Below are 57,671 nucleotides of genomic sequence, written 5' to 3'. Positions count from 1 at the left end.
ACATCGGCATCAGCTGGCCGGCGATCGACGCCTCCCCGACCGAGCGGTACGCCCGCCTCGACCCGGTCCGCGCCCTGTCGCAGTACGGCAACGCCTACCTCAAGTGGTCGCACGTCGAGCGGCTCGCCGCCGACCCGTACCCGTACCCCGACCTGATGCCGCACTTTCGCAGGGTCGTCGACGACTTCGGCCCCGAACGGATCCTGTGGGCGAGCGACCACACGCAAGCGGTCAAGGACGGCCTCTCGCCGCACCCCGCTCCCTACTCGCACAGCCTGCACTACCTCCGCGACTCCGACGCCTTCTCCGCGGCCGAGAAGGAGTGGTTGCTCGGCAGGACCGTCGCCACCGTCCTGAACTGGCATCGCTGACCCGGCAACGAAGACGGCCCAGGAGTGTGACCATGGATTTCAAAGACGTAGTACGCAGGCGGAAGATGGTCCGGTCGTTCACCGATGAGCCCGTCCCCGCGGAGGTGGTGCGGCGTATCCTGGACACCGCGCGCCGCGGGCCGAGCGCGGGCTTCAGCCAAGGCGTCGAGTTCGTCGTCGTGATCGACCACGAGACCCGTCAGAAGATCGCAGAACCGGCGCAGCAGACTGTGGACGTTTCGGGACACCACAATTTCATTGCCCAAGCTCCCGTGCACGTGGTGGTCTGCGTCAGCCCGGAGGTGTACCGGTCGCGCTACCGGGAGCCCGACAAGATGACGGTCGTCGCGGAGATCGACGAGGAAGCGCTGTGGGTGGTTCCGTACTGGCACACCGACGCGGGCGCCGCGATGCTGCTCCTGATGATGGCAGCGGTGGACGAGGGAATAGCCGCAGCCTTTGTGGGCGGAGAAGCCGATCTGCTGCACGAGCTCCTGGCGATCCCGCAGGAATACATACCCATAGGCATCGCCCTGCTCGGGCACGCCGCCCCGGACGCAGGACAATTCGGCGACGTGAGCGCCCGCCGGATGACCCGTCGCCCGTATCACGATGTCGTCCACGAGAGGCGCTGGTAGAGGCACGGGGCCTCGGCGTGCTCGGCAGGTCCCTCCTGGCCGGTGAGGCCGGACTCTCGACGCCAGCCCGCGGGACATCGGTCGGCACGGAACCGCCTGCCCGCATCGCTCACCCCTCCCCGCAGCATCAAGAAATCCCCCGGAACCACTCAAGGACAATCGCATGGATCTCCAACTCGCAGGCAAAGTCGTCATCGTGACCGGTGCTTCGGCCGGCATCGGAGGGGCCACCGCCCGCCTGCTCACCGAAGAGGGCGCGGTCGTCGTCGGTGTCTCTCGCCGTGTCGCCGAGGATGCCGTCGGAAAGGAGGGCATGTCCCTCGTCGCCGACCTCACTGACGCCACCGCCGCCCCGCGCGTCGTCAAGGCGGTCGTGGAGCGGTACGGACGCATCGACGGACTGGTCAACAACGCCGGGGCAGTCGACCTACGCCGAGGCTTCCTGGACGTCGCTGAGGAACAGTGGCTGGCTGCTTTCCAGCTCAACTTCCACGCCGCGCGCCGGATGAGCCAAGCCGCGCTGCCCGCCCTGCTCGAAGGCGACGGGGGCAGCATCGTCCACGTGACCAGCGACTCCGCCCGGATGGCCGCCCCGTACAACCCCGACTACGCCGCGGCGAAACTGGCCACCGTGTCCCTGTCCAAGTCGCTGGCCGCAGAGTTCACTCCTCAAGGCGTGCGCTCCAATGTCGTTGCCCCCGGTCCCACCCGCACCGAACTGTTCGAGCGCCCGGGCGGCTTCGGCGACCAGGTCGCCGCGAGCCTCGGCACCGACCTGGACAACGCGATCGACCAGCTCGTCACCACGGTGCGTCCCCTCATGACCCGTCGCATCGGCACCCCCGGGGACGTCTCCCAGGTCATCGCCTACCTCGTGTCACCGCTCTCAGGACAGGTCACCGGCGCCGAATGGGCCGTCGACGGCGGGGCCCTGTACCAGATATGAGCTCGTTGCCAGGCCCATCCAGGGCCGGTCGCGCCCGCATGGACCTGTCCCTCAAGCCCCATCTCTCCGGGAGACCCCCGATGTCCTACTCTCGTATCGCTGCCCTTGGCCATTACCAGCCCGAGCGTGTCCTCACCAACGATGACCTGGCAGCCATGGTGGATACCAGTGACGAGTGGATCCGTCGGCGCACGGGCATCGTTACTCGGCGGATCGCGGCGCAAGACGAGTCCGTAGCGGACATGGCGTCCGCCGCGGCGGGCAAGGCACTGGCGGCGGCCGGAGTGGAGCCCGACCGTATCGGCCTGGTTGTCGTGTCCACATCCAGTGCGATGGACCGGTGCCCGAGCACCGCCGCCCAGACCGCCGGACGTCTGGGAATTCCTGCGTCGGCCTGCTACGACGTCAACAACGCCTGTTCGGGGTTTACTACTGCCCTGGCCTCGGCCGACCACCACTGCGCGCCGGAGCGGCAGAGTACGCCCTGGTCGTGGGTGGTGAGAAAATGTCGGACCTGACCGACTGGACGGACCGCTCCACCAATAGACCCGAGCCGACGCGACACCGTCAGGCTGGCCGGAGCATGGCAGCCGCGCTTCGAACAGGACGGGCAGGCCGTGTACCGGTGGGCGACGACGGCCCTCGCCCCCGTGGCCCGAACCGCCTGCGAACGGGCCGGCATCGCCCCGACCGACCTCGACGGCATCATCACCCACCAAGCAAACCTGAGGATTATCGAGGCCATCACGGCCCAACTCGGCACGCCCGACGTCACGGTCGCCGAAGACGTCATCGAGTCCGGAAACACCTCCGCAGCGTCCATCCCCCTCGCCTTCTCCAAACCCGTCGAGCGAGGCGATCTGCGAACCGGGGAAAAGGTACTGCTCCTGGGATTCGGCGGCGGACTCTCATGGGCCGGCCAGGTCGTGGACTGCCCTTAGGTCCTCATCGACGCGGCGGACGTACTCCTGCTGGATCGTGGGGTCATCGGCGGGAGGGCTGGCGATGTCCTGGGGCATGGGCGTATCGCTCTCGTCACTGAGGGTGTGCCTGATGCCGGATGGTACTCATCACAAGGCGCCCGAAGTGGCCCGAGTGAGATGACCACCTGAACCGACGAAGCACTGCGGTTCTTGAAGTGTCAACAGGTTCAAGCCCCGCGGACTCGCCGGAGCCAGCGTCCAAGAGCCGACCGTCGGCCCCCATCCCTCACGTCGGCGAGCGGGAACGCCGGCAGTACGTGAAGCACTTCGTCTGGCGAGGCGCTGTTCCCGCCCTTGGCGGAAGTGTCACTTCGCGGGAGTCGCAACTGCTCCTGGTTACGTCCGGCACGATCGTGTGGGGCCTCTGGGCGTACGGCGTGGTCACGGCTACGTCCCGCGGTCCGGCTCGGGCGAGTGGCAGCGGGAGCCGGGCATCGGGGGGGGGCGTTTGCTGGCCGTCGTCCCCGGTGGTCCAGTAGGCGAGCTGCCAGTGGTCGTCGGCCCACAGCCGCAGCTGAGGGAGAGTGCCGCCATAGAAGATCTGCCACTCGCCAATGGCCAGCAGAGAGGTTCCCACAGCCAGGGGCTCCATCAGGCTCGGGTGTGCGGAGCGGACCGCTACATGGCCCTGGACTCCCAGCTCTGCCCCGAGGGGCAAGGTAGCTACGAGTGATGCTCAGGCCGTGGATCGCCGAGGGTGCTGACGCGGTTCTCGTACTCACGGCGGGCCTTGCGCTGGGCCGGAATGGCTCCGGCGCCGTCCAGTTCGGTGGCACGCAGGAAGTCGGCGACCTTGCCCGGCATGTCGAGGGTGATGGGCAGCTCAGGGGCCGGAACGGGGGCGTCGGCGGCGACGTGCTCGGGCAGGAGGTCAGCGACGACGGCGGTACGGATGGCGCCGCGGCTGACGTGGTGATCGCGGGCCAGGCCAGCGATGGACTGGCCGCCCAGGTACGCGGCGCGTACGGCGGCGGCCTTCGCCGCCGTGACGACGGGGCGGCGCCCGCCCTTGTTGCCCTTCGCCTCGGCGGCCCGCAGCCCGTCGTACGTCAGCTCGCGCTGTAGGTCGCGCTGGAGTTCGCAGGCGGCGGCGAGGGTCTGCACCATGAACTTCACGGTGGACAGCAGTTCTCCGGTGCGTGGGTGTCGGGCGGTGAGGTCCATGGCGGAGAAGGCGCCGTCGTGGATGCGCAGGGCGAGGCGGTCGCGGTGGAGGACGTCGAGCACGTCGAGGATGTGCCCGGTGCCGCGTACGAGGCGGAACATCTCGGAGATGTGCACGGTGTCGCCCGACCGCGCGTAGGTGAGCAGCTCGCTGAACTTCGGTCGTTCCAGCGGGTGAAGGCGGCTGGAGATGCCGGGGTCCTCCTCGAAGACGACCGAGTCTTCGATCCCGGCCTCGGCGAGGACGAGGTTCTGACGGCCGGTCGACTGCTGGTCGGTCGACACCCGCTTGTAGACCAGGTTGGCCATGCTGCCCCCGTTTCTGTCGGCGGATCAGACCTAGCTGTCAGCAAACCCTGTCATCAGCCGTCATCGGATCTCATTGGATCGGAGCCCCGGAAAGTCGGGGTCCATTGGACGCCCGCCGCGCCTGTCGTCATTCGTTCATTTGCCGACACTCGGTGGATGTGCCTTCGGGCGGCGCTCTTGATCGGTTCAAGGCTTGCCCTCTCCAGGCGCACACCATCTGGTGTCCCGATGTTCCTACCTCACCGAACATGGTCTTTGGACGGCCGTCACTCTCGCGGCTTCTGCGTGCGCCGCCATGGGCGCAGCCTGGCCAACCGCGCCCGAATCGTCGCGCCGTAGCATCGGGCCAGGGCCGCGCGGGCCTCTTGTGTGTCGGGGTGGTGGGGACCGAGTATCCGGTCGGCGTCGGCGACGACTCTCTTCAGTAGCGTGACCGCTTCTCCCGTGCGATCCATTCTGCAGTAAGCGACGCCCAGGTTGATGAAGTCCTCGATGGCGTCCTGGATGCCGAACAGGCGCTCTGTGTCGGCCGCGACCCGCTCCAGCAGGGGAATTCCTTCCTTTGGGCGTCCCGCCTCCATGAGGGCGACACCCATGCCGCCGCGGATGACGAGGGTGTGGGCATGGTCCTCGCCCAAAAGCCGCCCGAGGTCGGCTGTGGCCCGCTCCAGCAGCGCGACCTTCTTGTCCACGTCGATGACTTCGGACCGGTCCTTACCCACAACCCGCCCGACGTCGGCCGCGATGCGCCGCAGAGTCTTCGCTTCCTCGGCCTGCCCCGTCTTCTCGTAGAACAGCACCAGGCCGGCGTAGGCCGACATGCCCTCGGCGTCCGGGTTGTCCGGTCCCACGAGCCGCCGCGCCAGGACCATCGCTTCCTCTGTACGGCCCGCTTCCCAGTAGCAGGCGGCCAGCGCGATGCGGGCCCTGACGGTGTCGGGATGGTCTTCACCCAGCAGCCGTTCGGCCTCGGCGACGTTGAGCTGCGCCGCGTCGATCGCGTCGTCCAGACGCCCCGACGCTCGGTAGGTGTCGGCGAGGCAGTCCCGAATCCTGCGCGTGTCCGGGTGACCGGTACCGAGGATCCTCTCGGCGTCGGCGACAACCCGCTCCCCGAGAACGATTGCCTCGTCGACGTGCCCTGTTTCGAAGTGGAGCGCGGCCAGGTTGCCGCGGGCCACGACGGCAACAGGATCGTCGTTGCCCAGCAGCCGCTCGGCGTCGGCGACAGCCCGCTCCGTCAGAGTGATCGCTTCCCCGGTGCGGCCCGCCCGGTGGTAGTAGCCGGCCAGGTTCACGCGACTCTCCAGCGTGGTGGGATGGCCCTCGCCCAGGATCCGCTCCCGGTCGGCCACGACCCGCTCCCCGAGGGCGATCGCCTCCGCGGCACGCCCGGCCTCGGCGTAGGAGCCGGCCAGGATGCTGCGGGAGGCCAGGGCGTCGGGGTGATCCGGTTCCAGGATCCGCTCGCGGTCGGCGACGACGCGCTCCCCGAGGGCGATGGCCTCTGCGGTGCGCCCCGCCTGTGTGTAGTAGGCGGCCAGGTTGCTGCGGGCCAGGACGGTGGCCGGGGCATCCTGGTGCCAGAGCCGTTCATGTTCGGTAACGACCCGGGTCCCTATGGCAATCGCCTCTGCGGTGCGCCCCGCCTGTGAGTAGTAGGCGGCCAGGTTGCTGCGGGCCAGGACGGTGTCCGGAGCATCCTGGTCCCGGAGCCGTTCGAGTTCGGTGACGACCCGGGTCCCTATGGCAATCGCTTCTGCGGTGCGCCCCGCCAGCGCATAGGAGTTGGCCAGGTTGGCGTAGGCGCGCACGGTGGTGGGGTGATCGTCGCCCAGCAGCCGTTCGGCGTCGGCGGCGGCCCATTCCCCACGGGAGATCGCTTCCTCCAGGCGCCCCGCCATCCGGTACGCGGTGGCCAGGGCGCTGCGTGCCTCCAGGGTCTCGGCGTGCTCGCCGCCCAGCAGCCGTTCGGCGTCGGCGGCTAGGCGCTCGAAGTAGCTCACCGCAGCGGTGTACAGGCCTGCGCCCCATAGACTCGCCCCGGCCCGGCCCAGGACCGGGTGGCCGTCGCGCTGCCACAGCAGGTCACCTGACACGGCTGCCAGGGTGACGGTGTTGGCCCGCAGCACGGCAGCGAGGTCCCAATCCGTGTGGTCACTCTCGGGCCAGATCGCCGCCAGGGCGTCCGCTGCCGCCGGCACGGCCGCGGTTACCAGGTTCGCGGGGGCGTTTTCGCGGGCGGCTCGGGCGGTCAGCGCGTGCATGCTCACCCCGCGGGCACCGTCCTCGGAGCCGAAGGTGATCAGACTGTACTGGTGCAGCAGCCGCAGCACGAACCGGGCCCGTTCGGCGGTGACCTCCGCGGGCTCGACGAGGGTGTCCGCCGGGCCGGAGGGCATGCTGCGGTGGGCGCTCAGGTAGCCGGTGACCGCTGCATCGGCCCACAGACTCAGAGGGTGACCGACCGGGTCCAGGTGAGCTGTCAGGCACAGGGCTGGCGCGGCCACGCCCACCGGGTCGCGGCGCCGGACGGCGTCCAGCGCCAGCAGCAGGGCGGCCGCGACCGGCCGGCCATAGCCCTCGGTGTCAGCCTCGGGAGGCAGCATCGCCTCCAGGCGGGACCGCTGGTCGGTGAACAGCCGAAGATAGGACGCGCAGGGCACATCCTCGTTGATCATGTAGGCGGCCGCGTGTGACAGGGCCAGCGGCAGGTGCCCCAGCTCGCACAGCAGATCCGTGGCCTGCGCGTCCAGCAGTCGGGACATGTCCGTGTCAGTGAACCGCTGACGCAGGTAGGCGACGGCTTCGTCCGGGGCGTAGGTACCGACATCGACGACCGCCCGGCCGCCGCCCGACATCAGAGCATCGCGGCGCCGGGACGTGGCCAGCACCCGGCTGTCCCCGTTGGACCATGACGGCGGCCACCACAGCTTGATGCTCTCCGTGTCGGCGACGTCGTCGAGCACGACCAGCCACGAGCGGGAGGTAGAGGCCAACCACCTCTTAAAAGCCCGCGCATCACTCTCGGCGTCCTCCCCCCGCGCGCCGTCCGCCTGGACGCCAAGAGCGGCGGCGGCGTAGCCGGTGACGACCTGCGCCATGTCGGCGGCGTTCACCCACACCACCAGTTCGGTGCCGGCGGCCAGGGCCTGCTGTGCGAGGGCGGCGGCCAGCTGGGACTTGCCCACACCGCCGCCGCCGGAGAGCACCACAGAGGGGCGTCCGGCCCAGGCCCGGTCGATCCGGTCGCGCAGGCCGGGGCGCGGCTGGAAGGCGGAGGCCAGGGGCGGCACATCGCCCACCACCACCGGCCAGACCACCGGATGACGCGGCGGGGCGTGATAGTGGACATCCCCCTGGATGATGCCGGCCGCGACCCCACCCGACTCCGCGTGGATCGACAGGTGGTGCGCGGTAATGTGCGGAGCGCGACGAGCGCCGGGCGCGGTCAGCTCCCGTCCGAACCCGGCGACAAGGGGTTTCCGAAGGTCACATCGCCCATCTTCACAGCCGCTGCCGCGTTGTTCCGGGCCTCGATGTGCACATCGCCGCCGATAGCGATGCCGTCGTCCACGGCCGACACACCGCCGCCGGCCTGCTGAGCCAGGGCCACCAGCTCACGCAGCTGGGCGGCCACCTGCTCACGGCCGCCCTCGTCCAACTCATACAGCAGATCCCGGAAGCGGGTCCGCCAGGCGGTCACCGCGGCGTCCCGCACCTGCTCGGCCGCGCCGGAATCGGCGCTCTCCAGTTCCGCTGCCGTACGATCCAGCCTGTCCAGGGCTGCTTCCTGAGCGGCATCCGCCGCAGGGCCACGGCCGAAGACACGGCCCACCCGCTCCCGGAAGCCCTGCCAGGCGTCCGTGCCAGCCGCCTGAGCCACTGCTACCCCGGCCGCCGACGCCAAGGCGATCAACGCCTGATCCAACATGCCGCCCCCGTGCCCAAAAATGTGGGTGAAAACGCCTGTTCCAGCATAGGCAGCATACTGCGGGCGCAGCCGTATCGACTGGTCCTTCGCACTGCCGCAACGCCCGGCTATCGCTACAACCTGAGCCTGCCCAGCGCCGCACCTGCGTCGGCGTCTACTGCGGTGCGAGAAGCAGGCAGATGGACCGCAGTGAGGTCGAGCCGTTTGTCCATGTCGAGGCGGAAGGTGCCGTATGGGTTGATGTTCGACCAGAAGAGCGCGGTCAGCCCGCACCGGTCCTCGTCCGAGAGCTTCTTCGCCCACGCCGGTTCGGCAAGAACGCGCTGAAGCAGCAGGGTGTTGATGTGGACCAGGCTGGACTGGAGAAGGTGGAGCGCGAGCATCGAGGTCTCGGCGTGCGTCCCGCAGCGCGACCAGCACACACAGCTCGTACGGGATGCGCTCGACCTTGCCCTTGTCGTCCACGACGGCCTCACGCCAGTCCCTGCGTACGACGCCGTCCATCGGCACCGTGTCGCCGGCGTCGTAGAAGCGCGTCTTGCCGTCGACGTCGGCGTACTTCTCCAGCAGCGCGAGCGCGTCCATCACCGGCCGGTAGGCGGTGTTGTTGCAGCGGAAGCCCAGTGTGCGCAGCAGCGGCGGCAGCATCTGCCGGTAGTACGAGCTGTACGAGGAGCGCAGCGTGGTGCGGACCTTGGCCTTGAAGACCTTCTCGTTCGCCTTCGCCTCGGCGACCAGGTCGCGCAGCGTCTTCTCCCCGACCACCGGGTACAGGGCCGTGCGCACGATCTCGCCCGGCTTGCCGATCGCCGCGTCCGCCAGCCGGAAGAGGATGCCCTCCTTGCCGCGGACCTTCTTCAGCTCGGCGGTGAGCTGCCTCTCCACCCGCCGCTCGGCACGGGCGTTGATCTTCTTCACCAGGGCGATCAGCAGGTCCCCCAGGGCGTCGGTGATCTCCGCCTGTCGGGACGAGCACAGCGCCGCGAGCAGGGTGATCCGTACGTCCTCGGCGGTGTCGCGGAAGTCCGAGGGGTACATCTTGATCGCCCGCGCCCGCCACGCGGCCAGCAGCTTCTCCGAGCAGTCCGCGAACAGCCCCTTGGGCAGGCCGAGTCTGTGCACGTCGTTCAGCTTGGTGATCTCCGTCAGTAGGGATTCCAGGCCGACCGCGCCCGGGTCCCGCTTGAGCAGGGCCAGCAGGGCGGCGCCGTCCTCGTTGTCCTCGGCCACCAGCTCCAGCAGCCGGGCCACCCCGACGTCGCCCAGGCGCTCGATGGTCCGTGCGCAGAACGTCTTCTCCGCCCGGGTCTGGGCCGCGGTGACGATGCGGTCGATGCGGCCCGGCGGCTCGATCGTCCTGGCCCGGCACTCCACCAGCAGGGCCTCGCGCAGCCGGTCCTCCACCAGCTCGACCGGGCACACCTCTGCGGCCAGCCACGCGATTGCTGCGGAACCTCCTCCAGCAGATCCGGGAACCGGCCCTCCAGCTCGAAGAACTTCAGCAGCAGACTGAAGCCCAGCCGCGTCGTCCCGGCCTTGTTCGCCACCAGGTCCCAGTCGCCGTCCACCAGCGTCCAGCTCGCCAACAGCTCTTCCGGCGACCACTCTTGCCGCACACCCGCCCCTTCCCTCGCCTGCCCCGGGCTTCATCCGGACGGCCCAACGAGGCGCCCGAGAGCAAGGAAACGGGTCATCTGACTAACCGAAAGCTACCCGCCAGTTACTTTTCCCCTGGGGACAGAGCTGGGAGTCCGGGGCCGTTGCGTCCCGAATCACTGTCGCCGGAAGCCGTGTTGAGCTTCCCCGGGCCGGGACCAGCGGTGATCGCACGACGGCGCGCAGGGGTATGTGCCGGGCCGCTCCGAAGCGAGGGCAATGGACTGTGATCGGCTACACCACGACGGGGGCACGACCCCAAGGAGCAGGGGCACCTACTCCCGCGATGGCGTGAGTATCGAATCCGGCATCCATTGAATCCGTGGCAGTGCACCCGCATAGGCGAGCCGTACCCGTCGCGCCCTGACGGTTCGAGCCGACAGGTGGGCGTGAGGCAGGCCGTTGGTGCGCCGGGCCGACACTGCGTACGACGCCCTCGGGAGCAGAACGGTCACCCTGCGAGCGGCCAGTCCTCCGACGGGCCGCCCGGGGCACGGAAACGGGCGCCCATGTTGTCCATGGGGCTGAAGTAGACCATCGCTGTGAACCACGCAGCGGCCTTGCGCGGATGCTTGAAGTGCAGCAGGTTTGCGTACGCGTACACCAGTCGGTGCGCAGGCCGGTTGTCGATTTCGCCGTAGGGCAGGACGTCGCGGAAAGGATAGGGGAGGGACTGCTGCAGGACGCAGACTCCGGCAGCGGCCCAGGAGAGCGCGGCCTCCAGGTCCCCGCGGACGAGCTCCGCGTCGCTCTCCACGTCATTCGGTCGAAGTCGTCGTCATGGTCAGCGAGGTCGTAGGCGATGGTGGTGTACGCATCGAGATCGCGTGGATGCAGCCGGTGTCCCCCAATGGTCACGCTCGCCTTGTCGTAGGCGGCATCGTAGGCATCATCGGTCTCCTCGTCCGGCGTCCAGACCCGTTCGATCGCCCACTCCGGGCGCGGCGGCAGCTTTGCGATCTTCCGCTCCAGCCGGGATAGCCCGCCTGGTTCGTCCTTGTACTCGGTGTAGTGCGCCGCTGAGTCGAACATGTGGAACTCTGGGTCCTGCATCCAGGCCAGCAGCGGTCGATCCAGCGTTCGCAGTATCTCGGCTGCCAGGCAGGACGGCGCCAGCGACGGCATCACACCCGTGAGGGCGGCCTTCAGAGACTTGGTATCCAGACCGACGCTCATCGTCATGGGGAGGAGTATCCGCTGCTTTCCGAGTGCGGAGGCCGGTCCTTGCCGAACTTCCACTCGCATGTGCGGTGAGCCAGCGTCAAACCTTAAATGGGATCCGGCTGCTGGTAGCCCTCAGGAGCTCCGCCCGCGCTTGGGCTTCTTCCTGAGGAGGGCGCTCCTGCCACCCGGCAAGCACTCGTACCACCGCGTCGCCCACCGACCGGATCTGGTCCGCGAGGTCGGTGTCCAGGGCGCCGTATCCACCGTCGGCGCGGTTCGGGCCGGTCACGACAGCCGTCCCGTACAGCCCGTACGGCAGTTCGGTGCCGCGCCAGGTGCTGGCCAGCGCCCATGCGGCGACGTTGAGCTGCCGGGCTGGGCTGAGGGAGCCTTGGCCGTGGACGTGGATCAGGGCACGCCGGTGGTAGACCGCGCCGTCGACGGCGCCACTGAGCAGTGCGCGCAGTACATGGCGTTGTCTGGTGTAGTCCTCGGGCAGCTCGAACGTCTCGACCACTCCGGTGACTTCGAGTCGCAGTGCGGCGACCATGGCTCTCCTCCCTCGCTTCGGTACTACGCTGATCTGCAGTGGGTGTCGGCCGCGTTCCCCCGTCGCGGCCGGCACCCGCTTCGCGTGGGGCGTCAGGCGCCGCCGGGTGCGGCCGCCAGGTCCCCGGACTCCTCCAGCACCGCGGCGATGGCGTGCTCGGTGCGCGCGTCCATGGAGATGTCGTAGGCCCGGGTGACCTCGGTGACCCGCGCCACCGCTTTGCGGGCCCCCGAGTGATTTCCGGCGGCCTGCTCGATGGCTATCCAGTCGCGGTAGAGGACCTCGGCGGTCTCATCGATGTCCAGGCCTCGCAGCACCGCGCTCCGGGCTGCGTCCCAGTCCGGCGCGTCACCTGTGCAGTGCCAGGCGGCGAGCGTGTGCACGACGTCGACGATGCGAGACAGCATCTCCTGCTGCACTGACACCGCCCACGGATACTCCTGGCCGTCGAACGGCCAGCCTCGCACCAGCGCCAGCGCGGCTTCCAGATCCGCCATGCCCGCCGCCGGGCCCGAGGCCAGGCCCCGGGTCGCGAGGTCCTGGAAGGTCGCCCAGTCCGAGCGGATCGACGCGTCGAACGCGTATCCCGACCCTGCTCTGGGCCGGGGCAGGTACGGCTGGCCGTCCGGAGTGGCTCCGAATCGGGCCCGGATCTCCGACAGCCGGGACTGCAGGGTGCGGGTCGTCCACGGCGAGGCCGGGTCCATGAATGTGCACAGCGCGTCGGCGTTCCTCCCGGGCTTGAGGTAGATCAGCGCCGCGAGCGTCTCCAAACGCGGGCCATGCCCGGAGCCGCTGATCCCGGACACCTGCAGAGAGCCGAGCACATTGATCTCAGGAGCCTTCGGGCCGGACGGCTCAGGCATCGACGCCACCTCACCGGCGGCGCCGACGGCCTCCCTGCTGCTCGCGGCGATGGCATCACCCTGGTCCTCCAGGCCAGCAGCTGAGTCCAAGCCGGACGGCGCAGGTGCTTTGACCAGGTGGATCCGGCCTGGGTCGGCGGTGGCCAGCAGAGCAGGGAACGGAGTGCCTGCCTCGGTGCCCGCGCCGGCGTCGTCGGCGATCGGGTGCAGCAGCATGGGATGCGGAGCCGGCCGCCAGGTTGCGGCAGCGTGAGCGTGGTCCTCGGCGAGCTGCCACGCGCCCTTCGCCCGGTCCGCGGGCTGATCCGCGACGTCGAGAGCGTGGACCAGTTCCCGGTACTGCTCATCCGACAGCCGCTGCAACTCCACCGGACCGGGCGCCAACTGAGGGAAGTCCGCCGTCGTAGTCCCGGCGACGGGAATGGTGCTGGCGTCGGGGAAGGCCTGCCGTGTCGCCGGGGTGTCGGGCAGGACAACGGTGACCGGCAGGTGCCGGGCGGCGGCGATCGCGTCGGCGAGCTGCCAGACCTGCTCGGGATCTACGTCGGCTGCACAGATCAGGATCCATGGCAGCGGTTCCACCGCCTGGTCCTTGCCGTGCTGATACACCTCCACCAGCAGCGCCCCGAGGTCAGAGACCACCGACGACAGATGCGGCATCGCCCGCAACCGGTCCTTCGGCAACAGCCCCGCCAGTCGGCTTCCCAACCCCACGGTGAGGACCTCGGCGTGGTCACTCCACGCGCTGGTGCCCGCCTCCAACGCCAGCGCCCGGCCCACGGCCAGCACGTCCTCCGGCGTCCCGTCCAGCAGCAGACCGCCGGTCTGGAAGAGGTTGATCAGCACCAGGTCGCCGGACTCGGCCGCGCCGAGGGTGACCAGCCCCGGATACGGTGCGGGAACCTCCCGGGCCTGCTCCGCCGGCAGCAGCGGCAGACCGCCGTCCAGCACCCACACCCCGGCCGACTGGCCAGTGGTGAACGGCGGGACCGGGTCGGCTTCGGGGTCGTCGACGACCAGGTGCACTGTTCCGGACGCGGTGACCCGGGCACCCTGCACCACGGGGACCTGGTCGCTGGACTCGGCCGCACGGTGGGCCAGGGTACGCAGCACGGTGTCCAGCAGTGCGACGCCGGCCGGCTCGCCGGTGGCCTGCAGGATCTGCTCGGTCCGGGTCGGGTCGTCGTCGATCGCGATGGTCTCGCCAGCCCGGCGCCGGCGCTGCTGCAGAATCCGCCGCACCCCCAGTGCCCCCGTCAGCAACGCGGCCAGCAACGCACCGACCCCGGCCATCAGCACGACCTGCCGCTCCACACCGGAATCCGGCGCGGTGTCAGCGCGGCCTGCCGGGGCCAAGTCTGCGGAGGCCGACGGCGCGGGAGGTGTCGACGGGGAGGCGGTAGGTGCCTCGGCCGTGGAGGGAGCACCAGGCCGCGGCGATCCGGTGGGGGTAGCAGCGGTCGGTTCGGTGGCTGCGCTGGTGCGCTGCGTCGGCCGTGCGTGGTCAGGAGTCTTGTCGGGCACAGGGGTCTCGGCCGGGCGTGAGGGGGCTGCCGGACTGGGCGCGGACGTCGGCAGCGACGTCTCCCCGTTCGGCGATGCGACCGCTGACGGTGTCGTAGCCGCGGTAGAGGGCGCCGCCTGTGGTGCCGTGGAGGGACTCGCCGTACGCTCGCGCTCACCGGGAACGTCGGCGTTGCCTGGCGGCGTTGTGCGGTCGCGGGGTTGCTCGGGGTTGTCGTGCTGCGGCCTTGCCGCTGCAGCGGGGCTTCCCGCCCGCGGGAGGTCGAGGTGCTGACCTGGGTAGATGAGGTCAGGATCGGTGAAGTGGCGGCCGCCGGGCTGGGCTTCGCCACGGTTGAGACGGAAGATCGCCGGGTAGCGGTCGGCGTCACCGAGCTCGTCTTCGGCGATCTGCGACAGGGTGTCACCCGGCCGCACCGTGTACGCCTCCGGCTGGGTTTCCTCGAGGGCGCTCTCACGGCCGCCTTGCGCACGGGGTCCGGTGGGCGCGGCGTCGTCGGGCAGGAGCAGCACCCACCCGGGCCGGATTGGATCCTCGGCGCGGAAGGCGGTGCCGTCGGTCATGGTGCGCTCGTCGTTGAGAGCGGCGATCTCTTCCCAGCGGTAGCCGTCGCCGAGCCGGTCCTCGGCGATCGACCACAGGCTTTCTGCCGGCCGGACCGCCCGTACCGTGTGCGTGACCGCACCGTCTTGCTCTGGCTGAGCGGTCGCGCTCGGGGCGGCAGCGTCTCGCCCGCCTTGGGCCGGGGCGTGGGAGTTGGCGGCCGCCGCGGTGGTGGTGACGGCGTGGGCGGGGGTCGGTGAGGCCAAAGCAGTGCCGGTGGGCAGCGCGACGAGGATGGCTCCGACCAGAGCGGCGGCCGCGCGCTGGCCGACCAGCAGCCGTAGCCTCGGTGCGGTCCGGCCGCGCAGCTGAACCGGGACCTCGACGGCTACGGCGGCCGCGAAGCCCGCCCATCCGGCCCAGCCGGCCACGGCGAGGGCCAGCAGGAAGACCTGCCCGGAGTCCTGCGTGCTCAGCAGGTTGCCCAGAGCGTGGATGCCGGGCGGGCCGACGATGGCGGTGCCCCACCACAACAGGAGAGGCAAGCCGAACAGGAGCGCGGCCAGCAGCATCAGGCTTGCGGCCGCGCCTATGACGGTGCGGATGGTGACGCCATCGGTTCGCGCCTGCCGGGTGGGTGGCCTGCGCGGCGGACGGACAACAGCGGGCTGGGGCATGGCGGGTGGCCCTTCTCGTGGGCTATTCGGGCTGGTCGACGCCGTGCAGCAGCGTCGCGGTGCCGTGCCCGGTGACATCCATCGAGCCGATGCCGATCACGGGCAGGAACCGAGTGGCGTACGTGGTGTCGACGACGACGGTCAGCTCGCTGCGGTCCGGGGAGACGGTCACGGTCCCCTGGACACCGGCCTGGCGCAGGTACTGCGAAGCGGCGGCTTGCGCTGCCGCCGGGTCGGCGCGGATCGCGGCGCCGGTGACAGCATCGGCGGGATCGAGGGCTTGCCCGCCGGCGCGGGCAGCTTCCAGCGCGAGGGCGTCAGCGCGTTCGGTGGCGCGCAGTTTCCCGCCGCCGTCCAGGACCAGCCCGGCGATCGCGAGCAACGCCACCGTGCAGATCGCGACGAACACCGCGACACCGCCCCGGTCGCCCTGCCCCGCCCGGCGGCCCACTGCCCTCAGCGTTGGCGTCGTCATGTGTCCTGCCTGGCGCGGTGAGCGTCGACGACGCTGGTGAAGCTGCTGGTCAGAGTCTTGGAACCGGGAGCTCCCGGGAGCAGAAGATCCGACAGGTCCACGGTGCAGCGGACGGTGACGGTGACGTATCCGACCTGGCCGACCGGCACGGTGAGTCCGGAGGTGTCGACGTCCACGTCGGTGCTGGAGCAGCGGACGCCCTGGTCTTCCAACGAGCGGGTGGCGGCGTCGGCGGCCGCGGACTGCGCGGCGACCTGTGTGCGTTCCAGCGAGGCCGCGCGGGCGGCATCCTCGGCGGCCGCGTCGGTCTTCCCGCCGGAGACCGCGAGGCGTCCGGCGGCGATGGCCAGACACAGGAACGCGATCAGAAGCGGCGTCACGATCGCGGCCTGGATCGCCTCGCTGCCCCGGTCACCCTGCACCCGTGCGCGCGCGTCGGCCCGCAGAGTGCTCGATAGGGAAGTCCGGGTCATGGGGTCGTCCATTGCTCGCGTGGGCCGGTGGCGGACTGGGTGACGCGCAGGCCTCTGGTCCCGGGAAGCAGTGAGGGGGCGGTGCCGGTCACGGTGACCCGTACGGACTCAGCTCCGCTGCCGGCCGTGCTGACTGCCGGGCCACGCAGGCTGTCACCGGCGATCCGCCCCAGGACCTCGCGTGCCCGGGCGGCGCCATCAGCATCGTCGGCCTGGTAGGTGCGGGCTGCGGTGACGCCTTCCCGTGCGGCGGCCAGGGCGATGTTGCGGGCGTGGAACCACATCCCGGCCTGCACCACGGCCAGGGTGAGCACGATGACGAACGGGAACACCACCGCCATCTGAATCGACGTCTCGCCCCGGTCACCCCGGAGCCTGGCCGCGGCCGCCATCCGGCGTGCGGCACGCACCGTGCTGCTGCTCGCAGCCGTCGTCCTGGCCATCGGCGATCAGATCCCGGTGAGCAGGCCGTTGTACTTGCTCACGATGACGCCGATCGTGCCGGCGATGGCCAGGGCGCCGCCGACCGCGGCGACCCAGATGATGACGGTGGTGATGGAGATGTCGCCGCGGTCGCTGCCGCGGGCACGGCCCTGCTCGAGGCGGTCGCGCACCCAGATGACAGCGGCGGCCGCGGCACGGGTGAGGGGATTCATCGTCGGGCGCTCCTTCGGCGTGGAGGTCAGGTGGTGAGGATGCGGATGACCGCGGGGAAGGCGATGAGGAACATGACCAGCACCGCCAGCAGAGCGCCGGGGGCGGTCATCTTCTCGCTGTTGGCATTCGCCTCCGCGGCCTGCGCGGCCAGTAGTTCCGTGCGCAGGTTCCGGGCGCGGGCGCGGAGCGTGGCGTAGACGGCGGCGCCATCGTCGGTGGACTGTCGCATGATCGCGGCCAGGTCCTCCACCACGGGCAGGTTCAGTTCGCCGGTCAGCCGTCCAAGGCTCTCCCAGTGCGGGACCTTGTCCACCCGGGACTGCATCAGGGCCTGCTGGATCCGGGCGAACGCCCACCCGTTTGCGACCTGCGCGGCTTGTTCCAGGGCCTGCTCGGCGGAGACGTTCCCGGCCCGCCGTAGCGCGACCAGGTCCAGGTAGGCGGCCATGGCGTGCGCGAATTCCTCCCGCGCCCGACGTGCCTGGTCCCGCAGCGCGAGGTCCGGGGCGAACCACAGCATTGCCGCGAACAGCACGCCGACCACGGCCGGCAGATAGACGGGCAGTCCGAGAAGGAGCAGCGGGAATCCGGCCAGCGGCGGCACCAACAGACCCGCCGCGGCGAGCGCGGTCTTCTTGAGCACAAACCGTCCCGGCGACGTTCCCACCAGGGCGAGATCTCTGCGAGGAATCCTGACGCCTGGGACCGAGCCGAGATGTTCGACCAGCCACGCCCCCCACCGCTCATCGCGGTCCGCGCTCACCAGCTCTGGGGCTGGGGCCGCCGGATGATTGAGACGCTGCAGGGCCGGGCCCAGCGCGGGCGCGGGGCGTAGGAGTTCCTTGACCAGCAGCGCCATTCCGGCGCCGATCGTGGCGCCGGCCAGCAGCGCACCCACCGGGATCACCGCGCCTCCCTACCGGCCGCCCTGGACGGATCGCGCACGGGCTCCACCTCACGGTGCGAAGCGGGAGTGAGCGCCAGCGTGGGGGCGGTGACGCGGCTGCGGGGGTCGGTGATCAGGAACCTCGGTACGGGGTGGTGGTCGGCGAGTTGCCGCATCCACACCAGCACTGCCACGAAGGCCGCGGCGAGCAGCGCCAGGACCAGCTGGCCGAGCAGGGAGCTGTAGGGGGCGGTGTATCCGGGGATGAGGAACCCGAAGGCGACGACACCGAGGGTGATCAGGGTCATCCACCGCACGGTGGTGCGGGGCTTGGCCCGGTCCGCTTCGATCTGCCGCCGCTTGGCGACCTCCTCGTGCACCGACGCCGCCAGGTCGTCCAAGGCCTGCGCCAGCCCCGGGCCGCGATCGGCCGCGGACAGCACCAGGGCGGCGACGACCTTGTCCGCGGTGACATCGTCGAGCGCGTCACCGAAGACACGCAGCGCATCGGCCGGCCGCCAGCCGACGGCGAGCCGGTCGACCAGGTCGCCGACCTCGCTCGCGATCGGCTCCGGCACACCCTTCCCGGACAGCGCGAGGGCTTCGTCCAGGCCGCGGCCGAGCCGCAGCACGTTCGACAGCCGCTGCGTCCAGTCCCCAAGCGCCTCCAGCCGGACAATCCGCAGGCCCGCGCCCTTCGTCGGTGCCAGCAGCCACGGCACCCCGGGCACCGCCAGCAGCACCAACACCCCGGCCACGAACACCCCCGACACCGCCCACACCACCGCGCCGGCAACGGCACCGACAACGAGCCGGGTCTTTCGCTGCTCCAGCGCCCTGCGCCCGACACCCGCAGCACTCGCGGCCCGCAGCCGGGACCACAGCGGCGGGCGCTTGGGGGCTTCGGTGCCGGTCACGCCGATGACGATGCCGACCAGCCCAGCGACCAATGCGGCGCCGGTGATGCCCCACAACAGCACCCCTGTGCCGTTCACGATGCCTCCCGGATGAGCAGCTGCAGCTGGGCAGGCCAGGTGCCGGCCGGATCGTCCAGGAGCTCCGGGTGGAAGCCGGCTCGCCGCAGGTCGGCGATGCACCGCGGGTGCATCATCGGCAGGGCGCGCGGGTCGTCCCACTCCGGGCGCGGGCCGAAGATGAGGTTTGTGTCGGGTCGGCCGCCCTCGCCGATGCCGGTGACTTCCAGCACGTGGGAGACGAACCGGTGCCGATGCCCACCGATCTTCGTTTCGTCGATCGAGGCGACGAACACGATGAAGTCCAGGCCGTTCGCGGCCTGCCGGTAGGCGAGGGCCTCGCTCATGTTCGCCTGCGCCAACAGGTACAGCTCGGCGATCCGGTCGAACACCACGCTGGGGTGGATCGCGTGCAGGGTGGACAGGTTGCCGCCCTGCCCGTTGGTCATGGCCTGCAGCATCGCCACGATCTCCGGCCCGCGGACTTCACCGACCACGATCCGCGCCAGCGACATTCGCAGCGCCCGGTACATCAGGTCCATCAGCGTGATCTCGCCCGCGCTGCGGCCGTCGATCCGTTCGCCGTTGGACTCCCGGGCCTCCATCGGCACGACTTGCTGGTGGTAGCCGTTCTCGTGCGCGAACAGCTCGTACTCCGTCTCGAGCGTGGCGAACCGCTCTTGCGGGTCGATCTCGCGCAGCAGCGCACGGAGCAGGGTGGTCTTCCCGGCGGCCTGCCCGCCGACGACCATGAGGTTCTTCTCCGCCCGCACGCACGCGGACAGGAACGCCTGCAGCGTGGTGTCGAGCATGCCGCGCTGGACAAGTTGGGTCAGGTCGGCGTGGCGCATGGAGTGCCGGCGGATCGTCACATACGTGCCGGGCGTGACGTCGATGACGGCCTGCAGCCGGGACCCGTCGGCCAGCCGCAGAGCGAGGAACGGGTCTGCGGTCGACAGGCTCCGCTCCGACTGGCCCGTGGTGCGGCGCGCGAGATCGCGCAGGAGCTCGCGGAGCTCTTCGTCGGAGTCGGCGACCGGCGCGACGTGGGCGCGGCGGCCGTCGGTGAAGTCCAGCACCACGGTGCGGTAGCCGTTGATGAAGATGTTCTCCACCGCCGCGTTGTCCAGGTGCTGCTGCAGGCGGCCAGCGCGGAACTGCAGATCGAACACTGCCTGGGCGATCGCCGCATCCTCCGCCGGGCTGGTGGCCTGCCCGCGGCGCACGGCCTCGGCATCCGACCAGATCGCGACCTGCTCGTTGATCAGCGCCCTGCCCTGCTGCTCCTGCGCGGCCGCGGTCATCCCCGGCCGGGCCCGCAGGAGTTCACCGAGCCGCTCGCCGACCTCCTTCTTGATCAGCCGGACCGCTGCGTAGTCGACCATGCCCGGCGGCTGCGGCATGGGCCCTCGCGGCACAGTGCGTAGCGGCGTCGGCTGTGCCACAGGGGACACAGCCGGTGGGAGTCCGGGTTGGTGGTGCACAGGTTCAGCGCGCACCGGTCACCGCCCTTCCCTCGAGGGAACTCCGCGCCGGGACGGACAGGCGGGCCCGGCGGGTGGCGACCAGTTGCCGGATCCGCGTGGTCGCCGACCGGGCCGCCCGGATCAGCTCCGACACCTCGAACTTCCGCGGTTGCTCCCCACCGTCAGACAGCACCGCTGCCTCCCGCGGCCGCCATGGCAAAGTGGCAACGACCTCAGCGCCCAACTGCCGCTGCACCTCGCCAGCGGGAAAGGGCCCGGCGTCGACCAGCAGCAGCCGCACTTCCGCCGTGGTGCCGAGCTGTTCCCGCAGCGTGGCGAGACGGACTTCGGCGCTTTGCAAGCCGCGCAGGGTGTTCCGAGCGATCAGCAGCACCACGTCGGCGCGCTGCGCGAGGACCTGCGAGGCGCCGAACGCGCCGCGCCGGCCGAGGTCGACCAGCACGTCATGGGCGTGGGCTTCGATCCCGGCGAACATCGCCGACAGCGGCTTCCACACCGTGCTCATCGAGGACGCGTGTGCCGGGTCGTACAGGCCGGGCAGGACCAGCCGGTCCCGGGTGCCGGCGTCGGTGACGTCGACCAACTGCCGCCAGAACGCCTCGCCGAGCTGGCCCTGACGTGCCGCGAGGGCGAGGTTCCGTAGTCCGTGCGCACCACCGAGGGTCCCTTGCAATGCTCCGGGCAGGATCGCCCCGCCGTCCGGGTCGCACTCCGCCAGCACCACCCGATGCCCAGCTTCCAGCGGCCATGTCAGCAGCAGTGCCATCGCCGTGGTGGTCGCTCCGGGTGCGCCGAGGCCTCCGGCGAGCGCGATGACTGCCATCACGAACCGTCCCGGGCGACGACGACCAGGGCGACGTTCCCCGTGGCGGCCTGCGCGGCCAGCGCGGGCCCGTCGGTGGCGGGCACGGCCACGTCGACCACCACCGCACCCGTGGCGGCCGCGGGCCGGCCGACCGCGACGACCTTCGCCGGCAGTGTCACCGGAGACCTGCCGCTGCCCGCCGCGGCGTCGGTGCTGCCGTTGCTGGGCCGGACGGCTCCGGCGTCCGGGTCCGGCGTCGACACGATCAGCACCTTCTCCCCGGGCACCAGTGGTGTCGCCGGAAGCTGCGAGGGCTTCACGCTCACCCCGACCAGCTGCTGACCGGGCCCGATCAGTGACTGGGTAGTGACCTGTGAAGGCGCGAGCAGCGATCCCGCTTTCAAGTCGGTCGCAGCGCGCTGCCCGACCAGGGCACCAGTGCGGGAGGCCTTCACTGACTGCACCGCCGGATCCAGGGCGATCGATGCCGTGGCGAGGTCGGCCTCGGTGATGCGGGAGCCGACCGGCACGTCACGGGCGACGACGACCACGGGGGTGCGGTGACCGGAGCTGGAGTACAGCACCGCCCCGGACAGGCCCCCGGCGGCGATCAGCGCGACCGACAGGGCGACCAGGCCGGGGCGGCGCCGGCGTTGCCGGACCATCCGCGGTGCAGCGACCGGCCCGGTCGACGGCCCCGCTGGGGCTGTCGGCGCGGCCGCGGCCGCGGAGGGCGGGGAGACGGATCGAGTGATGCTGCTCATGAGGGTGCCTCCTGTGTGGGGAGGTCAGCGGGTCATTGGCCGAGGACCTGGACTTCGCCGACGCGCAGCTGGACCTGGGAAGAGCGGGTCGTGCTGAGGTCGCCGCGCTGGCCGCCGCCTGCCCAGTGCACGTCCCACGTCGCGGTCGCGGTCACCCAGAACACATCGCCCTTACCGCCGTCGGACGTGGTGGCGTAGCGGTAGCCGCAGCTGGGTGAGTCCTTCGCGCCTTCGGACTCCTTGTAGGGGATGCCGGCGCCGCAGGTGACGGTGTGGCCGTCGCCCATGTCCCACACGATCTTCCACACGTGCGCGGTCGCGGTCACCGTGATGCCGCCCGCGGTGACGGACTCCGCGGCCGGGCCCCAGGTGCGGGGGCTGGTGCGGTTCCACAGCCACACCGGCATCCCGACCACGCCCGTCGTGCCGGGTTCGGGCACGATCCCGATGTCCGGGCCGTCGATCGGCAGCCGCTTCACGGCCTCGGCGGCGAGCTGAGCCGGATCGACACTGCCGTCCATGCCCGGCGGCGGAGCGGCCCGCCACTGCACCGGCGGCCCCTCATCGGGGCAGTACGCGTCGTAGACGGCCCCGTCACCGGGCTTGTGACCCTGCCAGGCCGGGTCGCCGGCCGGTGGCTGCGGCTCCATGACCTTGAAGTAGCAGTTCGGGCTCCACCACCCCAGATCCTTCAGGTAGCAGGGCACCTCGACGTTCAGCAGGGTGTCCTCGCACCGGCGGGAACCGTTGCTGCCCCCTGATCCCTTGTCGCCGCTCGTCGGGCCGCCGGGCGTGCCGGGCACGGTCACTCCGACCGAGCAGTCGCCGATGGCGGGGCAGACCACGCCGTTGTCGGCGGCAGCCGGACTGACCGACCCAAGTACGAGACCGCCCGCCACGCCGGCGGCCGCCAGTATCCGCCTCAGCACGTCTGGTCCCGCGCGGCGGTGCTGTCGGTAACCACCCACCGGGTCCCGATCGTGCGGAGCTTGGAGTTCACCACGTACCGCTGGGCCTGGTTGGGGGCGGCCACGCTCTTGCCGGTGGCCTTCTTCACCGGCGTCCAGTTCGTGTCATCCCAGCACACCGCCAGCGCCGCGCGATGCGGGCTCACCGACAGGTCCACGGTGGTCCTGGTGACGGTGAAGGTGGGCTTGCCCTCGGTGACGATGCCATTGGCTCGGTTGATCAGCAGCGTCTTCTTGCCGTCGGAGAGGACCTGACCCGAGGCGTACTGCTCGATATCGGTGCCCTCGAACGTGGCCTTCGCGAACCCGGCAGTCTCCGCGTCGACCAGACCCTGGAACGCCGCTTCGACCCGGTCCTTCGCGGCCGCCGTCGGGTCCGGCGAGGCCGCGGCCGCCTTCGACACAGTCGACCTGGCGGAGGTCGATGCCGCGGCCGGCTCGGCGGAATCCTTGTCGCCGCCGCAGGCGGCCAGTACGAGCATCCCCACGAACGCGGTGGCCGCCACTGCTGCACCCCGCAGGGCCCGGCGGGTCTGACGATGACGCTGGTCGGTGGTGCTCGGCACGGTACGGCCTCCCCCTGACATCGGCTGCGTAACCTCATCGACGCCCGACGCTGACGCGCGCTCACCGGGACGGAGCTCCCGGGACAGCAGCGCATCATGCGACGGGTGCCGCGGTGCGACATACGACGCACCGTACGGCGCCAACTCACCGCCTCCAATAGGGATCATGAGCGCACTGACCCATCTCATCCGCCTTTGCTCCCGTATGCGGGGCGGTGAATTTTCACGGCACGTCACCATTGATTTCAGTGAGTGAAATCGAGGCCCGGTCACGGCGTCCCGCCGGTCCGGCAGGGGCACTTACTGGCCCGACCGTCCTCACCGGTGACCCAGCCGTAGTCACAGCTCCCGCAGTACGTCACCGGCCCGGCAGGCGCCGCCTGGGGCGCGGGCGGTGACCAGTGCTCCAAGTGCCGTTCCAAGTCCAGCCACGCCGGTTCCCGAGCCATGTCGACGGCCGCCTGCGCCAGGAGCTCTTCCGCCGTTCCGGCGGCCGCGAGCGCCGCGGCTGCCCTGCCCACCCGCTTGTGCCCCAGCACCGGAACCGGATGCCCCTGCGGCGCCGGGCCTCCGCCCACGCTTTGGCGACCGGCCCCCAGCCGCCCGTGGGTTCACCAGAACCGGTTTTGCTGCCAGCGTCGCGTTACGTTGACACTCGATCGTCGGGCTGCCTTGTGCGGGTGCAGTGGTGAGAGATTGTTGCCCGAGGCGCCGAATGATCGGAAATCAACATCGAACTGACGTCAAATTACCCATATGGTGTTTACCTTTCCCTTGTCTGATGTTGGGGAGCAATTCACCTTTGCTCGTGGCCAGTTGAGGGAGTATTTATGACGTGTAACAAACAATCGTAAAGTTTCGGTTCTATGGATTTTGCCATCCATTTACGTAGTTGGAGTCTCGCGTGGGCGTGGCAAGATCGCTGGAATCGGTCATAACGCTGCAGGTCAGAGGGGTTTGAGCGGTTGGCGACGTAGGTTTCTGGGCCCCGGCGACGGCGTCGTTCTTGCGGCGGGATAGATCTCTCCTCCTCGATCCTCATGGGGATCTGTTGAAGGAGATGTGATGGTTTTCAGGTTCAAGGACGGGCCGCCCGGCCCGTTCAGCCCTGCCTCGCCTGGGGCGAGCAGACGCCTGCGGCGCATAGCAGGGGCCGTGTCCCTGGTGCTGGCTGTTGAGACGGCCCTGGTGGTGGAGTCCACTGGGCAGGCGGTGGCGCTGGCGCAGCAAGCGCCCACGGCTACCGCTACGGCCAGGGACGAGGGCCCGGCGCAGGCGCAGGACGAGGCGTCGGCGCTGCTGATGGCGCGGCTGCAGGACCGGAAGATCGAGGTGCTGTCGGCGCGGTCGTCGGATTCCACGACGTGGGCGCTGCCGAGCGGTGAGCTGCAGACCGCGGCGTACGCCGGGCCTATCCGGGTCAAGCAGGACGGTAGGTGGCAGGACATTGACACGTCGCTGTCCGACACCGGCGCGTCCTTGACCCCGCAGGCGGCGGCCGCGGACATCGCGGTCTCTGACGGCGGTGACACGGCCCTGGCGTCGGTAGCCAAGGGGGACAAGTCCTTCGGCCTGGGTTGGCAGGACAAGCTCCCCACCCCGCAGGTGAAGGACGACACCGCCTCCTATGACCTGGGCGCCGGTCAGACGCTGACGGTGACCGCGCTGCCGCAGGGCTTCTCGCAGAACGTGGTCCTGGACCAGCAGCCGGACGGCCCGGTCTCCTACCGGATCCCACTCGACCTGGACGGCCTGAAGCTGTCCGAGGCCGGCTCCGGGCACCTGCTGCTGAAGGACGCCGACGGGAAGCTGGTGGCCGAGGCGCCGGCGCCGATGATGTGGGACTCCAGCAAGAACGAGGTCTCCGGTGAGCCGGAGCACCAGGCCCGGGTTGCCACGAAGATCGAAACCGGCGATGACGGCCGCCAGACCCTGGTGCTGACACCTGCGGCGGACTTCCTGGCCACCGCGACGTACCCGGTGACGGTCGACCCCACCTCCACGCTGGCCGAGACCACCGACACCTGGATCCAGACCCCGGACTACACCGACTCCCAGGTCTCCTCCACGGAGCTGAAGTCCGGCACCTACGACGCCGGCGGCCACATCGCCCGCTCGTACCTGATGTTCGATGTGGCGAAGTTCAAGGGCAAGCACATCACCGACACCAACCTCGCCCTGTACTCGTACTACGCCTCGACCTGCTCCACCACCGGAGCCGGAACCCAGGTCCGCCGGATCACGAGCAGCTGGTCGTCCTCGACCGTGACGTGGGGCGCGCAGCCGTCGACCACGACCACGGGCGCGGTGACCAACAAGGCTGCCCTGGGCTGGAGCTCCTCCTGCCCGGCCGGCACGATGAACTTCGACATCGACGCCATCGTGCAGGCATGGGCCGACGGCTCGGCCAACTACGGCCTCCAGGTCCGCGGCGCGGACGAGTCCGACACGTTGACCTGGCGGCGTTTCCGCTCGGCGAACTACAACTCAGGCGTCGACGGCGCCACCGAGCCGCACCTGACGGTCACCTACAACTCCTACGCCACCACAGCCTCGGCCGCGATCTCGCCGAGTGTGGTCAACGCCTACAACGGTTCGCGCTACGTCACCTCGCTGACCCCGACTCTGTCGGCGAAGGTCACCGATGCCGACGGCGGCAACGCCCAGGGCCAGTTCGAGATCACCCCGAACCCGACCAACGCGGACACCACCTACACCTACACCGCGTTTGGCAAGACGGTGGCCTCCGGTTCGACCTCCACGTTGGCGATCCCGTCCGCTTCCGCGTTCCCCGCTGGAACGCACCTGCGCTACCGGGTGCGGGCATATGACGGCACCGACTACGGCACCTGGTCCGGTTACACCAACTTCGTGCTGAACACGGCCCTGCCCGTGGCGCCCACCGTGCTGTGTGACACCTACGGCAAGGACACCTGGACGGCGAAGGCGTCCGGCCCTGTGACCTGCACTCTGGACACCACCTCCACCGACGGCCAGGGCTTCAAGTGGGGCCTGGACGACCCGTCCCTGCCCAAGCGGGTGGACGACACCACCGATGGCACCGGCGGCGACCCGCTGACCGTGTCCATCAGCCCTGCTGACGGCTGGCACACCCTGTACGCCCAGACCATCGACTCCGGCGGCAACCTCTCCACCACCGTCACCAAGTACAGCTTCGGCGTCGGCGCCGACGGCGCCGCCCTGCTCACGCCTGGCGACGGCGACACCAGCGCCCGCCGGGTCAGCCTGACCTCCAAGGGCAAGACCAGCTACACCGGCGTGACCTACCAGTACCGGCGCGGTGAGACCGACACCTGGCACACCGTCCCCGTCGGCGATGTCACCATCACCGCCGGCGGCTCTGTCAATGCCTGGCCGCTGCAGGTCACAGGCGGCGCTTCGGCAGGGCTGACCTGGAACGTGACGTCGTCACTGACGCAGGACGGGCCGATCGACATCCGCGCGGCTTTCACCGATGGCACCACCACCGGCTACAGCCAGTCCGTCACGGTCACCGTGGACCGCAACGCCGGCACCGCCCCGAGCCAGGACATCGGCCCGGGCTCGGTGAACACCCTCACCGGTGACTTCACGCTCTCGGCCACCGACGCCTCCGGCTTCGGCCTGTCCGCCTCGCGCACCGCCTCCTCACGGCGCCCGACCGCTGGCTCGAACATCGAAGGCCAGGTACCGATTTTCGGACCTCAGTGGACCTCGGGCACCACGGCCGAACTTACCGACTCCGACTGGACCAACGTTCACAAGACCTCGACCACCTCGGTGGCCCTGGCCGATGACGACGGATTGGACACCGGCTTCACCGCCACCACCTCCGGCGGCTGGAAGCCCGAGCCCGGCTCCGAGGACCTGACGCTGACCAGCAATGACAGCACCGGCAAGGCCACCAACGACCTGACCAAGGCTCAGGACTTCACCCTGAAGGACACCGAGGGCACCACGACCACCTTCAGCCGGGTAGACGCCTCGACGTCCACGTGGGTGGTCTCCAGCACCTACCTGCCGACCGACAACTCCACCACCAAGGTGGTCTCCGAGAAGGTCCTCTCCGGTAGCGTCACCCTCGCCCGCCCGAAATACCTGATCGCCCCGACCACGGCCGTCTCAGCCACCGCGTGCGAGACCACGCCGTCGACGAAGGGCTGCCGGATGCTGGAGTTCGTCTACGCGACCTCCACCACCGCCACCGCCTCCGCGCTGGGCGACTACACCGGCCGGGTCAAGCAGATCAAGCTGTGGGCAACCGATCCCGGTGCGTCCGCTGCGACGGCAACCGTGGTCGCCAGCTACGCCTACGACGACACCGGTCGGCTCCGGCAGGAATGGGACCCGCGTATCAGCCCCGTGTTGAAGACGGCATACACCTACGAGTCCGCAGGCCGCATTACCACGCTCACCCCGCCGGGCGAGCTACCCTGGACATTCAGCTACGGTACTGCGGGCACTGCCGCGACCGCGGGGCCTGGCATGCTGCTCTCCGCTTCGAGGCCCAACCTCGTCCAAGGCTCCAAGACTCAAACCGACGGCACTACTGCCACGACCAGCATGGTCTACGACGTGCCCCTCACGGGCAGCAACGCCCCGAACCAGATGGGTGCAGCTGACGTAGGCACGTGGGGACAGTCCGACGTGCCGGCCGACGCAACCGCTGTCTTTCCGCCTCGCGTAGCACAGGACGACATTGTCCCGTCCTCCAACGCCGGCTCAGACTTGACCGCTTCTGACTACGCGCGTGCCACGATCACCTACACCGATGCATCCGGACGTGAGGTCAACACCGCCACGCCTGGAAAACACATCACTACTACGGAGTACGACCAGTACGGCAACACCGTTCGGAAACTCACCGCTGGCAACCGCGAACTGGCACTGACTTCAGCGAACAGCGGCGACGCATACGACGAGCTCTCTCTGCTCCACATCGTCGGTAACTCTACCTCTGCACGCGCCGAACAACTGTCCACCCGCTCCGTCTACTCCGGCGACGGCCAGCGAGCCTTGGAGGTGTTTGGCCCGCTGCACCTGGTCACCCTGACCTCTGCGTTGAAGGCCGGCAGCGGTGGTGCCGACCTGCCGGCCGGTACTGTGTGGCCGGCCCGATCGCACACGGTGAACACGTACGACGAGGGTCGGCCCACCGACGGGACCGCCACCATCAGCGACCAAGTGACCACCGCGAAGACCAGCGCCTTCGTAGAGGGCTACCCTGCCGACGGCGACGTCCGTACAAGCAAGAATGAGTACGACTGGACCAAGGCCCTGCCGGTCAAGAAGGTCACCGACCCCAGCGGTCTGGCCATCACGAAGTCAACTCTGTACGACGCGGATGGCAGGCCCACCAAGACCAGCCAGCCCAAGTCCAACGGATCGGACGCCGGAGCCCTGACCTACAGCTACTACACCGCCACTGGCACGGGCACCTGCAATGGCCGCCCCGAGTGGGCGGGACTGCTGTGCAAGACGGCACCCGCAGCGACGGTGACCGGGGGAGGCAGTAACCCGGATCAGTTGGTCACCACCACCTACACTTACGACCGCCTGGGCCAAATCTCCACGAAGACCGAAACCGCCAACGCAGTTACCCGAACCACCACCATTACCCCTGACGGTGCAGGCCGCCCCACCAAGTCCTCAGTCACGGGCGGATCCGGCACGGCGACAACAGCCGTTGACTACACCTACGACCCCGCCAGCGGCAAGATCGCCACTCAGACCGCCCAGGGCCAGACGATCACTTACGGCTATGACGACCGTGGTAGGTCCAGCACATATAACGATGGTGCTGGCAACGTCACCACTGCGTTCTACGACGCACTCGATCGACTGGTGAAGGTGACGGACTCGGCCCCCTCCACGACCACCTTCACCTACAACGCCGCAGGCCAGCGGGAAAGCACCACGGACTCAGCCGCCGGGACCTTCACCACCGCCTATGACCCGGACGGGAACGCCGCCCACGAGACCCTTCCTGGCGCATACGAGATCACCCTCCATACCGACCCCGCCGGACAGCCCACCAGCAAGGAGTACACGGACTCCACCGGCACGCCTGTCCTTTCAGACAGCGCCGACTACACCATTCACGGGCAACAGGCCGGCCACACCCAGTCCGACGGAGGTGCCACGGATACCGGCTTTGCCTTCGACAAGGCTGGACGCCTGGTGCAGGCCAGCGATGCCACCGGCGCTGGGTGCACCACTCGGGAGTACGCATACGACCTGAACGACAATCGCACGGCGCTCAAGGCCACGTCGGACGACTGCGACAGCCAGACCAACGACGCCACCATCACAACGACCAACCAGACCTACGACAGCGCAGACCGCCTCATCAGGACAGGAACCGTCTACGACGCCTTCGGTCGTACTGTCACCAGCGGTACCGCCACCTTCGCGTTCTACGCCAACGACCTGGTTCGCTCTGAGACCGTGGCGGCTGACCGGAATGTGTGGTCGCTCGATGCCGCCGAACGCATCGCCGTGACCACCGCCCAGACGCAGGGCACCGACGGCAGCTGGACCACAACCAACGTCACTACCAGTCACTACGGTTGTGACTGCGACCTCCCGACGTGGACTGAATCCACCCAGGACGGCGTGGCCCGTACGGTCAGCGACAACACCGGCGGCCTTGCCGCCACGACCTCCAGCGGTGGCACCACCCTCCAGCTGTCGAACCTGCACGGCGACGTGGCAGTGCAACTTCCCCTGACAGGCGCTTCGGCCACAGTTCAGCACTACGACGAGTTTGGTGTCGCCCTCGATGCCACCACATCGGCCACATACGGCTGGCTCGGCAAGTACCAGCGATCAAGCCAGACTTTGAGCGGCATCACCCTCATGGGCGAGCGCTTGTACGACGCCGCCACGGGTCGCTTTCTGTCCACCGACCCCGTGTTCGGCGGCAACGCGAACGCCTACATCTACCCGGCCGACCCCGTCACGAGATACGACCTGGACGGACGAGCAGAGATCTGCGAAGGGGGCTGGTACGGACCCCACTGCAGCAAGCACCACAACACCGGATGGATCTACGTCAAGAAATACTGGTCGTACGGCAAGTGGGTCCCCTCGCTGTTCAACCGGATGCCGAAGGTCCTGCGGGCGATATGGGGAGAATTCTGCAGCTGGGCCTTCGCTGGCACAGTCACGATCAACGGGGCGGCGTGGCAGCAGAGAAAGCAGTACAAAAGGTATAAGAAGTATTACAACAACAGAGTGACCTACAAAAACGTCTACACGGGCTTCTGGCAGGAGCACGGTCGTTTCGAATACTCTCTACGCTTCCTGGGAGACTACACATTCACCACCCGGTGGATCGACGACGACGAAATGTACAACTAGATGTCCGAGATAAGCGCCCTGAGCGCGGTAAGCCTGGCCATCGGCTTCGGATGCCTGGCCCTTGCCATGCGACTCTTCCTCCTTGGAAAGAGTTGGAAAAGTCCAGCCAGGTGGACAGCAGTGGTGACCGCCGTTGCATACACCTGGACCCACGGCTACGTCGTCAATGCAGGAGGCCAGTCCGCCATCCTCACCTACCGGATGGTTGTGCTCTGCTTCCTGGGCGCTGCCATCATCGCTACCAGACGCCGCCGGAAACGAGCCACAGGACAAGGCTTCCAATTGCTCTGACCTGATCGCGGCCTGAGGGGCCCACCGGTGCCAGCCGGTGGGCCCCTTTCACGCGGCGGCGCTGCCTCGAAAAGCAGCGAGTGAACGGGAGGTCTGCGGCTGACCCAGCCGTAGTCACAGCTCCCGCAGTACGTCACCGGCCCGGCAGGCGCCGCCTGGGGCGCGGGCGGTGACCAGTGCTCCAAGTGCCGTTCCAAGTCCAGCCACGCCGGTTCCCGGGCCATGTCGACGGCCGCCTGCGCCAGGAGCTCCTCTGCCGTTCCGGCGGCCGCGAGCGCCGCGGCAGCGCGGGCCACCCGCTTGTGTCCCAGGACCGGAACCGGATGCCCCCTGCGGCGCCGGGCCTCCGCCCACGCCTCGGCCACGCGATCTCCAGCTGCCCGGGGGTTCACCAGAACGGGACCTGCTGCCGGCCTACCGGTCCGCTGGCTCGCGCCCTCCACTTCGCGGGCCGGTGAGGACGGCATGGGTACCGCCGAGAGTTCGCGCCTTCCTGGCAGGCTCGCGGTCTCTCTCTCGGGCACCGCCGCTGCGGTGCCATCCGATCGAGAGGAGAGAGAGAAGTCCCTCCCGCCTTGTACATGAAGTCTTAGTTCTTTAACCGACGGGCCGCCGACCGTCGGATCACCGACCGTCGGAAAGCCGTCACTCGGTCCCACCTGCTGATCTTCGTCGTTTTGGCTGGTCACCACCGAGTGACGGGATCCCGTGACTCGGCTTCGGCCTGCAGCGGCCGACCCGTCCCCTCCTTGATCTCCCGGCGACTGCGCCGTGGCGCTGCGAGGGTCGAGCCACACGGGCTCCACCCGCACTGCCCGCGCGTCCGGGACTTCGGCGAGCAGGCCATCGACGTCATCGCGGGTGAAGGGCAGGTCGGCCACGGAGAACTCGGTGCGCCACGTTCCACTGGCCGTCTGAATCTTCAGCTTGACGATGTAGCCGCAGGCCACGAGGTTCCGCATGGCCTTGGTCAACGCCTCACGTCCAGGCCTGCGCTTACCCGCAAGCGAGGCGACGGTGAAGTCCGCGCCGTCCGGGCAGCGCAGCGCCACCGCGAGTAGCCCGACGTCCAACACGCTCAGCCGCACATCGTCGACGGCCCTGTTGTCCAGCGCCACGAACCGCGGCGGCCGGCTACGCAGCTTCCTCATCTGCGCCTACAAATCCATCCAGGAACGCCGCTCACGGTCGCCCGAAAGCGGCGTCCAGACCGGGCCGGACGCTCCGAACTGTTCGAGGTCCTCCAGCACTGCCGCACCCAGCTGGACATGCCCGGCGAGCTGGGTCACCAGCGGGTGCCCCGCGACCATGGCCCGCAGGTCGCCGATCCGCCGTTGCAGCGCATCCGGCCCAGCGCCGGTCAGGACGAACAGCACCCGAGGGAAGCGCGGATAGAACCGCTGCCAGGCCAGCATCGCGTCCTGGTCGGCGACGGTGCCCCGCCGCCCGGGCGGTTGCGGCACGTATTCATGGAACCGCGCGTACGAGATCAGCTTCCTCGCGAGGCGCTCGCTGCTCATCGTGGCGCGGTCGACCTCGACGAATGCCCGGTACTGCAGGCGCTGCGGTCTCGTGGCGGTGTAGTGCAGGACCGCGTCGGCGATCAGGCGGTCCTCACCGCCGGTGTCCGGCAGCCGGTGTGCGACCTCGGGCACCCAGTCCAGCGGTCCGTATTCGTCCCCGCGGGCCCGGGCGTCGGTGAGGAACGCCAGGTGCGTGCGCAGCACGGTGAGTGTGTGGGAAGCCCGAAGCGAGGCTTCCACTGGGCTACCCGGGGCGAGGGCGGGCTGCCCGCGCAGCTCGGGCCACCCGGCGACGGCCCGGGCGCCTTGAGCGGTGAGGAACCAGACCCGCATCCGGCTGCCCACCATCGCGTAAGAGACCAGCTCGGCCTCGCGGAGCATGTTGAGGGCGCGGCTGGTGAACTGCCGGGAGGCGTCGGGGGCGACCAGTTGCTGCAGGTGGGGGGGTGGTGGCCAGGCGGTGCTGAGCGAGAAGGGCCAGGGCTCGGTGTGCTGCCGAGTCGTCGGTGGCGGGCTGCGTCCCCGCCTCACGGTCCGAGTCGGTGAGCATGTCCTGGGCGGTGTCCTCGGTGATGTTCATCGGTACTGCTTCTCCTCTTCGGTGACATCAGCAGCGGACTGTGACGACTGCTGCGGCTCGGCTGTGACAGTGGCCGACGGCTGGTCGGCGCTCTTGCCGGTCGGCTGGCCGGTGAGGAAGGCCAGGACGGAGATTTCGTGGGTGGAGGCCACGGCGGTGAGTTCCGACAACGGTTTGGCGTCGGTGTTGTCGTGGGCGGCATTGAGTAGTGAGCCGCGCTTGGTGGGCCGGTACAGGTCCCGGAACACGTCGTTGAGCTCCGGGCCGCGGATCCGCAGCGGTCCGACGCGCTTGCCGCCGACGGTGAAGGAAGCGAAGTGCTGGTAGCGGCCGAGCTCGGCTGCGTCAGCTGGGCTGACCTGCTCACCCCACTCATCGGTGATGTACCGGACGGCCTCGACCGATCCAGCGGTGGTCGACAGCGACGACGCGTTCTGCAGCAGAGCTGTCCGTACATCCGGGCTGATGCGGTGGAGCAGCTGCGTCATCCCGTGCATCCGCACCCCGAACTTCCGCAGCTGCTCGGTGATCTCAGCCAGCGAACTCGAGGCGGCCCCGTCCAGGGAGATCAGCTCGTCCAGGTACAGCCGGAACGCCTTGCGGTCCCGCTCCGGGACATCGCGACGGGACAACCCGGCGCGGAGCATGTCGCGGACGATCATGGACGTCAGTAGCCGGTCGGTGGGGCCGGTGCCGGCCGGGCAGATCCACACGACTTTCGAGCGATCCATGGCGTGCCGCATGTCGTAGCTACCGACCGGGGAACCGAGGAAAGCCTTGATGACAGGCGACGCGGCGAGGCGGTCGATGGGGTTGAGGACGGTGGGCAGGGCATCGGCGGGGAACGGTGAGCGAGGTCCGTAGAGGGCCGAGGTGCGTGATCTTCTTCTTTGATTCACCTGTGATTCAGCTTGTATGCGCTGTTCATTTCCTGCCACATTTCCCTAATCGGACTCGCTTGCCGACTGGTCTCCGAACAGGTCGATCTGACGGTTGACCAGCTGTATATGCCAAGAGCAGGATCCGAGCTCTGTAAAGGTTTTGTGAGTTCGGGGTGGGGTCATGGGGTGGGGTATGTCGCGCCGCAGTGCCGGCGCGCGTTGGGCGCGGGCGAGACGTTTGGTCTCCGGCGTGACTGCCGTGACGGCATTGATGGCTGTACTGCCGCTCGTCGGCCTCTCCGCCACGACGGCACAGGCCGCTCCATCCGTGGTGGCGAAGACGCCGTCGGAGGAGGCCGCGGCCACGGGGGAGCCGGTGGAGGTGACCTCGTCGCGTACGGAGTACTCGACGACGATGGCGAATCCCGATGGCACCTTCACGCTGGATCAGTCGGCGGCGCCGCTGCGGGCGAAGGCGCCGGACGGTTCGTGGCGTGATCTTGATCCGGCGTTGGAGCGCCGGACGGACGGCAGCGTCGGTCCGAAGAGCGCGGTGGTCGACCTGTCCTTCTCCGGTGGCGGCGACGGGCGTGACTTGATCCGGGTCGGCAAGGATGGCCGCTCGGTAACACTGGGGTTGCCGACAACGTTGTCCGCGCCGGTGTTGGATGGCGCCACGGCCACCTATGCCGAGGTCTACCCCGGGGTCGATCTGCAGTTGACGGCCACAGCCGAGGGCTATCGGCAGGTGTTCGTGGTGAAGACCGCGCAGGCGGCCGCCAATCCTGAGCTGGAGCACATCGCGCTGACCGCCATCGGTACGCGGCTGGACGTGGTTCCGGGAGTTGGCGGCGGTCTGCGGGCGATCGACGACAACGGCAACGCGGTGCTGCGTGGCCCGGCCGGACAGATGTGGGACTCCGCCGGCGACGCGGCCCAGGCACGGCCCGGGGCCCGGGTGGCGGCGGGGGTGGATCCGGTGACCGAGCCGGGGGACGGCGATGCCAGCACCGTCTTGCCGGTGACGGTGGGAAACGGGACGGTCAGCGTCAAGCCGGACCTGGACGTGCTCCGCGGCGAGGACACCGTCTATCCGGTCTACATCGACCCGCCGGTTGGTCTGACGGCGTCGGAACGTACCGTGCTCTCCTCCGACGGTGACAAATTCTGGCAGTTCAACGGGGACCTGGGTGTCGGGCGCTGCAGCGTGGAGGGCCCCTACTACTGCGGGAACAATTACACGAACCGGATGTACTTCGAGTACGGCGCGGGCTCTTTGGCCGGCAAGTACGTGGTGAGTGCGACATTCCGCGCCTACGAGACGTGGTCGTTCTCCTGCACCCCGCACATGGTGACCTTGGAGCGGACCAACAACATCTCCGAAGGCACGAGGTGGCCCGGCCCGGACCAGCTCGATCACCTCGTTGACACCTACGTTTCTGCCGGCCGCGGCGACGAGTGCAGTCCGGCACAGCCGGATGCGTGGATAGACTTCAAGGACAATGCAGGCGAAGCGGATGAGAATCTGACTTCCACGGTCCGCAAGCTTGCCGACGGATCGATCTCCCGGCTGACCCTGATGTTGAGAGCCGACAACGAGAGCGATCCGGACGCCTGGAAGCGGTTCGATGACAACGCCTCACTGCAGGTGACCTATGTGCCCAAGCCCGGTGTTCCTACAGATGCCGGTGTGATCCCGGGCGACGGTAAGACCGCGTACTGCAACACCTCCTCTTCGTCCCCCTTGATGGTCACCCGGACGAACCCGAATGTGCAGGCACGGGTGCAGACTCAGACGCAGCCCAAGAGCGGTGAGGACCCGGGTTCGCTGCGCGCGGACTTCCGAGTGGCCCGCCTCAATCCCGACAACACGTGGGAGGAGGTGTGGACCGGGCAGCCGCCCGCTTCGGGTTGGGATCCCGACGGCACACTGGAAAAGATGGAGAACACCCGTACCAACGGCATCACCTACCGATACCGTGCGCGGACCCAGTCCCACTGGTCCTACGACGGTAAGTCTGGCGACCTCTATTCGGCCTTCTCGCCATGGTGCTACTTCAAGATCGACACCACCTTCCCGAGCCCGCCCCAGATTTTCGCTGACTCCCTGCCTTACGTGGCATGCGATGAGGTGAACGGAGTCTGCGAAAACAAGGGTGCGCCCGGCACGGTCGGATCCTTCACCTTCAAGCCGAACGCGCTGGACAAGGACATCGCCGCTTACCGCTGGCGGCTGAAGATCACAGCGACAGCGAAGGAAGTCAACGCCTCGACTCCTGCCCCCTGCGCCAACCCGCCTGTGGTCACGCAGAATCCGGCAGTGCAAGTAAAGGCGTGCATCACCCCTCCCCTTGCCGGAGTACAGACACTCGTAGTGGAGGCGAAAGACTCCGCCGGTCACTGGGGCTCGCCGGCCGAGCTCCGGTTCAAGGTCTCGACGGCTGCAGGCGCGGTGGGCCGCTGGCACTTCGACGACGGCTTGCCGGGCGATGGCCAGGAGCATCCCGTGACCGTGGCCAAGGACTCCGCCACCGAGGGAACCACACGGAGCAACGCGACCCTCTACACCACCGGCGCCGGATGGGGCGGCATCGGCCGACGCGGTGACGCGGACTATTCGCTGTGGCTGAACGACCCCGTTGACGGTGATCCGGCGAGGCAGTCCGGATACGCCGCGACGACGGCGCCGGTGGTGAACACGCAAGACTCCTTCACTGTTTCGGCGTGGGCGTACCTGGTAGATGGCAGCAAGAATCAGGCGGTACTGACCGAAAACGGCACGAACGCCACGGCGTTTGCCCTGTACTACTCGGCCGGCGCGAAGAAGTGGATCTTCAGCCGCTCAGACCAGGACGTGAGCACCAAGGCCTACATAGTGTCGCAGGCTGACGCCGCGAGTCCGCCGCTGCGCGTGTGGACGCACCTGACAGGGGTGTTCGACACCAAGGGCGACACGAACAGCGCCAATGACACGATCCAGCTGTTCGTCAACGGCCGTCCGCAGGGCCAGCCCGTAGTCCTGAAGACTGCCGCGCCGGGATACACCCCGTGGGCCGCTACCAGTGGCCTGCAGTTCGGGCGCTTCTACGGCGGAAGCTCATACACCTACTACTTCAAGGGCCGCGTGGACGAGGCCGCGGTGTGGCAGCGGGCTCTGGGCGAGGACGAGATCCGGCAGGAGGACCAGCTCCTGACGGCGGACGGCCAGCCCTCGACCGAGATGGTGGCGGATTGGGACGCCACCACAGCCACAGGTACCTCCGTCCACGAACTGAGCCAGTACCCCGTGGGGGCACTGGACCTGTCTACCGGGGCGAGCCTCAACGCCGACGAAAACTACCTGGAACTGAACGGCACCTCCGGCTACGCCTCCACCACAGGACCGGTGGTGGATGAGACCGGCTCGTTCACGATCACGGCCAGGGTGAAGCTGGACAGCAACGCCCTGGCGGGCAAGCCGGCCGGATACCGGGCCCAGGTGGTGAGTCAGCAGGTCGCCGGCAAGGAGGCGTCCTGGTCACTGTGGGCACAGAAGACCTCCTCGGGAGCGATCCTGTGGTGGTTTGGCCGTACGGCGGTCGACGCGACCGGCACCGTGATGACAACGGCATCGGTGGCCTCCGAGCAGGCCGCGGCCCTCGACACCTGGGTACAGGTCACCGGAGTGTTCAACGCACAAGACCCGACCTCAGACGGTTCCGGCCACGGCGCACTCCACCTCTACGTAGAGGACGGGGAGCAGCCGCAGACCAACCCGGACTTCCCCCAGGCAATACAGGGGACCGATGAACTCGCGGCCGGGCGCAGCACCACCGGCGGAATCCCGGGCGAGTATCTGCCGGGGGCCCTGGCGGAGGTCCGGATGTGGGTCGGAGCGATGACGACAAACCAGATCAGCAACGTGGTCCTGCCACACGCTGACTAATTCCCACGCGGGGCGTCCACCCGGTGTGGGCGCCCCGCCTTCAGCACGTTCGATCACATGAGAGGTCGCTCCCGACGGTGGTGGCGACCTGCGGACACGGGCGGCCGACGAGCCGCGGGCGGGGTGGCATGACCATGCGACGGTTCACAGCAACAGCCAAGGCACACAGCAGAAAACCGACGAGAACGCGTATCAAACAGCGGTGGACCGCACGGATCGCTGCCGCACTGGGCTTTGCCCTGCTATCCGGCCTGATCACCGCCCCGGCCTTCGCGGAAACCCCCAGCCTTCGGGAGCGACCCAAGCTCCCTGCTCCCCACGTGGACAAGGTCGTCCCCTTCTCACACCGGGAAACCAAGGCAGACCGACAGGTCGCAGCCGCCGAGAAGGCCGACCGGGCCGATGCGGCAAGGGCTCGGGCCGACCAGACCCGCACCGTGACCTGGCCGAAGGCCGGCACCGTCCGTCTCACCCCAGGCCGGAGCACCACTGCCTCCGCCACGCCGGGACACCTGCCGGTGAAGATCGCGCCACCGCACGCGGGTGCGCACGGTGCCCGACTGGCCACGGCTTCCTCGGTCACCGTGGACGTCCAGGACCAAAAGACCGCCGAGAAGGCCGGCGTCAAGGGCGTCGTGCTCACCGCGGCCGGCCCGGCAGACGGCGGCGCCGCCCAACTGACGGTCGACTACACGGGCTTTGCTTCCGCCTACGGCGGCGACTGGGCCGGCCGTCTGCGGCTGGTGGAACTGCCCGCATGCGCCCTGACCACGCCTGACAAGGCTGCGTGCCGCACCCAGCGGCCCCTGAACTCCGCCAACAACCGCGACACCGAGACGGTCACGGCCCAGCTCTCCCTTCCCGAGGCCAAGGAGGCCACGGCGTCCGCCGCGGCGCCGGTGGTGCTCGCGCTCGCAGCCGGTACCAAGTCGAGCGCAGGCGACTACAAGGCAACCCCGCTGTCGGCCGAGTCCACCTGGAACGCCGGCGGTAGCTCCGGCTCGTTCACCTGGTCCTACCCGCTGCGGGTACCGCCCGCCGCGGCCGGACCCTCACCGAATCTGTCGATCTCGTACGACTCCGGAAGCATCGACGGCCGTACCGGCAACACCAACAACCAGGGCACGTGGATCGGTGAGGGCTTCGACATAACCTCCTCCTACGTCGAGCGCAAGTACGTCAGCTGTGACGACGACGACGGTGACCACGATGGCGCCGAGGACGGCAAGTACGACCTGTGCTGGAAGTACGACAATGCCTCCCTGGTGCTGAACGGCAAGGCCACCGAGCTGGTCAAGGACGACACGTCAGACGAGTGGCACCTGAAGGACGACGACGCGTCCAAAGTCATCCGCGGCACCGGTGCCGACAACGGCGACGACAACGGCGAGTACTGGACGGTCATCACTGGCAACGGCACCAAGTACGTTTTCGGCCAGAACAAGCTCGACGGCGCCGGCGCGACGGACCGCACCAACTCGGCCTGGACCGTGCCCGTCTTCGGCAACGACACGGGCGAGCCCGGATACTCCTCCGGGACCAGCTTCGCCGGCCGCGCCAGGAATCAGGCCTGGCGGTGGAACCTCGATTACGTCGTGGACACCCACGACAACGCCATGACCTACTGGTACACCGCCGAATCTAACTTCTATGCCAAGAACGGCGTCGACAAGCCCGGCACCGAGTACGTCCGCGGCGGTTACTTGAAGGAGATTCACTACGGCCAGCGCGCCGGAGCCCTGTTCTCCGCCTCCCCGGCCTACTCCGACAAGGTCGTCTTCACCGTTGACGAACGCTGTGACTCCGGTTGCGATGCGCTGGATGAGGACCACCGGGACAACTGGCCCGACGTGCCCTTCGACGCGATCTGCAAGGACGGCGACGCCTGCACTGGCAACACCAGCCCGGCCTTCTTCACCCGCAAGAAGCTGACCGGCATCACCACCTCCTTTTGGGACACATCCCTCGCCACCGACGACTACTCCCAAGCCGACACCTGGAACCTGAAGCAGGAATACCTCGACCCCGGTGACACCGGCGACAGCTCCGACCAGAGCCTGTGGCTGGACGAGATCAAGCACACCGGCAAGCGCGGCACCGACATCGCCCTGCCGCCAGTGACGTTCACCCACACCTGGCTCACCAACCGGGTCGACAGCAGCCACGACGGGAAGCTGCCGCTGTACAAGCCCCGCCTCTACACCATCACCTCCGAAGCAGGCGCACAGACCACCGTCAACTACGCAGACCAGGACTGCGTCGCCGGGCAGACCATGCCCAACCCCGACAGCAACACCCGTCGCTGCTACCCCGTCTACTGGGCCGCCAACGGTGCGAGCGAGGCGACACTGGACTGGTTCCACAAGTATCCCATCACCGAGGTGAGAACCACTGACGCCACCGGCGGCGGCCTGCCCGTCGTCAACAAGTACAGCTACTCCGGTGGCGGCGCCTGGCACTACAACGACGACCCGATGACGCCGGACAAGGAGCGCACATGGTCGGTGTGGCGCGGGTTTGAGAAGGTCACCCACCTCACCGGTGACTCGGGCGGCACCCAGTCCAAGGACGTCACCGTCTACCTGCGCGGAATGGACGGCGACCGTGTCCTCGGCTCGGACGGCAAGAGTGTCGACCCCACCAAGCGCAAGACCGTCTCAGTCACCGGCATCAAGGCCGCAGAGATCACCGACAGCGACCAGTACGCCGGCTTCACCCGCGAGTCCGTCTCCTACAACGGCACCGACGAGGTGGCTGGCACCATCAACGACCCGTGGTCCCAGCGCACAGCCACCCAGCACAAGTCCTACGCCGACACCGAGGCGTACTTCGTGCGGACCGGCGCCAGCCACGCCCGCACCAACATCACCAGTGGCATCACCCCCTACGACCGGGTCCGCACCACCGTCACCAGCTACGACAACCTCGGCATGCCCATCAAGGTCGAGGACAAGGGCGACGACTCGAAGACCGGCGACGAGAAGTGCACCCGTACCTGGTACGCCCGCAACACCAGCGGCATCACTTCCCTGGTCTCACGGACCCGCGTGGTCGCCCGGAACTGCGGCATCGACGAGGCGGACCTGAACCTGCCCGCCGACTCCACCACCGCCGGTGACGTCATCTCCGACACCGCCACCGCCTACGACACCACCACCTGGTCCGAGACCCAGACCCCCACCAAGGGCGAGCCCCGGTGGACCGGCCGCGTCAAGGGCTACACCGCCGTCGATGCCCCCACCTGGCAGAAGGTCGCCACCACCACCTACGACGACCTCGGCCGCATCAAGGTGACGAAGGACACCAACGACCTCACCACCTCCACCACCAGCTACCTGCCGGTCGCCACCGGCCCGCTGACCTCCACAACGATCTCCGACGCCAACACCTACGGCACCACAACCACGCTCGACCCCGCCTGGGGATCGCCCCTGACGAGCACCGACCCCAACACCAAGATCACCGAAACCGAATACGACTCCCTCGGCCGCGTCACCAAGGTCTGGCTGCCCAACTACACACGCGGACTGGACAAACCGCCCACCTACGTCTACACGTATCACGTCACAGCGACTGCAACCGACAACGCTTGGGTCGCCACCGCAACCCTCAAGGCCGACGGCTCCACCTACAACACCACCTACGCGATCTACGACTCGCTGCTGCGCCCCCGCCAGACGCAGACTCCGTCGCCGCGCGGTGGACGCATCATCGCCAACACCCGGTACGACACCCGCGGCCTCGCTGTCACCACGTCATCCGACATATACGACGACAAGAAGAGCCCAGAGGGTGACCTGGCCGACACCCCAGGCGGCGGCCCCATCTCCACCGATACCACCTACGACGGCGCAGCCCGCCCGACCCAGGTAGTGACCAAGAACTTCAACGTTACCCGCTGGACCAGCACCACTACCTACGCTGGTGACACCGTCACCACCACGCCCCCAGTCGGGGACACCGTGACCCCTGGCGACGGTCAAGCCGTCGCCATCGTGACCAACGTCCTGGGCCAGACCACGGAGCGCCGCGAGTACGACGCCCCCAAGGCCGCCGGGGCGCACTACACCACCACCAACTTCACCTACTTCCCGGCCGGTCAACAGAAGACCGTCACCGGACCGGACGCCGCCTGGTCGTACACATACGACCTGTTCGGCCGCCAGGTCACCGCCACTGACCCTGATAAGGGCAAGTCCACCACCGACTACAACGAGCTCGACCAGGTCGCCACGACCAAGGACGCCGCGAACCGCGTCCTGGCGTACGAGTACGACAAGGTCGGCCGACAGCGGAAGATGTGGAGTGGCACCAAGACCGACGCGAACCTGCTCGCCGCTTGGGACTACGACACCCTTGCAAAGGGTTACCAGGACTCCGCCACCCGATATGACGGTGGCCTCAACGGCAAGGCGTACACCAAGAAGGTCACCACCTACGACGCCCTGTACCGACCTACCGCCACCCAGCTCACCCTACCCACGACCGATCCCCTATTCAGCGCGGGTGTCCCGAGCACGCTGGTTTTCGGCACCACCTACAACCTCGACGGCACTATCAAGAGCACGAAAGAACCAGCCGTCGCCGGCCTCGCCCTGGAGACTGTCTCCAACACCTACAACGGGCTGGGCCTCCAACTCGCCTCCGAGGGCACCAGCCAATACCTCCAAGTTGCCGGGTACTCACCCCTGGGCGACTTGGAGCAGCTCAATCTGGCAAAGACCCCCACGGACAACACGCTCACCATCACGAACAGCTACGAGCCCGGCACACGCCGCCTGACTAACTCCGTAGCCACGGACAACCTCCACCCGTACGACCTGCAGAACCTTCACTACACCCAGGACGATGCAGGCAACGTCACCTCCATCTTCGACACCGCCAACCTCGGCGGCATCAGCAAAACCGACAACCAGTGCTTCACCTACGACGGCTACCGCCGCCTGACCGAAGCCTGGACCCCAGCCACGGCGGACTGCACCGAAACCGGCCGCACCACCGCCAACCTCGGCGGCGCAGCGCCGTACTGGTCCAGCTACCAGTACAACGACGCCGGCCTGCGCACTAACGAGACCAGCCACGCCACCGCCGGCAACACCGCAGTCGACTACACCTACAGCACCACCAAGCCCCACCAGCTGACCTCGACCAAGACCACCAGGCCCGACAGCACCTCCTTCACCCAGACCTACGCCTACGATGCCACCGGCAACACCTGGATCCGTCCCGGCAAAATCACCGGCCACATCCTGGACTGGAACACCGAAGGCCAACTGTCCCGCACGACCACCGATGACGGGCCGATCACCGGCCTGTCCGGCAAATGCCTCACCATCCAAGGCGGCGTCACCACCGACGCCACGCCCGTCGAGATCACCGCGTGCAATAGCAGCGACGCACAAAAGTGGCGTCTGAAGAGCGACCGCACTCTCCGGGCCCTTGGCGTATGCGCCACCCCCACCGGCACCACATCCGGATCCGTCGTACAGATCAAGGCTTGCAGCACCGGCAACGCCGCACAGCAGTGGACACAACGCGACGACGGCAGCCTGTACAACCCCAACTCCGGGATGTGCCTGGCCGTGCCCGGTGCTGATGCCACCGACGGCAAGGACCTGCAACTCGGCACTTGCAGCGTCTCCGCAGCTCAGACCTGGACCGTCACCAAGCAGACCAAATACCTCTACGACGCCGACGGCCAACTCCTCATCCGCCGCGCCGCCGCCGACGGCGAAACCGTCCTCTACCTCGGCGCCACCGAAGTCCACCTCAAGACCGCCGGCACCACCACAACCCTGACCGGCAACCGCTACTACACCGCCGCCGGCCAGACCATCGCCGTCCGCACCGTCAGCGGCAGCACCAACAAGGTCACCTTCCTCGCAGGCGACAACCACGGCACCTCCAGCCTCGCCTTCGAAGCCGGCACCTCGACCTTCACTAAGCGCTACACCACACCCTTCGGTGTCACCCGCGGCACCAAACCCACCACCTGGCCCGACGACAAGACATTTCTCGGCGCCCCCGCCGACCCCACCACCACCCTCACCCACATTGGCGCCCGCGAATACGACACCACCATCGGCCGCTTCCTCAGCGTCGACCCCGTCCTCGACACCAGCCAACACCAATCCCTCAACGGCTACACCTACGCCAACAACAACCCTGCCACTTTCGCCGACCCCACCGGCCTCTGGATTGACGACGGAACCGGCCACAGCGAACCCCGCACCGACGGCGGCCCCACGTCCAACGTAAACCCCAGAGGTGCAGGGCAGCCTGGTTGCGGTTGCAATGGCGATGGCGGGACCCACCAGGGCGGTGACGATGACGACGACGATGACGGTGGCTGGCTCGATTCCCTCACCGACCTTGGCGGGGACGTCGTCGACGGCGTCGATGAGGGCTTTTACAGCCTGGTGAGCACTGTTCCCTACACGGTGGACCTGGGTCGCTGGGTGTGGGATTGGGACTGCTTGGATGGGGGTATCGGTGCCGCCGGATGCGAATCCTATGGCGTTCAATACGAACAGTTTATAGCAAGTCAGGGCGTCGACATTCATAGCGACACTTGGGAAAATGTCGGCGTGGCTGCAGCGGTATTTGGCCACAAGCCGGGTTCACTCAAGGGCGGCAAGTCCGGCGGTCTCGGGGGTAATGGGCCAACGGATCCCCATGAAGGGCATATCGGGGTGAGCCTCAAGGGGGCCAGGCAGGTGCAGGGTAATTTCCCTGATAAAGCAGGGCCGGGTGAAACGCTGTTTCGCATGAAGGACACCGGAGAGGTCACTGCTTACGCACGATACAATGAGAACGGCGTGAAAATCGTTCGTGCAGACCTACTTAAAGAGTCAGCAGCGCATGCCCGGGGGACTGCCGACGAGGTCCCAGCGCCCCACATCCTGGAGCTTGTCCCGCACACACGCCCTTCTGACGGTAAGGTCTTCTATAACTGGGCAAAGTTGCCGCGCCCCCTACGCCCAGACGAGGAATTGTGCGGATGTCGCTAGGCGGGCCCGGAATGCCGTCTCGTGCCGGTTGGTTCAACTAGTGGAGCTTAGTTGTAGACTCAGGCGCCCGCCACTGCTTCTGGCGGGCGCCTGAGGCGCTCACTCGCACTTCGTGAGTGGCCATTCACTGTTTCGCGGAAATTGCAAACGGAGCATTCGGTGACCTATTCGGTAGAGTATTCAAGAATCAAGTCATGGGTGGAGGATTTTGGAGGCTCCGTTGATTACGTCGACTACGTAAAAGGCAATGGCGATATCGCCGTCCTGCTGGCATTTTCGGACATTCTTTTCCCTAGGTTTGTCGAAGTTGACGACTGCGTCCTCTGGGAGCGCGCCTATGAGGAATCGAACTATGCTGTTTGGCGTCAACGGCTATCGGGGGAGGCGCGGAAGATCGAGGCAACGCTCAACCGGTTGCATGTTTGGGCAATCGTTGAATCAAGGGATGTCGATGAAGATCGGAGGGCCCTGGATTTCATTGCCGAATGTGCCGCGAAAGCATGGCGTGCTACTTTGACTGCCGACTTCCCTGACAGGTCATTCGATGTCAAAGTTGTGGATTCCCCGGATGGGCCCGTAGTCACGTTCTATTCCGGAAAGCAGTAGTTTTGCTACTCGCGCGGGGCCAGCGTCGACTGCGTCCCCGGCGACCTTCCCGCAGCACCGGACCATGACGGTGAAGCGCTACCGGTGCCCACGGCCTCATGGAGCCCCGCCTCCTGGCAAACCGGACGCCTGGGCGGCGCCGTTGTCATGTGCGGGGGCTTCCATCGTCGTTTCTCTGATTGTAGGCCTTGAGAAGACCGCCACCGGCGGGCGACTCCCGTTGTCGTTGGTACCGGCGGTCGAAGGCGCGCCCTGCCGCAGCGGGGTGTTGACGGGCTTGCCCCGCTCCCGTCACAGTCCAGGTCAGCGGACCGGACCCGCAGCCCCCGGGCGCGGATCGCCTCCCCCCCCTTCCGACGTGCGGCAGCCGCGGGGTCTACCTGTGCCGTTGCTTCCCGCATTCGGTGAGTGAAATCGGGGCCCGGTCATGGCGTTCCGCCGGTCCGGCAGGGGCACTTGCGGGCCCGGCCGTCAGCCGTAGTCACAGCTCGCGCAGTACGTCACCGGTCCGGCAGGCGCCGCAGGTGGTGACCAGTGCTTCAAGTGCCGTTTCAGGCCCAGCCACGCGGGTTCCCGCGCCATGTCGACCGCGGCCTGCGCCAGAATCTCCTCCGCGGTGCCGGCCGCCGCGAGCCGTGCGGCGACGCGGGCTACCCGCTTGTGCCCCAGCACCGGAACCTGGTGCCCTCTGCGGCGCCTAGCTTCTGCCCACGCCTCGGCAACGCGGTCTCCGGCCGCCTGGGGGTTCACCGCAACCGGCCCGGTTGCCGGCGCCTTGGTTCGTTCGTCCGCGCCCTCCACTTCGCGGGCCGGTGAGGGCGGAGCGGGCACTGCCGTGAGCGCGCGACCTTCTGGCAGGCTCGCGGTCTCTCTCTCGGGCACCGCCGCTGCGGTGCCATCCGATCGAGAGGAGAGAGAGAAGTCCCTTCCGTTTCATGAAGTCTTAGTTCTTTAACCGACGGGTCGCCGACCGTCGGATCACCGACCGTCGGAAAGCCGTCACTCGGTCCCACCTGCTGATCTTCGTCGTTTCGGCTGGTCACCACCGAGTGACGGGATCCCGTGACTCGGCTTCGGCCTGCAGCGGCCGACCCGTCCCCTCCTTGATCTCCCGGCGACTGCGCCGTGGCGCCGCGAGGGTCGAGCCACACGGGCTCCACCCGCACTGCCCGCGCGTCCGGGACTTCGGCGAGCAGGCCATCGACGTCATCGCGGCTGAAGGGCAGGTCGGCCACGGAGAACTCGGTGCGCCACGTTCCGCTGGCCGCCTGGACCTTCAGCTTGACGATGTAGCCGCAGGCCACCAGGTTCCGAATCGCCTTGGTCAGCGCCTCACGGCCAGGCCTGCGCTTACCCGCCAGCGAGGCGACGGTGAAGTCCGCCCCGTCCGGACAGCGCAGCGCCACCGCGAGCAGCCCGACGTCCAAGACGCTCAGCCGCACGTCGTCGACGGCCCTGTTGTCCAGCGCCACGAACCGCGGCGGCCGGCTGCGCAGCTTCTTCATCGGCGTCTACAACTCCATCCACGAGCGGCGCTGGTCGTCCGTGCTGGACAGTGGGCTCCACACGGGACCCGATGCGCCATATCGCTCTAGGTCCTCGAGCACTGCCGCACCCAGTTGGACCTTCCCCGCCAGCTGAGTCACGAGTGGGTGCCCGGCCACCATGGCCCGCAGGTCGTTGATACGGCGCTGCAGCGCATCCGGCCCGGCGCCGGTCAGGACGAACAGCACCCGAGGGAAGCGCGGGTAGAACCGCTGTCAGGCCAGCATCGCGTCCTGGTCCGCGACAGTGCCCCGACGGCCCAGGGGCTGCGGCACGTACTCGTGGAATCTCGCGTACGAGATCAGCTTTCTCGACAGGCGCTCGCTGCTCATGGTCGCCCGGTCGACCTCGACGAACGCCCGGAACTGCAGCCTGCGCGGGGTGACGGCGGTGTAGTGAATTACGGCATCGGCGATCAGCCGGTCCTCACTGCCAGTGTCCGGCAGGCGGTGCGCGACCTCGGGCACCCAGTCGAGCGGCCCGTACTCATCGCCGCGTGCCCGGGCATCGTGCAGGAACGCCAGGTGCGCTCGCAGCACGGTGAGCGTGTGGGCGGCACGCAGGCCGGCATCGGTCCCCCCGGAGGGCGCCTGGACGGGGCGGCCGCGCAGCTCGGGCCAGCTCGCGACGACGCGGGCTCCCTGAGGAGTGAGGTACCACGCCCTGGTGCGGTTGCTGGCGGGCAGGACGGTGTATGAGAGCAATCTGTCCTCGCGCAGCGCGTTCAGAACGACGGAGGTGATCTGGCGCCTGCGGTCGGGGGCGATGAGCTGATGCACCTGCGGAGTCGTGGCCAACCGGTGCTGCGCGATCAGTGCGAGGACTTGGTGCGAGTAGGAGTCTTCCGTACTGGGCTGGCTGTCTGACTCGGCGTCGTCGTCGGTTGCTGCTGTGGCGAAGGCGTCGAAGTCGGTTTCTGTGCTCATGCGAACAGCTCCTGCTGGGTGAGGGCGGTCGGCTTTGAGGAGGGGCCAGGACTTGGGTCATCGGGGCCCTGGCTTCCGGAAACGGGACCGCCGCTTCCGGGTCCCTGTCTGGTGAGGAACGCCAGGACGGAGATTTCGTGGGTGGAGGCCACGGCGGTGAGTTCCGACAACGGTTTGGCGTCGGTGTTGTCGTGGGCGGCACGGAGTAGTGAGCCGCGCTTACCGGGCCGGTACAGGTCCCGGAACACGTCGTTGAGCTCCGGGCCTCGGATCCGCAGCGGCCCGACGCGCTTGCCACCGACGGTGAAGGACGCGAAGTGCTGGTAGCGGCCGAGCTCGGCTGCGTCAGCTGGACTGACCTGCTCACCCCACTCGTCGGTGATGTACCGGACGGCCTCCACCGATCCGGCCGTGGTCGACAGCGATGACGCGTTCTGCAGCAGCGCGGTCCGTACCTCGGGGCTGATGCGGTGCAGCAGCTGCGTCATGCCGTGCATCCGCACCCCGAACTTCCGGAGCTGCTCGGTGATCTCAGCCAGCGAACTCGAGGCGGCCCCGTCCAGGGAGATCAGCTCGTCCAGATACAGCCGGAACGCCTTGCGGTCCCGCTCCGGGACATCGCGACGGGACAACCCGGCCCGGAGCATGTCGCGGACGATCATGGAGGTGAGCAAGCGGTCGGTAGGGCCGGTGCCGGCCGGGCAGATCCACACGACCTTCGATCGGTCCATGGCGTACCGCATGTCGTAGCTGCCTGTCGGGGAGCCGAGGAAGGCCTTGATGACCGGGGACGCGGCGAGCCGGTCGATCGGGTTGAGGACGGTGGGCAGGGCATCGGCGGGGATCGCGGGGAACGAGGTGGCCCACCACCGCTGTGCCTCCTTGTCGAGCCGGTTGACCGCAAAGGCCCGGAACATCTTGTCCGTGAGCAGGGCCCGGAGCTGGAAGATCGTGGCCTGGCAATCCGCCTTCCCGGCCGCCACCGCTTGGACGTTGACGGCGACCAGCGCCTCCACGGCCTTGGTCAGGATCGTGATGGCACGCGGCGCGTTGGCATCCCCCCACCCGAGCGAGGTCGCGAAAGCGTCGACGACCGCGGCCGTCACCTCGTGCGGCGCCGCACCCGAGGTCATGCTGAGCGGGTTCCAGCAGGCGAGCCGGTCGGTGGGCTTGCGGACGGTCAGGTCGAACAGCCACGCCCGGTTCATGATGCCCTTGTGGGCCAGGTACGGGGCGACGGTCGCCCACGAGTCGCGGTGCGGGTCGATGAACGCCAGCCCGCCCTGGTTGTGGGCGACAGCGACAGCCTGCACCAGGGCGCGGGTGGTCTTGCCCCAGCCGGCCTTGCCGACCTGCACCTCGAACAGGGTGTCCGCTTCCCGGGTGGCCAGCAGCCGCTCGGTGCCGTCGGCGCTGCGGTACCAGCCCTGCGGCAGCAGGTCCTTCTTCGGTTCGTAGCTGGGGATGTCGCCTGCGAGCAGCGGCAGCCGCGCATGCATCGTCGGCGGCTTGAGCAGCCCGGCGACCTCTTCGATCCGCGCCCAGGAGTCCCGGCGCGGGTGGATGCGGCCGCTGGCCCACCGCTCGTCGAACCGCGGCCGCCACGGCCACCGGTCCGGCCCGAACCGCAGCGGGCCCCACGACCAGCCCACCGACGACAACCGCGTGCGGGCCGCGTACACGTCCAGCGCGGCTTCGATGTGCCGCAGCCGCCGCTCCGCCCGCCCGATCTGGTCCGATGCGCACCGCACGAGCAGCTGCACACGGACCAGGCCGGTGTCCTCCATCAGCTTGCCCAGGGCCTTCTCCCGGTCGATGCGCGGCGGCCTGGGCGACATCATCAGCCGACGCCGGCTGGTGCGCTGTTCCGGCGGCGTCAGCAGCTGCGTGAGCTGCCAGCCCCACGAGTCCTCCAACGTCGCGGCGTCCTGCGCCATCCACTGCGCCTCGCGACGGGCTTCCTGCCGGGCGCGTTGCCGGGAGGCGTGGACGACCTGCTGCCGGCGGCTTTTCAGGTGCCACTTGGCCGCGGGGGAGATGTCCAGGCAGACCTCGGCGAGGTCGCCGAGGTCGGCGCGCAGGTCGGCGACGGCGTCGATCAGCGGCTGCAGCGGGTCCGGCTCGAGCGGAACCTCCCGCAGCCGGGACGCGGCCGTGCCGTGGAGAGCGAAGACGGCACGGACCGTGTGCTCGCGCTTCTTGTAGACGATCGGCCGTGCGGGCTCGCTGCGGACCCGAGCGTAGGGGGTCTGCTGCAGCAGATGTGCGGCCGACGCCGGCGCCTCCACCCGATACGTCAGGGGGCGGGTGCCGTCGGCGCGCAGCCGGATCCGCACCGTGCGGGCGTCGCGCGGTACCCACCATTTGCCCGCCGAGGCGGCCCGGATCAGCTGGGCACCGAACCGCAGGATCTCTTCCTCGGACGTCTCGAATTGCCCGCCGGGCACCAGCTCGACGTAGGCACGCTCCTTGAGAGCGCGCGTGGCCAAGTAGCGCCGCACGACATCCCAGGCCACCCAGCAGAACGCGGCGACCAGGCTCAGCCACAACGCGTTGGCCAGCACCCACAGCAGCACCTGCCAAGCCCAGAGCAGTAGATCGGTGGTGCCGTTCCACAGCGGGCTGCTGGCGAGGATCACCGTACGGGGGTCCATGTCTGTCCCTCCTTGATCAGTCGGATGGTGGCCGTGCGGCCGTCCAGGAACGTCCCGGCCGGGTCGGCGCCCGCCCACACCAGCCGCACCATCACGGCCTTGGAGTGCCCGGGGTCGCGACCAGCCGCGGCGGCCTGAATCCGGAACCGGGTGTAGGCAGCCGACGGCGCGGGATCGGTGAAGTAGCCCGGCCATCGGTCACGACCGGCGCCGGTGACGTCCGCGGTCCAGACCGCCTTGGCAAGGGCGACCAGGTGCCGGGCCGTTGCCGGGGCCAAGTCCCCGGCCGCCGCCCGGTCCATGGCCCTTTGTACGAGCGGGTCGGCCTCCGGTCCGGCGCCGGGCGGCGGAAGCGCGCCGCCGGTGGCGGGCGCCCGCGTCCTGACGGCGGGCGGTCTGGTCGCCGTGGCGTCTCCAGAGCGCGGCGGCCTCGTAGGGCGCGCCGCCGATAGTGGCGGCGTGGACATCGCGGGGCTCAGGGTGACGGCCGGCGGCTCAGCGGCCACTGTTCGGGAGGCCGCTGCGTGGTGGCCCGAGCCCGCTGACGCGGAGACGGCCAGCAGTCCGGCGCCCGCGATGGCCAGCACGGCCGCGACGGCAGTCAGCGCGGGTCCGGAAAGCCGGGACGACTGACGGGTGCTCATAGGATTCGCGCTCCTCCGGCATAGTCGGGCAGGGCAGTCAGCGGGTCGATGCGCACGCGGGTGCCAGGCTTCGGAGCGTTGATCATCTGGCCGTTACCGAGGTAGATCCCGACGTGGTGGATTCCGGCGTTGCTGTTCGGATTGGGGCCGTAGAAGACCAGGTCACCCGGCCGCAGCGCGCCGTATCCGGCGGAGGCGGGGATACGGCGGCCGACCGCGGCCTGATCCTCCGCGAGGCGCGGCAGGCTCACCCCGACCTGCGCGTACGCATACAGCGTGAGTCCGGAGCAGTCGAAGCCCGTGACCTTGCTGCCGTCCTGGTGCTGCCCGGGCGAGCAGCAGATCCCCGGTGAAGGGCCGGTCGCGTTGCCGCCGCCCCACGAGTACCGCACGCCCTGCTGAGCGAGAGCGGCAGCGATGACGGTTCGGGCGTCACCGGTGGCCGCGCCCCCACCGGTGGTGGTTCCGGTGGTGTCGTAGCGATGGATCGCGTTGAGGACGTCGGTGACGTAGGCGGTGGAGTGGTTGTAGGCATACACCGCGGCGCGCAACTGGTCCTCGTCCGTGAGGTCGCGTCCGTCCCCGCACAGGTACCTGGCGGCGGCCAGGGCGGCGTCGTCGGCGTTATGCGGGTCGACGCGCCCATCGCCGTTGCCGTCCCGGCCGATCGCGGCGAAGGTGGCCGGCAGGAACTGGAACGGCCCGACAGCCCGGTCGAACTGCCGGTCGCCGTCCCAGCGGCCGTCGTCGGTGTCCGGGATCGCCGTGGTGTTGCCTCCCGCCCCGGAACCGTCCAGCCGCGGCCCGAGGATGCGCGGGGTGATGTCCCCGCTCGAGCCGATCGTGTGCCCGGCGGCGTTGTTCGACTCGATGCTCGCGATGCCGGCCAGGACCTGCCACCGCATCCCCCGGCACCCGGGCGAGCTCTCGTGCACCGCTTGGGCGCCGTGCGTGATGGCGGTCAGCATCCGGGCCGGTATCCCCGTCACCGCCGCCAGACCGCTGCTCACCGCGGTCTGACTGATCCCAGCAACCAGGATCGCGCCGAGCGGGCCCGCGCAGCACACCGCGGCCGCCACCATCAGCGCCACCAGCCAGACCCCCCGGCGTATCGCCTTCACGACTCACCGCCGTGGTCGCGGTCCCACTGCCAGTCCGTGCGCTGAGCCTCCATGAGCATGTCGAACACCCGCCGCCGATCGCGGGTAGTCGGGTTCTCCGGCGCGGTCGACGGGTCCGGGCGGCCGGAGGGCGGGGTGCTGGAGGCGCCGAGCAGCCAACTGCCGACGGCGGTGTCGCGGACGAACGCGCGGGTGCGCATTGCCGGGTCGTGAACGTCGATCGCGGTGGCCAGGCGCTGTCCGACGTGGGCGGTGCCCCGCTGGATGCCGCGTCCGGCCTGGCCCCAGGCGTGGGTATCGTCATGAACGCGTCCCCGGGTGACCTGCAGCTGGTGCCAGGCGTCCTCAGTGAAGTCGGTGATGTGCTGCCGGCCGGCTGCCGCGCGGCGGGGCAGGCCGAGCGTGGCGCCGTAGGCGAACCGGGCCGTGTGCCGGGCGTGCGGTAGCCGCGGAGACGCACGGCCCGGTTGTGGAAGCGGGTGCTCAGCAGCGTGCGCTGGGTGTCCGGGTCGTGAAGCAGGACCCCGTTGCGGTCGACGACCGGCGCCTCGCCCGGTGTGACCGTGTTGCCCTCGCCGTCCTGCTCGCCGGGGCCGACGGGACGACGCATCCGCTCCAGCGTCTCGTCGTCGGGGCGCCGGCCGACCAGCGTGGCGTAGGCGCCACGCAACGCCCCGCGCATCCCACGCGCTCCGAGGGTGGCGGAGGTGATGGCCATGCCCAGCGGGGCAAGGCCCCGACGCGCCTCTGCCAGTGCGTCGGTGGCCAGTCGGCCGGTGTCGGCCGGCATCCCCGTTCCGTCGGTCATTGCCAGGGCATTGCTGAGGAAGCGTTGCCGGAGCAGCAGCGCGCCGTGTGCGGCGGAGAACCCGCCCAGCCCCATCCCGAGCCCGCCCCCACCGGAGCCCGACAGGTGGGCGCCGATCGCAGCGCCGAGCTCGCTGTTGTCGCCGGGCAGGTGGGTGCCACCGACCTTGGCGTACCGCATCCGCAGCGCGAGACGCTGCCCGAACTGGACGGTGGCGGCCATCAGCCGCCGGTGGAACGCCAGAGCGGCAATCGCGAAGGCGTCCAAGAGCAGCAGCCGCTCCACCATGAGGTTGCCGTTGCTGGAGGTGAGGAGCGCGTCGACGCCGATGCCGAACATCGGGATGACCATGGCGGTGCTGAACATGACCATCACCGACGCAAGGAACGTGCCGAGCCACCGCCACACGGCCATGCGGGACGGGCCGGGCAGCATGCCCCAGATGAACGTGATCCCGCCGACGGCGGCCGCGGCGACGTCGGCGGCCTGGGTGCCCAGCAGGATCAGGGCGAGCGACACGGCCATCGCCGCGATGACCACGGCGGCGATGCCCAGCAGCAGGACCCCGCCGATCCGGTCCCACGACGGGGTCCGGGCGTAGTCGGCGGCCTCCTTCCCGACGTCGCCGGCGTTGTCCAGGTCGTCCAGCAGCGCGCTGAACTTTGCGTCCTCGGGGCTCTGATCCAGCGGTGAGGTGGCGGTGCCGTTGCAGTAGTCCTTCGCCGGCCCGGGAATCGAGTCGCACGGACTGCTGTCGTCCTTCTTGGTCTCGTCGGCGCTTTTGACCATCTTCAGGTGCGCGGCGTAGGCGGCCCGGTTCTCCGGCTTGCCGTCGTCCAGCAGCCGCCCGTACTGCAGCAACTGGAACGGCTTGACGACCAGCGCGTTGGTCAGGGCGTCCTGCACGGACTTCGCCACGTCGGTCCCGCCGCCCACCGCCGGGCTGGTGCAGATGGCCGGTGCGGGGCGGTCGACGCGGTCACAGGCCGGGCTGGCCGGGCCGTTGGCGGGGGTGGCGCCGAAGTAGGAGTAGCTGGTGATGGCCGCGAGTTCGACGGCGGCCTGGTGGGTTTGGTCCAGTGGCCCGTTCTTGGCGAGCAGGTAGTCTGGCCGGACGAACGCTGAGGCGGCCAGTGCCGCGATCAGCAGCGTCAGGAAGATCTCTCCCACACCGCGGCCGACCTTGCCGCGGGCGACCAGGATCAGACCGAACACGAACGCCCACGCCAGCAACACACCTTCCAGGCCGATCGCGCCGACCACGTGGGTGGCGTAGGCGTCGGAGAGCGCCTGGGCCGGGCGGAGCATGGCGGTCAGCAGCGGAAATTCGAACGCGAACCCGATCAGCCAGCACGCCAGCCCGACCAGGAGTCGCACCAGGGAGAACAGACCACCCAGGATGAAGGTCTGGAACTGGCGGGTGACGTCTGTGATGTCGCCGCCGTCGGCCCGCAGCTCATACCCGTTCAAGGGAGCGCCCTCGGACGTGGTGACGTTCAGCGGCGCCAACAGGCCCCCGCCAGCGGAGGCCGCGTGGTCGGCGGCCGCGGCAACGGATGTGTTCACCGTCAGGAACACCACCACGAGCAGCGCGACGAATCCGGCGGAGCGCAGAGTGCCGCGATCGAAACGCCTCATCGCTGCCCCCTGCGGTGTCCGGACGTGATCGCGAGCCCGACCGCGGCCGCGATTGCCGCAGTGGAGAACCCCACCAGCCACAGCCTCTGGCCCGACCTGCTCTTGGAGATGGCGATCGACGAAGAGGGCTGAGGCCCGCAGTACGTGCGGGCTGGCCCGGCGATCAGATCGCACGGGCCGTCACCGACTTCCCGGGCCGAGGCGGTGACGGTGACGTTCTGCCCCACCGCGACGGGCTCGGGGATCGCGGCCGCGGTCGGGCGGGGTAGCACCCACGCTGCGACCGTGCACGCGATGATGACCAGCACGGTCGTCCCTGCCAGCAGCAGCCGCCTCTGGCTGCAGTCGCGCTTCACCGGGAGCTCCCGGCGGCCGCCGGCGCGCGGTCCGCGCCGGGGGTGGTGAAGATGGCCTGCTGGATCCTGGGCACGGGCGGCACGTGGACCTTGATCCGGCCGACCTGCATGCGCGGGTCACGCAGCAGCATCTCGCCTTCCCGGCCAGCTTGGCCGACCGGCGACAGGCCAGTGGTGACCAGCCGCACCAGATCCTCGGACTCACCGTCGAGGCCGAGGAAGGCGAGACCCTTGGCCGCGCGGGCGTGGTCGCTGGTGCGGGCCAGCAGCTTGTAGGCCAGCAGACCCGCGTCGGGGCCGAGTTCGTCGACGTCGTGGGCGCCGAGGACGACGCCGGCGGCGTGCTTGCGGCCGTCGTGGAGGATCTCCGACACCAGTGCGGAGCCTTCCGCGCTCGAGGTGAGCCAGTAGCACTCGTCCAGCGCGATCGCGCAGAACCGGCCCGGGTCGGTGAACGCGGCCTGCCGTGCAAGCGCCGCGATCAGGTACAGCACCGCCCGGCCGATCAGCGCCTCCAGCGGCTGCTGACGCAGCACGTCGATGTTCCCGAAGGCCTCCTTCGGCGGCAGCGTGAGCCCGGCCGTGGTCACCACCACCATGTCGGCGCCGAGGTCGCCCTCGAGGGAGACCGGCGGCAAGTCCGGGTCGAACACCATCGCGGCGAGCGGGTTCGCGGCGACGATGCTGACCAGGTCGGCCATGGTCGCGGCCGCATCCCGCCGGGTGCCGGGCACCTGGTCGTCGGCGGCAAGCGCGTTCAACGCCTCCAGGACGTGGGCCATGGACGGCTTCTGGGCCGCGGCCGCGTGCTCGACTGCGTGATGGAGGACCGCGCCAGCGGCGCTCATCGGTCCCACGCCGAGCTGCAGCGTGAGGTAGGACAGGGCGTAGTGGGCGCCGGTCCGGCCGCCGAACACCCGCAGCGGGTCGATCGACAGCTCGGCCTTCGCGGCGTCGATGACTTGGCAGCGGTCTCCGGCGGCGGAGCGGCCGAAGCCGGCCCACTCCTTGACCGGGGTGCGGTCGATGACGATCGCCCGCCCGCCACGATCCACCACCGAGCAGGTCAGCAGCTTCTCCACCACGCTCTTACCGGCGCCAAGGTCGCCGACGATCCCGACCGAAGCGGACGCGTTGCGCTGCGGGGCGTCAGCGATGTTGAGCAGGACCGGGCGGATGGTGCCGCAGTCCAGATCCACACCGACCATCAGACCCGTGGGGTCGCCCACGTACATGGAGGTGAACGCGCCGGAAGCGGCCCAGTCCTGGGAGAGCTGGTGCTGGGTGAACTCCCTCACCACCGGCGGCCGCACCGCTCCCGGCAGGCCGAGGGCGAACAGATGCTCCTGCATGCCGTGCGGGCGGATCGCCCGGTAGTCCGCCCCGGACAGCACCGCGGCCAGGGCCCGCGCCCGGGCGTCGCACAGCCCGGGGTCCTCGCCCCACACGGTCAGCACCGTGACGGACTGGACTTCGACCTCGACACTGCTGCGCGACAGCCGGGCGTCTTCCTCTGCCAGGTCACCGGCGGCGTGGGGCAGCGAGTGCGGCATGCCGGTGGGCTGGGCGCCGTACTGCTCGGCCTGGTCCAGCAGCTCCCGCTTCTTGCGCTGCACCTGCTGCTTCGCCCGGTCCGCAGGCACGATCTGCAGGTCGACGGTGAAGTCCACGGGGAAGTCCAAGCCCTCCAGCTGCGCCAGCACGTCCGAGGTGTCCACGGCCCGGGCGGGCGGAAGCTCGGCCAGCGCCAGATGCGCCTGGTAGGCGGTGCCGGCTGTCGACTTTCTCTCTAGTTACGACATGCTCGATGCGCTGACCTTGGGTATTTGAGTTACGTATATGTAGCCCTGGTCTGACGTCTGACCTGGTGTGGTGTGCGGCAGGGGAGCTTGATACCCGACTCCGTGACGCTCTGACCTGTGGTGCTGCAACTGGGCGGAGGATGTTGTGATTACGGGGATAACCTTTTGGGTACTGCGGAACTGCGGCCCGGAATTGATCATGAAGGTTGGTGCAGGGCTAGCGCCCGAGCCCTGTCTGGATAGTGGGACCCGACCAGGGTTCGGGTCCGGCGCCTGGCGGGTATCGACGGAACGCGCGGATCCGCCGTGCCAAATGTCTGGAAGGTCGCTTCCGGAAGTACCCCGGCTCCTTTGCCCCGCCGTAAGCCCCCTTATGGCGAAACTATTGCCCTCGACCGTCTGCCGGCCTCGCCCACAGCGGAGGGGGGCTGCCTACCAAGGGCAACTGCCCACCGAGGGCGCCCAGCGCCCGAGGGGTGCGCGGAGCGCAGGGCAGGCGGCAGGAAAGGGCGGTCCAGCGCGCCCTAGGTGTTCTGTCCGGGGAGGTTGTGGACGGGTGATGTAGGTCTCGGTTGAGGGATCTTGAAATGGGTGAGGGCCTTCTGGCCTGGTGTGGAT

Annotated in this window: 35 protein-coding genes and 1 pseudogene (1 of these 36 running past the window's edge); 8 read left to right on the top strand and 28 right to left on the bottom strand. The window is 68.9% G+C overall.

The genetic code is table 11. From position 1 onward, the window contains the following. The 4 genes and pseudogenes from ACFYYN_RS37990 to ACFYYN_RS37975 form a co-directional block, all read left to right on the top strand. Nucleotides 1-371, top strand: partial view of an amidohydrolase family protein gene (locus ACFYYN_RS37990; RefSeq protein WP_500549383.1) — the 3' portion only. It extends 535 nt beyond the left edge of the window; 371 of the gene's 906 nt are visible here — the last part of the coding sequence; the start codon falls outside the window, past its left edge; its stop codon occupies nucleotides 369-371. Between the two features lie 32 nt (nucleotides 372-403). Continuing rightward, complete coding sequence (locus ACFYYN_RS37985) at nucleotides 404-1,009, top strand: nitroreductase family protein (protein WP_500549382.1); 606 nt, start codon at nucleotides 404-406, stop codon at nucleotides 1,007-1,009. 163 nt (nucleotides 1,010-1,172) lie between these two features. Further along, complete coding sequence (locus tag ACFYYN_RS37980; protein ID WP_500549381.1) at nucleotides 1,173-1,955, top strand: SDR family NAD(P)-dependent oxidoreductase; 783 nt, start codon at nucleotides 1,173-1,175, stop codon at nucleotides 1,953-1,955. A gap of 80 nt (nucleotides 1,956-2,035) precedes the next feature. Beyond that, a pseudogene (locus tag ACFYYN_RS37975) lies at nucleotides 2,036-2,896 on the top strand (3-oxoacyl-[acyl-carrier-protein] synthase III C-terminal domain-containing protein). Nucleotides 2,897-3,601: 705 nt separating this feature from the next. On the opposite strand, the gene ACFYYN_RS37970 reads toward ACFYYN_RS37975, so the two are convergent. The 17 genes from ACFYYN_RS37970 to ACFYYN_RS37890 all read right to left on the bottom strand — a co-directional run bounded on the left by ACFYYN_RS37970 (nucleotide 3,602) and on the right by ACFYYN_RS37890 (nucleotide 23,321). Beyond that, entirely contained in the window at nucleotides 3,602-4,411 is an 810-nt protein-coding gene (locus ACFYYN_RS37970; protein WP_500549380.1) for a recombinase family protein, read from the bottom strand. Between the two features lie 266 nt (nucleotides 4,412-4,677). After that, nucleotides 4,678-7,626, bottom strand: coding sequence for a tetratricopeptide repeat protein (locus ACFYYN_RS37965; RefSeq protein WP_500549379.1), 2,949 nt, complete (start codon nucleotides 7,624-7,626; stop codon nucleotides 4,678-4,680). A gap of 832 nt (nucleotides 7,627-8,458) precedes the next feature. Beyond that, a complete protein-coding gene (locus ACFYYN_RS37960; RefSeq protein ID WP_500549428.1) occupies nucleotides 8,459-8,728 on the bottom strand; it encodes a Tn3 family transposase in 270 nt (89 codons plus the stop codon). Nucleotides 8,729-10,452: 1,724 nt separating this feature from the next. Further along, nucleotides 10,453-10,758, bottom strand: coding sequence for a hypothetical protein (locus tag ACFYYN_RS37955; RefSeq protein WP_500549378.1), 306 nt, complete (start codon nucleotides 10,756-10,758; stop codon nucleotides 10,453-10,455). A 504-nt stretch (nucleotides 10,759-11,262) separates the two neighbouring features. Further along, the gene (locus ACFYYN_RS37950; RefSeq protein WP_500549377.1) at nucleotides 11,263-11,715 is read right to left on the bottom strand and encodes a hypothetical protein; all 453 of its coding nucleotides are present in this window, start codon (nucleotides 11,713-11,715) and stop codon (nucleotides 11,263-11,265) included. Nucleotides 11,716-11,807: 92 nt separating this feature from the next. Continuing rightward, nucleotides 11,808-15,404 (bottom strand): LysM peptidoglycan-binding domain-containing protein, encoded by a 3,597-nt coding sequence (locus ACFYYN_RS37945; protein WP_500549376.1) that lies wholly within the window; start codon nucleotides 15,402-15,404, stop codon nucleotides 11,808-11,810. After that, complete coding sequence (locus tag ACFYYN_RS37940; protein ID WP_500549375.1) at nucleotides 15,349-15,801, bottom strand: TadE/TadG family type IV pilus assembly protein; 453 nt, start codon at nucleotides 15,799-15,801, stop codon at nucleotides 15,349-15,351. Before ACFYYN_RS37940 ends, ACFYYN_RS37945 begins: the two co-directional genes overlap by 56 nt. Continuing rightward, on the bottom strand, nucleotides 15,798-16,274 hold the full coding sequence (locus ACFYYN_RS37935; protein ID WP_500549374.1) for a TadE/TadG family type IV pilus assembly protein: 477 nt from the start codon (nucleotides 16,272-16,274) through the stop codon (nucleotides 15,798-15,800). Before ACFYYN_RS37935 ends, ACFYYN_RS37940 begins: the two co-directional genes overlap by 4 nt. Further along, on the bottom strand, nucleotides 16,271-16,717 hold the full coding sequence (locus ACFYYN_RS37930; RefSeq protein ID WP_500549373.1) for a TadE family protein: 447 nt from the start codon (nucleotides 16,715-16,717) through the stop codon (nucleotides 16,271-16,273). Before ACFYYN_RS37930 ends, ACFYYN_RS37935 begins: the two co-directional genes overlap by 4 nt. 6 nt (nucleotides 16,718-16,723) lie before the next feature. Continuing rightward, the gene (locus tag ACFYYN_RS37925; RefSeq protein ID WP_500549372.1) at nucleotides 16,724-16,930 is read right to left on the bottom strand and encodes a hypothetical protein; all 207 of its coding nucleotides are present in this window, start codon (nucleotides 16,928-16,930) and stop codon (nucleotides 16,724-16,726) included. Between the two features lie 26 nt (nucleotides 16,931-16,956). Continuing rightward, entirely contained in the window at nucleotides 16,957-17,838 is an 882-nt protein-coding gene (locus tag ACFYYN_RS37920) for a type II secretion system F family protein (RefSeq protein WP_500549371.1), read from the bottom strand. Then, nucleotides 17,835-18,812 (bottom strand): type II secretion system F family protein, encoded by a 978-nt coding sequence (locus ACFYYN_RS37915; RefSeq protein WP_500549370.1) that lies wholly within the window; start codon nucleotides 18,810-18,812, stop codon nucleotides 17,835-17,837. The genes ACFYYN_RS37920 and ACFYYN_RS37915 overlap by 4 nt, the downstream gene beginning before the upstream one ends. Beyond that, on the bottom strand, nucleotides 18,809-20,176 hold the full coding sequence (locus tag ACFYYN_RS37910; RefSeq protein WP_500549369.1) for a TadA family conjugal transfer-associated ATPase: 1,368 nt from the start codon (nucleotides 20,174-20,176) through the stop codon (nucleotides 18,809-18,811). Before ACFYYN_RS37910 ends, ACFYYN_RS37915 begins: the two co-directional genes overlap by 4 nt. Nucleotides 20,177-20,279: 103 nt before the next feature. Continuing rightward, entirely contained in the window at nucleotides 20,280-21,044 is a 765-nt protein-coding gene (locus tag ACFYYN_RS37905) for a hypothetical protein (RefSeq protein ID WP_500549368.1), read from the bottom strand. A 56-nt stretch (nucleotides 21,045-21,100) separates the two neighbouring features. Then, complete coding sequence (locus ACFYYN_RS37900) at nucleotides 21,101-21,847, bottom strand: SAF domain-containing protein (RefSeq protein WP_500549367.1); 747 nt, start codon at nucleotides 21,845-21,847, stop codon at nucleotides 21,101-21,103. Between the two features lie 32 nt (nucleotides 21,848-21,879). Further along, on the bottom strand, nucleotides 21,880-22,776 hold the full coding sequence (locus ACFYYN_RS37895; RefSeq protein ID WP_500549366.1) for an ATP/GTP-binding protein: 897 nt from the start codon (nucleotides 22,774-22,776) through the stop codon (nucleotides 21,880-21,882). Beyond that, nucleotides 22,770-23,321, bottom strand: a complete 552-nt coding sequence (locus tag ACFYYN_RS37890) for a hypothetical protein (RefSeq protein ID WP_500549365.1) — start codon at nucleotides 23,319-23,321, stop codon at nucleotides 22,770-22,772. Before ACFYYN_RS37890 ends, ACFYYN_RS37895 begins: the two co-directional genes overlap by 7 nt. 1,125 nt (nucleotides 23,322-24,446) lie before the next feature. Here ACFYYN_RS37890 and ACFYYN_RS37885 point away from each other — a divergent pair. Continuing rightward, nucleotides 24,447-30,743 carry a DNRLRE domain-containing protein gene (locus tag ACFYYN_RS37885; RefSeq protein WP_500549364.1) on the top strand — a complete coding sequence of 2,099 codons (6,297 nt, stop codon included), beginning with the start codon at nucleotides 24,447-24,449 and terminating at the stop codon, nucleotides 30,741-30,743. Nucleotides 30,744-32,191: 1,448 nt separating this feature from the next. Here ACFYYN_RS37885 and ACFYYN_RS37880 read toward each other — a convergent pair. Both ACFYYN_RS37880 and ACFYYN_RS37875 read right to left on the bottom strand, forming a co-directional pair. Beyond that, entirely contained in the window at nucleotides 32,192-33,088 is an 897-nt protein-coding gene (locus ACFYYN_RS37880; RefSeq protein WP_500549363.1) for a replication-relaxation family protein, read from the bottom strand. 45 nt (nucleotides 33,089-33,133) lie between these two features. Continuing rightward, on the bottom strand, nucleotides 33,134-34,075 hold the full coding sequence (locus ACFYYN_RS37875; RefSeq protein WP_500549362.1) for a type IV secretory system conjugative DNA transfer family protein: 942 nt from the start codon (nucleotides 34,073-34,075) through the stop codon (nucleotides 33,134-33,136). A 193-nt stretch (nucleotides 34,076-34,268) separates the two neighbouring features. On the opposite strand from ACFYYN_RS37875, the gene ACFYYN_RS37870 reads away from it, so the two are divergent. The 3 genes from ACFYYN_RS37870 to ACFYYN_RS37860 all read left to right on the top strand — a co-directional run bounded on the left by ACFYYN_RS37870 (nucleotide 34,269) and on the right by ACFYYN_RS37860 (nucleotide 45,559). Then, nucleotides 34,269-37,943: a laminin G domain-containing protein gene (locus ACFYYN_RS37870; RefSeq protein WP_500549361.1), complete on the top strand. Its 3,675-nt coding sequence runs from the start codon at nucleotides 34,269-34,271 to the stop codon at nucleotides 37,941-37,943. 134 nt (nucleotides 37,944-38,077) lie between these two features. After that, nucleotides 38,078-44,953: a ricin-type beta-trefoil lectin domain protein gene (locus ACFYYN_RS37865; RefSeq protein ID WP_500549427.1), complete on the top strand. Its 6,876-nt coding sequence runs from the start codon at nucleotides 38,078-38,080 to the stop codon at nucleotides 44,951-44,953. Nucleotides 44,954-45,112: 159 nt separating this feature from the next. After that, nucleotides 45,113-45,559, top strand: coding sequence for a hypothetical protein (locus tag ACFYYN_RS37860; protein WP_500549360.1), 447 nt, complete (start codon nucleotides 45,113-45,115; stop codon nucleotides 45,557-45,559). Between the two features lie 471 nt (nucleotides 45,560-46,030). On the opposite strand, the gene ACFYYN_RS37855 is transcribed toward ACFYYN_RS37860, so the two are convergent. The 9 genes from ACFYYN_RS37855 to ACFYYN_RS37815 form a co-directional block, all read right to left on the bottom strand. Then, complete coding sequence (locus ACFYYN_RS37855) at nucleotides 46,031-46,231, bottom strand: hypothetical protein (protein WP_500549359.1); 201 nt, start codon at nucleotides 46,229-46,231, stop codon at nucleotides 46,031-46,033. Between the two features lie 74 nt (nucleotides 46,232-46,305). After that, nucleotides 46,306-47,064 carry a hypothetical protein gene (locus ACFYYN_RS37850; protein WP_500549358.1) on the bottom strand — a complete coding sequence of 253 codons (759 nt, stop codon included), beginning with the start codon at nucleotides 47,062-47,064 and terminating at the stop codon, nucleotides 46,306-46,308. Nucleotides 47,065-47,319: 255 nt separating this feature from the next. Beyond that, nucleotides 47,320-48,030, bottom strand: coding sequence for a replication-relaxation family protein (locus ACFYYN_RS37845; RefSeq protein WP_500549357.1), 711 nt, complete (start codon nucleotides 48,028-48,030; stop codon nucleotides 47,320-47,322). Continuing rightward, a complete protein-coding gene (locus tag ACFYYN_RS37840; RefSeq protein WP_500549356.1) occupies nucleotides 48,027-50,684 on the bottom strand; it encodes a type IV secretory system conjugative DNA transfer family protein in 2,658 nt (885 codons plus the stop codon). Before ACFYYN_RS37840 ends, ACFYYN_RS37845 begins: the two co-directional genes overlap by 4 nt. Continuing rightward, nucleotides 50,666-51,328 (bottom strand): hypothetical protein, encoded by a 663-nt coding sequence (locus ACFYYN_RS37835; protein WP_500549355.1) that lies wholly within the window; start codon nucleotides 51,326-51,328, stop codon nucleotides 50,666-50,668. The genes ACFYYN_RS37840 and ACFYYN_RS37835 overlap by 19 nt, the downstream gene beginning before the upstream one ends. Beyond that, nucleotides 51,325-51,996, bottom strand: coding sequence for a C40 family peptidase (locus tag ACFYYN_RS37830; RefSeq protein WP_500549426.1), 672 nt, complete (start codon nucleotides 51,994-51,996; stop codon nucleotides 51,325-51,327). The genes ACFYYN_RS37835 and ACFYYN_RS37830 overlap by 4 nt, the downstream gene beginning before the upstream one ends. Next, nucleotides 51,953-54,895 carry a hypothetical protein gene (locus ACFYYN_RS37825; RefSeq protein ID WP_500549354.1) on the bottom strand — a complete coding sequence of 981 codons (2,943 nt, stop codon included), beginning with the start codon at nucleotides 54,893-54,895 and terminating at the stop codon, nucleotides 51,953-51,955. The genes ACFYYN_RS37830 and ACFYYN_RS37825 overlap by 44 nt, the downstream gene beginning before the upstream one ends. After that, nucleotides 54,892-55,251, bottom strand: a complete 360-nt coding sequence (locus ACFYYN_RS37820; RefSeq protein ID WP_500549353.1) for a hypothetical protein — start codon at nucleotides 55,249-55,251, stop codon at nucleotides 54,892-54,894. The genes ACFYYN_RS37825 and ACFYYN_RS37820 overlap by 4 nt, the downstream gene beginning before the upstream one ends. Next, the gene (locus ACFYYN_RS37815; protein ID WP_500549352.1) at nucleotides 55,248-56,969 is read right to left on the bottom strand and encodes an ATP-binding protein; all 1,722 of its coding nucleotides are present in this window, start codon (nucleotides 56,967-56,969) and stop codon (nucleotides 55,248-55,250) included. The genes ACFYYN_RS37820 and ACFYYN_RS37815 overlap by 4 nt, the downstream gene beginning before the upstream one ends. Between the last annotated feature and the right edge of the window lie 702 nt (nucleotides 56,970-57,671).

It is taken from the genome of Streptomyces sp. NPDC001902 (assembly GCF_042891295.1).
Lineage (GTDB): Bacteria > Actinomycetota > Actinomycetes > Streptomycetales > Streptomycetaceae > Actinacidiphila.
Note: the sequence above shows the minus strand (reverse complement) of the source record. Positions and strands in the feature narration are given on the sequence as shown.

Coding starts and splice junctions, on each gene's coding strand:
- ACFYYN_RS37865 (WP_500549427.1), top strand. CDS start 38,078: ATGCGACGGTTCACAGCAACAGCCAAGGCACACAGCAGAAAACCGACG.
- ACFYYN_RS37940 (WP_500549375.1), bottom strand. CDS start 15,801: ATGACGACGCCAACGCTGAGGGCAGTGGGCCGCCGGGCGGGGCAGGGC.
- ACFYYN_RS37850 (WP_500549358.1), bottom strand. CDS start 47,064: ATGAAGAAGCTGCGCAGCCGGCCGCCGCGGTTCGTGGCGCTGGACAAC.
- ACFYYN_RS37935 (WP_500549374.1), bottom strand. CDS start 16,274: ATGACCCGGACTTCCCTATCGAGCACTCTGCGGGCCGACGCGCGCGCA.
- ACFYYN_RS37905 (WP_500549368.1), bottom strand. CDS start 21,044: ATGGCACTGCTGCTGACATGGCCGCTGGAAGCTGGGCATCGGGTGGTG.
- ACFYYN_RS37835 (WP_500549355.1), bottom strand. CDS start 51,328: ATGAGCACCCGTCAGTCGTCCCGGCTTTCCGGACCCGCGCTGACTGCC.
- ACFYYN_RS37910 (WP_500549369.1), bottom strand. CDS start 20,176: ATGGTCGACTACGCAGCGGTCCGGCTGATCAAGAAGGAGGTCGGCGAG.
- ACFYYN_RS37960 (WP_500549428.1), bottom strand. CDS start 8,728: ATGCTCGCGCTCCACCTTCTCCAGTCCAGCCTGGTCCACATCAACACC.
- ACFYYN_RS37970 (WP_500549380.1), bottom strand. CDS start 4,411: ATGGCCAACCTGGTCTACAAGCGGGTGTCGACCGACCAGCAGTCGACC.
- ACFYYN_RS37825 (WP_500549354.1), bottom strand. CDS start 54,895: ATGAGGCGTTTCGATCGCGGCACTCTGCGCTCCGCCGGATTCGTCGCG.
- ACFYYN_RS37945 (WP_500549376.1), bottom strand. CDS start 15,404: ATGTCACCGGGCACGGCACCGCGACGCTGCTGCACGGCGTCGACCAGC.
- ACFYYN_RS37885 (WP_500549364.1), top strand. CDS start 24,447: ATGGTTTTCAGGTTCAAGGACGGGCCGCCCGGCCCGTTCAGCCCTGCC.
- ACFYYN_RS37840 (WP_500549356.1), bottom strand. CDS start 50,684: ATGGACCCCCGTACGGTGATCCTCGCCAGCAGCCCGCTGTGGAACGGC.
- ACFYYN_RS37950 (WP_500549377.1), bottom strand. CDS start 11,715: ATGGTCGCCGCACTGCGACTCGAAGTCACCGGAGTGGTCGAGACGTTC.
- ACFYYN_RS37845 (WP_500549357.1), bottom strand. CDS start 48,030: ATGAGCACAGAAACCGACTTCGACGCCTTCGCCACAGCAGCAACCGAC.
- ACFYYN_RS37900 (WP_500549367.1), bottom strand. CDS start 21,847: ATGAGCAGCATCACTCGATCCGTCTCCCCGCCCTCCGCGGCCGCGGCC.
- ACFYYN_RS37985 (WP_500549382.1), top strand. CDS start 404: ATGGATTTCAAAGACGTAGTACGCAGGCGGAAGATGGTCCGGTCGTTC.
- ACFYYN_RS37930 (WP_500549373.1), bottom strand. CDS start 16,717: ATGGCCAGGACGACGGCTGCGAGCAGCAGCACGGTGCGTGCCGCACGC.
- ACFYYN_RS37980 (WP_500549381.1), top strand. CDS start 1,173: ATGGATCTCCAACTCGCAGGCAAAGTCGTCATCGTGACCGGTGCTTCG.
- ACFYYN_RS37925 (WP_500549372.1), bottom strand. CDS start 16,930: ATGAATCCCCTCACCCGTGCCGCGGCCGCCGCTGTCATCTGGGTGCGC.